This window comes from Pseudomonas faucium (assembly GCF_021602585.1).
GTDB lineage: Bacteria > Pseudomonadota > Gammaproteobacteria > Pseudomonadales > Pseudomonadaceae > Aquipseudomonas > Aquipseudomonas faucium.
In genome coordinates, this window is sequence record NZ_BQIP01000028.1 from 1 (window position 1) to 56,717 (window position 56,717).

Below are 56,717 nucleotides of genomic sequence, written 5' to 3' on the forward strand. Positions count from 1 at the left end.
CGAGAAACTCGTTTAGCTTCAAACACTTGGCTCGCTGCGATCTCTCGTAGCGGGAGGCGAATCATACAGCGTTTAGAAGCGCTGTCAACCACCTTTTCAACCGCTATCGATCAGACGATCGAAGCACCTCCAGCACTACCTGGACTAAGTAACTCATTGAATCTCAAGGAGTTTCTCGTTCCGACTACGCTGGAAGTGGGGCGCATTATAAGGGGATTCGAAAGCCCGTCAACCCCTGCCGTTCATTTATTTGAAAGTGCGCCCCCTTTGCACCTTGCACCGCTACCCAGCATTTGCGCACTATAGTGCTCACACAGCCCCACCCCTCTAAGGATTCCCTTCCACAAATGAACACCCAGCCTCGCAGCCTGGCCGCCATGCTCTTCCCTGTCGGCTTGCTGCTGATCGCCATGGCATCGATTCAATCCGGCGCCTCATTGGCAAAAAGCATGTTCCCCATCGTTGGCGCACAGGGCACCACCACCCTGCGCCTGGTATTCGCCAGCATCATCATGCTGGCGATACTGCGCCCATGGCGCGTGCGCATGACCGCCAGCACCCTGCGCAACGTGGTCATCTATGGCATGGCGTTGGGCGGCATGAACTTCCTCTTCTATATGGCTCTGCAGACCACCCCGCTGGGTATCGCCGTAGCCCTGGAATTCACCGGCCCGTTGGCCGTGGCCCTGTTCGCCTCGCGACGGGCTATTGATTTTCTCTGGATTGGCCTGGCCGTTGCCGGCCTGCTGCTGCTGATTCCAATCGGCGACAGCGGCCAGCCCCTGGACCTGACAGGCGTTGGTTATGCACTGGGGGCAGGAGTCTGCTGGGCGCTGTACATCCTCTTTGGCCAACGTGCCGGCGCCGAACATGGCATTCAGAGCGCGGCACTGGGCGTCGTGGTCGCGGCCCTGTTCGTGGCCCCCATCGGCATCGTCCATGCTGGCAGCGCGTTGCTCACACCCGCGCTCATTCCCTTGGCGCTGGGCGTGGCTGTCCTCTCGACCGCCTTGCCTTACAGCCTGGAAATGGTTGCCCTGACCCGCATGCCCGCACGCACCTTCGGCACCCTGATGAGCGTCGAACCTGCAATCGGGGCACTTTCCGGACTATTGTTCCTGGGCGAGGTACTGAGCGTAAGCCAATGGCTGGCCATTCTTGCCATCATTGCGGCCTCTGTAGGCGCTACGCTTTCGATGCGCCGCGACAGCACACCAGCAGTAGCCGCGGACTGATTTGAGAAAACTTTGCATTTGTGACGGCATTAGCCATTGTGGCGCCCCGCCTCGCTGATTAAGCTGTCACAAAAGCATAATCTTCACGCTATCTACTTGTATGCGCACGGATGCCGGGGAATTCAGGAAGAAACGCAGCGATAACCGAAGGGTAAGGCACAAAGCCAACCCTGCATTTAAGGACAGGAATGAAACGTATTTTGCTCATCCTGGCCGTTTTGGCCATTGCTGGATGCGCCGCGACGGCGAAGACTGAGGTCAAACAGGGGAAAAAGGGCCTGCATATCAACTGCTCCGGCCTCTCCTCGTCGTGGGACAAGTGCTACAGCAAAGCGGCCACCTCCTGCAGCAAGCGCGGCTACAAGGTCGTTGCGCGCTCGGGGGACACCGACGAAGAACCGGGTGACTACCTGTTTGGCATCAACCCTGCCGGCTACACCAGCCGCAGCATGATCGTCATCTGCAAGTAATAAAGAAGGGCAGCCCATGAGCTGCCCTTTTTAATAGCCTCCCGCCCTCTTACAACGGCGCAGTACGCGCCTGCAGCCAGGCCAGTGCGTTGCCCTTGAGCAATGGCGCAATACGTTCGCGCACGGTTGCGTGATAATCGTTGAGCCAGCCCAGCTCTTCCTGGGTCAGCCGTTCCGGCAGCAGGCAGCGGGTATCGATGGGGCACAACGTCAAGGTTTCGAAGTTCAGGAAGTCGCCGAACGCACTGTTGCCGGCTTCGCGGTTCACCACCAGGTTCTCGATACGTACCCCCCAGGCACCCGGGCGATAGGTGCCGGGCTCGATCGAGCTGATCATCCCGACCTGCATGGCTGTCTGCGGGGTGGTTGCCGCCTGGTAGGCGATGACCTGCGGCCCTTCGTGCACGTTCATGAAATAGCCCACGCCATGGCCGGTCCCGTGGCCATAGTCGACCTGGTCTGCCCAGATCGGCGCACGCGCGATGGCATCGAGCAGCGGCGAGAGAATGCCGCGGGGGAAGGTAGCCCGTGACAGGGCAATCACCCCCTTGAGCACGCGCGTGCAGTCCTGCTTCTGCGCAAGGCTCGGCGTACCCACCGGGACCATCCGGGTGATATCGGTAGTACCGCCCAGGTATTGCCCGCCCGAATCGATCAACAGCAAGCCATCCCCCTCGATTACTGCATGGGATTGCTCGGTCGCCCGATAATGCGGCATCGCGCCATTGCCATTGAAGGCGGCAATGGTGGAGAAGCTCAGCGAGACGAAATCGGGCCGACGCGCTCGTGCAGCGCTCAATTGCTCATCGATGGTCAGCTCGGTGATGACCTCCTTGCCCAGATGCGCCTCGAACCAGGCGAAGAATTCGCACAAAGCCGCGCCATCCTGCTCCATGACCCGGCGGATATGCACCAGCTCTTCGGCCCCCTTGCGTGATTTGCTCAAGGTGGTCGGGTTCAGCCCTTCGACCAACTGCACCTGGCCGTCCAGGTTCTTCAACAGGCCGCACGTCACCCGAGCAGGGTCGACCAGCAGCCGGCTGCCTGCAGCCAAACCTGCTAGCGCCTGCTGCACCTGCGGGTAGTCACGCACCTCGATGCCGTCCACCTCCAGCACATGGCGCAAGTGATCATCGAGCTTTTCGGCACCCACGAAGAGAATGGCTTGTTCCTGGCTGATCAGCGCAAAGGAGACAAACACCGGGTTGTAGGACACATCGCTGCCACGCAAGTTGAACAGCCAGGCGATGTCATCGAGGGTGGCCAGGAAATGCCAATCAACCCCCTTCTCCTTCAAGGTGCTGCGCAGCTGGGCCAGCTTTTCGGCACGGCTCACCGTGGCATGGGGCGGCAGGTGTTGGTACACCGGGTTGCCTGGCAATGCCGGGCGCCCTTCCCAGACCTTGCCCAGCACGTCAAGGTCAGTCACCAGCCGCACCCCACGAGCGCTCAGGCGCTCTTCGAGCTGACGCGCCGAAGCCAGGGCCATCACCGCGCCATCCACGGCCACGGCGCCGCCAGCGACGACGTTATCACCCAGCCACTCCAGCGCACCCGGCTTGCCCGGCTGCAGCTTCATCAGCTCGATGCCACTGCCCGCCAACTCTTTCTCGGCTTGCTCCCAGTAGCGGCTGTCGGCCCACAGCCCGGCAAAATCCGCCGTGACCACCAGCGTGCCGACCGAACCTTCGAACCCCGACAACCAGCGGCGCCCTTGCCAGTAGCCCGGCATGTATTCGGAAAGATGCGGATCTGCCGAGGGCACCAGCAGGGCATCCATACCCGCCTCGGCCATCACTTCGCGCACGCGCGCCAGGCGCTGCGGCACACTCTGCTCTATCGTGGTCTGAACGTTCATGCGCACTCCTGCGGACACATCTTGGTTGATCCAGGATGTCGATAATGGAGCAGCCATCCCAGCGCTGCAATCATCCAGGCCCAGGCAACGCCCGTGTGCAACGCCCCTACCTTCGATCGACTGCGGCTGAACTTCCCGCAGGCACAAGCTTCACAACCAGTACATTCCCTGCAGACAGGTCGATGCCCATGCCCAGCGCCTGCGACCCGAAGACTGCCGTCGTGCTGCTCGACACCCGCGAACACACCCCGGAGCACGAGCGCGCCGTACACCTCAAGCTCGCTGCCGGCCTGGCCCAGTTGCTGGGCTGTGCAACCGCGCACAACGTGCAAACGCCCAGTGCTGCGGACAACTTCTATTACCTGCCCACCGAAACCCTGATCGACCCGGCCCGCTACGCACCGATGGGCATCCGCAGCGAACAGGACCTGTTTGGCGGCCTGGTGAGCCATCCCTACATGGCCACCAAGGCAATTTCCCACCCGCTGCCTGCCAACGCCATGTTTCCTCCCGGCTGGACCGATACCTTCGCCCAGCAGGCCAGTGACGCCCTGCTGCGCGGCTACACCGTCTTCAGTAAAGCCGACGCCCGCCGCGCAGCGCAGTTGCTATTGCTCGATGGCCCCGTTCGGTTCAAGCCGGTGCTGGCCTGTGCCGGGCGCGGGCAGAAAGTGATCACCCAAGCGGAGCAACTGGAGCCGCTGCTGGCCGACCTCGATGACCAGGACCTGGCCCTCTGGGGCCTGGTGCTGGAAGAAGACCTGAGTGATGTGCAGACATTCAGTGTCGGCCAGGTCCGCGTTGCTGGCATAACCTGCAGCTACCACGGCACCCAGCAATTGACCCACGACCACCAGGGCACCGAAGTCTACGCAGGCTCCGACCTGTTAGTGGTGCGTGGCGACTACCAAGCCTTGCTGCAGCTGCCCCTGGAAGATCATCTGCGCCTGGCGATCAACCAGGCCATCATCTACGAGCAGGCGGCGGAGCTGCACTTCCCAGGCTTCATTGCATCGCGGCGCAACTATGACATCGCTCGCGGCAGCAATGCCCAGGGCCACCTGCGCAGCGGCGTGCTCGAACAATCCTGGCGCCCGGGTGGCGCCAGCAGCGCCGAACTGCTGGCGCTGCAGGCATTTGCCAGCGACCCCGCCCTGCAACGGCTGCGCGCCTCCACCCATGAAGTGTTCGGCAGCCACGACCTGCCCGCCGATGCCACCCTCTTCTATCAAGGAAACGACAGTGAACTCGGACAACTCAGCAAATTCGCGCGGATTCGCGAGCATGACCATTCAGAGTGAAAGCGTAGAGCTGCAGGTGGACAACGGCAGCATAGCCGGTACGTTGGTCAGCCCCGGCAGCAAGATGCCCGGCATCCTCTTCGTCCACGGCTGGGGCGGCAGCCAGCAGCGTGACCTGGCTCGCGCCCGGCACATCACCGGGCTGGGTTGCGTATGCATGACCTTCGACCTGCGCGGCCATGAGAAGACCGAGAACCAGCGGCTGACGGTAACCCGTGAACAAAATCTCAAGGACCTGTTGGCCGCCTATGACTGCCTGGCCAATCACCCCGCCGTGGACAGCAATGCCATCGCCATCATCGGCAGCAGTTATGGCGGCTACCTGGCCACCTTGCTGACCCTGCAACGCCCGGTGAAATGGCTGGCGTTGCGGGTACCGGCGATGTACTGGGATGACCAATGGGACACCCCCAAGCAAGCCCTCGATCGCCAGCGCCTCAACGCCTACCGCCAGCGCCCGCTCGGCCCGGCCGACAACCGGGCGCTGGCCGCCTGCGCGGAATTCGCCGGCGATGTGCTACTGGTCGAATCCGAGCAGGACGACTATGTGCCGCACACCACGCTGATGAGCTATCGCTCGGCGTTCATCGGCGCCCATTCGCTGACCCACCGCATCGTCGACGGTGCCGACCACGCGCTCTCCAGCGAAGAAAGCCAGAAGGCCTACAGCTCGATCCTGGCCGCCTGGATCAGCGAGATGGTGATCGGTGCGCGCCTGGACCGCTACCCGCACTACGCACCGTGGTACGCCTGACGCTCGCCCACCTGGCAATGCAGGCCGCCGTCGGCGCCGCGCACCAGGCTGCGTAGCGCCTGGTAGGCGGTAAAGTTGACACCCCGCGCCTGGTGCTGGCTGAGCAGGTCGAGAAACGGCTCTTGAGCAAAGCTTTGTGCCGCCGTCGCCCACGCCTGGCGCGACTGCCACTGCAAGTACTGCAGCACCCGGCTGCCGTCATCGCTGGCCTGCACGCTAACCCCCTGCAGCCCTTCGCAACGCAAAGCCAATTCCTCGCTGCGCGTGACCAGGGCCTGGGCCAATGCGGCCTGGCGCGAAACCGGCACTTCATATTCGATCATCTGGGTAAACCACAAAGCATGCGGCGTGGCCGTCATGGTCAGTCTCCTTGCTTCGGACGCTTGCAGCGCGATGGCCAGCAGGGTAAAACCTCCAGTTAACTCAAGGTCAAGAGCTTTTTGCGCATGCCACGCCCCACCTCGACAGCGCAGGACACCCAACTGAGCGTCGGCCAACTGGCCGCCCGCAGCGGCGTGGCCGTTACCGCCCTGCACTTCTATGAAACCAAAGGCCTGATCCACAGCAGCCGCAACACGGGCAACCAACGTCGCTACCCGCGTGCCATGCTGCGCCGCGTGGCGGTGATCAAGATGGCCCAGCGCCTGGGCATCCCGCTGGCCGAGATCGCCACGGCCCTCGCCACGCTGCCCAGCCACCACACCCCGACCGCCGAAGACTGGCAGCGGTTATCGGCGCGCTGGCGTGAGGACCTCAGCCGACGCATCGATGAGATGGTGATGTTGCGCGACCAGCTGGACGGCTGCATTGGCTGCGGCTGCCTATCGCTGAAGGAGTGCCCGCTGCGTAACCGCCAGGATCACCTGGCCGAAGCGGGCCCTGGGCCGCATCCACCCGCGCCGTGATTGCGCGCTATTTCCCGGCAGTACAGCGCTGCAGCACCTATAACTAGCGTCTGGTCACAACGATCGCCACAGGAGGCAGCATGAGCAAGCAGGCGTTGATCATCATCGACATCCAGAACGATTACTTCCCCGGCGGCAAATGGACGCTCGAAGGCGCCGAACAGGCCGCCGACAATGCCGCAAGGCTGCTGGCCGCAGCGCGCCAGCGCGGTGACCTGGTGGTGCATGTGCGCCATGAGTTCGAAGCGGCCGACGCCCCCTTCTTCGCGCCGGCATCGCCCGGTGCGGCGATCCACAGCAAGGTGCAGCCCCAAGAGGGCGAACCCGTGGTGCTCAAACACAAGGTCAATGCGTTTCGCGATACACCCCTCAAGGGCACCCTGGACCAGCACGGCATCGAGGCCCTGACCATCGTCGGCAGCATGAGCCACATGTGCATCGACGCTGCCACCCGCGCCGCGGCCGACCTCGGCTATGACGTCACCGTGGCGCATGATGCCTGCGCCACCCTGGCGCTGGACTTCGATGGCAAGCAGGTGCCGGCGGCGGACGTCCATGCCTCGGCAATGGCCGCGCTGGCGTTCGCCTATGCCAAGGTGGTGAAGACGGACGAGCTGCTGGACCGATGACAGGTCGCGATCAGATCACCACGTTGCGCACGAAGCGCGTGGTCACAGCGCTATCGTTGCGATACGCGTACCGGCAGTTGCTGGCAAACACATGGAACTGGCCGACCTGCAGGCAGTGCTCGGCCTCTTCGATGATCAGCGTGAGCTGGCCTTCGGCCACATAGATCTGCTCGCTCCACCCCTCGGCGTCGGCTTCGCTGACGTAGCATTCGCCTGGCGCCAGGGTCCACTCCCAGATTTCCACCTCGCGCCGCGCCGCGCTGCTGGCCAGCAGCACCGCCTTGCTCTGCGGGTGCACCCCTGCCCAGGCCAGTTCGTCGATACGGCTGGGGTCGCGCTGGTCGGGTGCCTGGATGAGCGTACTGAACGCCACCCCAAGGGCCTCGGCGATCAAGTCCAGGGTGGTCAGGCTGACATTCTTTTCGCCTGCCTCGATTGCCACCAGCATGCGCCGGCTGACCCCGGAGCGCTCGGCCAGCGTGGTCTGGCTCATGGCAGCGGCATTGCGCAGGCTGCGAACGTTGAAGCTGACATGCTGCAGCACCGACGCGCGGTGCGTGGATTCTTTGTGCACTATATTGCTCACTTACCCAGGTTGCGCAGTATACTGCCCACTTTGCGCCGATTGTGCGCCGCCCCCCTCTGAGTGTGCAAGCGCATGAGCCTACCGACCAGCAGCCCGAAGACCTCCCTGTCGTTTCGCCTGAGCAAGGCCGAAATGGTCCTGGTGTTCATCACCATGCTGTGGGGCGGCACCTTCCTGCTGGTGCACAACGTCATGACCGTCAGCGGCCCGATGTTCTTCGTCGGCCTGCGCTTTGCCGCGGCGGCCTTGTTCGTCGGCCTGGTGTCGGCGCGGGCACTGCCTGGGCTGACCTTCACCGAGCTCAAGGCCGGGGTGCTGATCGGCGTGACCATCATGCTCGGCTACGGCTTGCAGACCATGGGCCTGCAGACCATCAGCAGCAGCCAGTCGGCGTTCATCACCGCGCTCTACGTGCCGTTCGTGCCACTGTTGCAGTGGCTGGTACTGGGGCGCCGGCCAGGGCTGATGCCCAGCATCGGCATCTGCCTGGCGTTCATCGGCCTGATGCTGCTGGCCGGGCCACAGGGCGGCGCCCTGCATTTTAGTGAAGGCGAAGTGGTCACCCTGGTCAGCGCCGTGGCCATCGCCGGCGAGATCATCCTCATCAGCCGCTACGCAGGCCAGGTCGATGTGCGCCGGGTGACCGTGGTGCAACTGGCCACCGCCTCGTTGCTGGCGTTCCTGATGATCGTCCCGACCCAGGAGCGCCTCCCCGACTTCTCCTGGCTGTTGCTGCTCAGCGCGCTCGGCCTGGGAGCCATGAGCGCGGTGATCCAGGTGGCGATGAACTGGGCGCAGCAATCGGTATCGCCAACCCGCGCCACCCTGATCTACGCCGGGGAGCCGGTGTGGGCCGGGATTGTCGGGCGCATCGCCGGCGACCGCCTGCCCGGCGTGGCGCTGCTGGGCGGTGTGTTGATCGTGGTGGCCGTGGTGGTGAGCGAATTGAAGCTGCGCCGCACCCGCGAGGCCAGCGAACCCGTCGAGATAGCGCACGATCAGGAACACGAAACCGGCCGGTAAAGCGCGCAACTGCAGCTATGCTTTGTAAAAAACTGTTATAAAAAAATGGCTTGTCACGCCATGTTTGTATGATTCTGCGACAGCTTGCGTGTTGGTGATCACCTGCTCGGCACGTATGATCCTTGCAAACCTTTCCAGAATAGAACGCTATGTCATTGATAGTGCTACTGCTTCTGCCGTTCGTGGGCAGTTGCCTGGCAGCTGTGCTGCCGCACAACGCACGTAATGCCGAGTCCATCCTTACGGGGCTCGTGGCCCTGGTCGGCACGGTCCAGGTAGCACTGCTGTACCCCCAGATCGCCGACGGCGGCGTCATCCGCGAAGAATTCCTCTGGCTGCCCAGCCTCGGCTTGAACCTCGTGCTGCGCATGGACGGCTTCGCCTGGCTGTTCTCGCTGCTGGTGCTGGGCATCGGTAGCCTGGTGTCGCTGTATGCGCGCTACTACATGTCGCCACAAGACCCGGTGCCGCGCTTCTTCGCCTTCTTCCTGGCGTTCATGGGTGCCATGCTCGGCCTGGTGATCTCCGGCAACCTGATTCAGCTGGTGTTCTTCTGGGAGCTGACCAGCCTGTTCTCGTTCCTGCTGATCGGCTACTGGCACCACCGCGCCGATGCCCGCCGCGGCGCCTACATGGCGCTGATGGTCACAGGGGCCGGCGGCCTGTGCCTGCTGGTGGGCGCGCTGCTGCTTGGCCATGTGGTCGGCAGCTACGACCTGGACAAGGTGCTGGCCGCTGGCGATGTCATCCGCCAGCATGCGCTGTATCCCGTGCTGCTGCCCTTGATCCTGCTCGGTGCGCTCAGCAAGAGCGCGCAGTTCCCCTTCCATTTCTGGCTGCCCCACGCCATGGCGGCGCCCACGCCGGTCTCTGCCTACCTGCACTCGGCGACCATGGTCAAGGCCGGGGTGTTCCTGCTCGCGCGGCTGTGGCCGGTGCTATCGGGCAGCGAGGAGTGGTTCTGGATCGTCGGCGGCGCCGGCGCCCTGACCCTGCTGCTGGGCGCCTTCGCGGCCATGTTCCAGAACGACCTCAAGGGCCTGCTGGCCTATTCCACCATCAGCCACCTGGGCCTGATCACCCTGCTGCTGGGCCTGAACAGCCCGCTGGCCGCCGTGGCCGCTGTGTTCCACATCCTCAACCATGCCACCTTCAAGGCCTCGCTGTTCATGGCCGCCGGCATCATCGACCACGAAAGCGGCACCCGCGACATCCGCCGCCTCAGCGGGCTGATCCGCCTGGTGCCCTACACCGCGACACTGGCCATGGTGGCCAGCGCCTCGATGGCGGGCGTACCGCTGATGAACGGCTTCCTGTCCAAGGAAATGTTCTTCGCCGAGACCGTGTTCATTTCCTCGACCGCCTGGGTCGAGGCCGCGCTGCCAGTGATCGCCACCCTCGCCGGCACCTTCAGCGTCGCCTACGCCCTGCGCTTCACGGTCGATGTGTTCTTCGGCCCGCCCGCCCAGGACTTGCCGCACACCCCGCATGAACCCCCTCGCTGGATGCGTGCGCCGGTCGAGCTGCTGGTGCTCACCTGCCTGGTGGTCGGCATCTTCCCCGCACAATCGGTCGGCCCGCTGCTGGCCGCCGCCGCCCTGCCCGTGGTGGGCGGCACCCTGCCGGAATACAGCCTGGCCATCTGGCACGGCTGGAACGCCCCGCTGATCATGAGTCTGGTGGCCATGAGCGGTGGCGTCGTGCTCTACCTGCTGCTGCGCAACCAGCTGCGCCTGGGGCGCTTCCCGAACCCGCCGCTGATCGAGCGCTTCAATGGCAAGCGCCTGTTCGAACATGGCCAGGTGCGCCTGATGCTGCTGGCCCGGCGGGTCGAGAAGCTGCTGACCAGCCGCCGCCTGCAGTCGCAACTGTTCATGCTGGTGCTGGCGGCCTTCCTCGCCGGCCTCACGCCCATGCTGTACAGCGGCCTGAGTTGGGGCGACCGGCCCAAGATCCCGGGCTCCGGCGTGTTCGTCGCGCTGTGGCTGATTGCCATTGCCTGCGCCATCGGCGCTGCCTACCAGGCCAAGTACCACCGCCTGGCCGCACTGATCATGGTCAGCGTCTGCGGCCTGATGACCTGCATCACTTTCGTCTGGTTCTCCGCACCCGACCTGGCCCTGACCCAACTTGTGGTGGAAGTGGTCACCACGGTGCTGATCCTGCTCGGCCTGCGCTGGCTGCCACGGCGTATCGAAGGCGTCTCGCCTTTGCCCGGGAGCCTTGAGCGGGCGCGTGTGCGGCGCTTGCGCGACCTGGTGCTGGCCATCCTGGTCGGCGCCGGCATGGCCGTGCTGTCCTACGCCATGCTGACGCGGCCCACGCCCAATGACATCTCCTCGTTCTACCTGAGCCGGGCCCTGCCCCAAGGCGGTGGCACCAACGTGGTCAATGTGATGCTGGTGGACTTCCGCGGTTTCGACACGCTCGGCGAGATTACCGTGCTGGTGGCCGTGGCACTCACCGTGTTCGCCCTGCTGCGCCGCTTCCGCCCACCCAAGGAGAGCATGCAGCTGCCTTCCCAGCAGCGCCTGCTGGCTCCTGACGTGGTCACCGACCTGATCAACCCACGCCATGCCACCGACACCGCCCTGGGCTTCATGATGGTGCCAGCGGTGCTGGTTCGCCTGCTGCTGCCGATCGCCCTGCTGGTGTCGATGTACCTGTTCATGCGCGGCCACAACCAGCCAGGCGGCGGTTTCGTCGCAGGCCTGGTGATGTCGGTGGCGTTCATCCTGCAGTACATGGTCGCCGGCACCCAGTGGGTGGAGGCACAGATGAGCCTGCGGCCGCTGCGCTGGATGGGCACCGGGCTGCTGTGCGCCACCCTGACCGGGGTCGGTGCCATGCTGCTGGGCTATCCGTTCCTCACCACCCACACCGCCCACCTGCACCTGCCGCTGCTGGGCGACGTGCATGTGGCCAGCGCGCTGTTCTTCGACATCGGCGTGTACACCGTGGTGGTCGGCTCGACCCTGCTGATCCTCACTGCCCTGGCGCACCAGTCGGTCCGCGCCTATCGCCCGGGCAATTCGTCGAAAACCAGCCAAGCAGGAGCCGCCTGATGGAAGAAGTCATAGCAGTCGCCATCGGTGTACTGGCCGCCTCCGGGGTGTGGTTGATCCTGCGCCCCCGCACCTACCAGGTAATCATGGGCCTATGCCTGCTGTCGTATGGGGTCAACCTGTTCATCTTCAGCATGGGCAGCCTGTTCATCGGCAAGGAGCCGATCATCAAGGAGGGCGTGACCCAGGACCTGCTGCACTACACCGACCCACTGCCCCAGGCCCTGGTGCTGACCGCGATCGTGATCAGCTTCGCCATGACCGCGTTGTTCCTGGTGGTATTGCTGGCATCGCGCGGCCTCACCGGCACCGACCATGTGGACGGCCGGGAGCGTGACGAATGACAGGGATGAGTCAACTGATCGTCGCGCCCATCCTGTTGCCGCTGCTGACCGCAGCGCTGATGTTGCTGCTGGGCGAGAAGCATCGCCAGCTCAAGGGGCGCCTCAACCTGCTGTCGACCTTCACCGGCCTGGCCATCGCCGTCAGCTTGCTGCTGTGGGTGCGCACCCAGGGGCAGGCAGAGTCGATTGGCGTTTACCTGCCGGGCAACTGGCCAGCGCCGTTCGGCATCGTACTGGTGCTCGACCACCTTTCGGCACTGCTGCTGACCCTGACCGGGGTCATCGGCCTCAGTGCATTGCTGTTTGCCCGCGCCCGCTGGGATAGCGCGGGCGCCAGCTTCCATGCCTTGTTCCAGATTCAGCTGATGGGCCTGTACGGGGCGTTTCTCACTGCCGACCTGTTCAACCTGTTCGTGTTCTTCGAGGTACTGCTGGCAGCCTCGTATGGCCTGTTGCTGCATGGTTCGGGCCGGGCACGGGTGCGAGCAGGCCTGCACTACATCGCCATCAACCTGTTCGCCTCCTCCTTGTTCCTGATCGGCGCCGCCATGCTCTATGGCGTGACCGGCACGCTCAACATGGCTGACCTGGCGTTGAAGATCCCGCTGGTGCCGGAAGCCGACCGCGGCCTGCTGCATGCCGGCGCCGCGGTGCTGGCCATGGCGTTCCTGGTCAAGGCCGGGATCTGGCCACTGAACTTCTGGCTGGTGCCGGCCTATGCCTCGGCCAGCGCACCGGTTGCCGCGCTGTTCGCGATCATGACCAAGGTTGGCCTGTATGCCGTGCTGCGCTTGTGGACCCTGCTGTTCTCCGGGCAGGCAGGTGCCTCCGCGCATTTCGGCGGGCAATGGCTGGTGTATGGCGGCCTCGCCACCCTGGCCGTCGCGGCGCTGTCGATACTTGCAGCCCAGCGCCTGGAGCGCATGGCCGCTCTGAGCATCCTGGTCTCCGCCGGCACCCTGCTCGGCGCCATCGGTTTCGCCCAGCCCGCCCTGACCGGCGCGGCGCTGTTCTACCTGGTGAACTCGACCCTGGCACTGTGCGCGCTGTTTTTGCTCGCCGAGCTGGTCGAGCGCTCGCGCTCGGCCAACGAAGCGCCGCTGGATGACGAAGAGGACGCCATGCCGTCGCCGCTCGAGTCCTTGCACCCGCCCAAGGGCATCAACCTGGACGACGAGCAAAAGGCGGTGATCGGGCAGATCATCCCCTGGACGATGGCCTTCCTGGGCCTGAGCTTCATTGCCTGCGCCCTGCTGATCATCGGCATGCCGCCGCTGTCGGGCTTCGTCGGCAAACTGAACCTGATCAGCGCATTGTTCAACCCGCTAGGGCTGGGTGTTGCCGCCGAGCAACCGCTGCCTGCCGCGGGCTGGGGCCTGGTGGCCTTGCTGGTGCTGTCGGGCATGGCCTCGCTGATTGCCTTCGGCCGCGTGGGCATCCAGCGCTTCTGGAAGCCTGAAGAGCGGCCTTCGCCGGTTTTGCGCCGTTATGAATGCCTGCCGATCGTGATCCTGCTGGGCCTGTGCATCATCCTCAGCTTCAGGGCCGAGCCGTTGCTGCGCTACACCCAGGACACCGCCGCCAGCCTGCAGACGCCCGAGCGCTATATCGAAGCGGTGATGGCTGCACGCCCCATCCCGGGCCCGACCACCCTCGACGAACAGGTGCAGCCATGAGCCGATTGTTCCCTGCTCCGCTGCTGTCCGTCGCGCTGTTCGGCTTGTGGTTGCTGATGAACTTGTCGGTCAGCCCTGGCAACGTGCTGCTGGCCGCCGCATTGGCGGTACTGGCCCCGCTGCTGATGGCGCCATTGCGGCCACAACGCGCCCATGTGCGCCGGCCGCTGGTGATCGCCAAGCTGATCGCCCGCGTCGGTATCGATGTGATCGTGTCCAACCTGCTGGTCGCCCGTGGCGTACTGCGGGCCGGCAAGCAAGCGCCGCGCTCGGCGTTCGTGCACATCCCGCTCGACCTGCACGACGCCCACGGCCTGGCCGCGCTGTCGATGATCACCACCGTGGTGCCTGGCACCGTCTGGTCCGAGCTGGCCCTGGACCGCAGCGTCCTGCTATTGCACGTGTTCGACCTGGAAGACGAAGCGGCCTTCATCGAGCACTTCAAACACACTTACGAACGCCCGCTGATGGAGATTTTCGAATGACAGGCCTGCTCGCCAACGCAGTCCTCGCCAGCCTGTTCATCTTCGCCCTGGCCATGGGCCTGGCGCTGATCCGGGTGTTTCGCGGCCCGTCCGCCCAGGACCGGGTGCTGGCACTGGACTACCTGTACATCCTGGGCATGCTGATGATGCTGGTGCTGGGCATTCGCTATGCCAGTGACACCTACTTCGAGGGCGCTCTGCTCATTGCACTGTTCGGCTTCGTCGGCTCATTCGCCCTGGCCAAGTTCCTGCTGCGCGGCGAGGTGATCGAATGAGCCAGGCCCTTGAACTGCCGTTCTGGCTGGAGCTGGTGACGGCGGCACTGCTGTTGATTGGCAGCCTGTTCGCCCTGGTCGGTGCGATCGGGCTGGTGCGCCTGAAGGACTACTTCCAGCGCATGCACCCGCCGGCGCTGGCCTCGACCATCGGCGCCTGGTGCGTTGCGCTGGCGTCGATCCTGTATTTTTCGTGGCTCAAGCAAAGCCCGGTGCTGCACGCCTGGCTGATACCTATCCTGCTGTCGATCACCGTACCGGTGACCACGCTGCTGCTGGCGCGTGCAGCGCTGTTTCGCAAGCGCATGGCCAAGGAGCCGGTACCCGATGAAACCAGCAGCGGCGGCCATCGCGGTAACTGAGTGACGCTCGCCTCACTGCTGGGTGAGGCGCTGCAGCTCCCGTCGCACCATTGCCGCATAGGGCGGCGGGGTAAGCTGGTACAACTGTGCGGCCACCCAGCTCAACCAGGCGCCTTGCAGCGCTTCACGCCGAGCCAGCAGGGCTTCGGCCTGGGCTGTCGCCTGCGCCTGGTACTGCCGATGAAACGCGGCACGGCTGCCGGTTTCCTCGCCTGGCTCGCTCATTCACTGGCCTTGAAAGTGGTCAGTTCGCCCTTGCGCCATTTCGCGACCTTGCCGGTAACCGCCTTGAGCAGCTTGCCCAAGCCTTCCTGCACTTGCTGCTGGGCCGCGAACACCAGCATCACGCCCTGGCCTTCACGGAAGACGATGCCCTCACCTTCAGGTACCGAAACAAAGGCATAGTCGCCTACGCCGTAGACATTGAGCTTGATCTCGCGAAAGCGCATTTCCAACTTGCCGCCTTCGCGGCTGGGCAATACGGCTGCACGGAAATGATCCCCTACCTTCAACTCCAGGCGCTGCTTGTCATCGACAACCAATGCGCTATCGGTATCGATTTCGGCCATGTACAGGCCTTCGGGGTTTTGTTCGGTGACATATATGAAACGGCCTTGAAACAGCTTGGCCAACTTACCGCGCAAGTCGCCAAGTGCAAACAAGGCGTGGGTATCCAGTGTACTGACTGCCAATGAAGTAATCCTCAAACCGGTGACATCCGCCCTCACTCGGGCTCGGTGAAGTGCGGCCATTGCAATTCGATAGGCGAAAAAGAGTAATGAACCGAAGCGCGAAACGTCTGTGCCTGCTAGCGATACAGCACGCAGGAATCCTTACACACGCATGTCAGACATGGGCTTTGTACAGCCGTTCGACCTATTCCCTGAACGGAATAGCGTAATGCCTGACAATAAATCCGCCAGAAAGAGGCGATGGATACGGCAGACCCCCGGCAGATCGGGCGCGGCATCCATGAGCGCATTAGCGGGGATTAAATATGCACGAAAACACCGAAATCCGTCGAGCGCTAAAAGGCATTTATTCATCGAGGCTCAAGCAGCGTGGCCCTTGTGCAATTGCTGCAACCAGGCTGCCTGACACTCAAGCGCCTCTTCGCGAGTGGCAAATGCCGTACCACGGCGCTCGCCATTGACCAGCACCACCCAGCAAATGCGCTTGCCCAACGCCTGCAGCGTTGCCGGTACACCCGTACCGATCATCACGGCCACATCGACTCGGCTATTCATCATTCCCTCCGGAATATAATTAGCACCCTAACGATGTCGTCATGATACGCCCGCCAGGCGGGGATAAACAGCGCATTGCGGTACAGCAGCGTTACACGCCAAGCAATAAACCCCAGGCACAAGAAACGCAAAAAGCCCCACGGACTGCTCCGTGGGGCTTGGCACACCGCGCGCGGTCAGACCTGGCGCTGGTGGCGGTCGAGCTGCTCGTGACGTTCCTGCGCTTCGATGCAGTACTTGGTGGTCGGGCTGATCAGCAGGCGCTTCAGGCCGATCGGCTCACCGCTGTCGTCGCACCAGCCAAAGCTCTCGTCGCTGATACGGTCCAGGGCCATCTCGAGCTGCGGCAGCAGACGCTGGTCGCGATCAATGGCGTTGACCAGCCAGCTGCGCTCTTCTTCGACCGAAGCCACGTCGGCAGGGTCCGACGGGGTGTCCAGGCCTTCGATGGTGGCGCGGCTCAGCTCGATGCGTTCATGGGTTTCGACTTTCATCGCCTGCAGCAAGGCAGTGAAAAATGCCAGCTGATCAGCGTTCATGTAGTCATCGGCCGACATGGCCAGCAACTGTTCCTTGGTCATCGATTTCTCTATGAAAAAATGTGCATTTGGGCGATTCGGGTGCCGCCCAGGCTTCGGCCTGGGCAACGGAATTCTTCAAGCGCCAACCGGCACTCTTTTACAGGGGGCGGCAGTCTAAGGCGCCACGTCGCCAGGGGCAACACCAATAAAGAAGGAAATGACCGAAATGACCGGGTTTCCCCCTGCCACCCGTCATTTCCCGCCTGATCGGAGCAATGGCCCGGGCCGGCACGAATACCGGGCAGTACCCCGGTAGCCCCCGCCCCTGCTGCATGAACGGCCCAATGGCGGCCTTGCCACCAGCCGAGAGTGCCATCATGCCGACATCCCAAAATCCATCACGCAGCCCCAGGCTGCCTTGCGCAGTCGCCAGAAAATTCCTCCGCCGCCCGGCCTTGTTCGACGTTGCCAACCAGCTGCTGCTGGAGGTGTGGCCGGCCTATCAGCTGGGCAACTCGCAAGACCCGGCCAGCCTGCAACTGGCCAGTTTCGGCCCGGTGCCGGGCGTGGCCTACGTGCGCCCGCTGTACGAAGTGCTGGTGGAGCGGTTTTGCATGCGCGCCACGCTCAACCTGACCCCGGGCGAGGATGTGGTGTGCAAGGCGCAGACCATCGACCCGGACCTCCCTGTACCCATAGACCTCCCCCAGCTCGAAGCACTGCTCAACGACAGCGGCCCGCTGCTGCTCGACAAGTATTGCGAAGCCATCGTCGATTACTGGGGCGAGGCCGACAGCAGCGGCGAAACGCCCTGGCTGTGGTTCGCTCACTACCTGCAGGGGTTGCTGCGCAGCGCCACGGATCAAGTCATCGCCCTCGATCGGGTGCCAGCCGCCCACGCCACGCTGCAGGCACTCTCCAAGGGGCCAGCGGAACTTGAAGACCTGCTCGAACTCAGTGCAGCCCAAGGCATAACCCTGCAGACGCTGGCCTCGAATTTTTCCGCCGACTGGCAACTGGACCCAAGCCTTGCCAGCGCCCTGCTGATCGAACGGGCCGAAGCGTCCGGCCGCCCACCCTTCACCTTGCTGTTCACCCCGGCCGGCCGCTTGCTGTCCTACCCCTCCCGCGAACGGCTGCTGGAGGCCATCCGCCAGTACTGGCCAGCCATCCTCGCCAGTGCGCCGCCCCAGGTGAAGATCAACACGCCAGACCGCCCACTGTTCCAGGCCCTGGCGCTCAACCTGCTGCAGGAGTTGCTCGAAAGCATAGAAGTGGCCGCTACGGCATTTCATGACCAGAACAGCGCAGAACGCCTCGCCGATGCGCTGGACCGCCTGACCTCCCTGACACAGCTGTGCAGCGTGAATGACCAGGCCGCCCACGCGGCACTGTTCGATCAGTTGCCAGGCTGGGTGCGCCAGGGCGACCCTCGGTCGCTGATCGTGTACAGCACCATGCTGACCGACGTCGCACGCAGCAGTGCCGAAGCCGAAGGCAAGAGTTGGCTGGACGGCGTACCCAGCGCACAGGCCTTCGCCTGCGAGCGCCTAACCAGCCTGATCCGCCGCGACCACCCCGACACGCCAGTGGATCCGGCCACTGTTCAGGTGATCAACCACCAGACCACCGCCACCGCCATCTCGGTTGGCGGCCAGATCATCAGCGATGGCGCCAGCGTAGCGGTCACCTTCAGCCTGGCGCAGCTGGCGATCGCCAACCTGGGCCTGCTCAAACCCGGCCGGGTGACCCTGGAGACCACCGATGGCCAAGCCATTCCAGGCTGGCTCGACACTGCGGCGCTGCAAAGGCTCATCACCGAAGCCGACATCGGCGCCACCTACCCCAAACGGCTGCAAGCACTGCTGCTCGATAACCCGCAACAACGCAGCGCCCGCGAGCAGCGGCTCGCAGCACAACTGCGCACGCAACTGCCTGCACAGGTGATGACCCATCACCTGCAGCACAACAAGCCAACCCTGCAAGCGCTGACCGCCGTGCAGCACGTGTTCTCCCCCATGGTCGACGACCAGAGCCACTGGGTACTGCGCCCGCTCGGCCTGCTGCGCAGCCTCGATGCGCAGCCCGACCATCCGCACAATGCCTGGCTGATCGAAAACGATGACTCGGCCACGGCGTGCTGCCTGTTATACCGCCCGCTGCACCGCGAACCGCTCGTGGAATTCAGTGATCGCCTGGCGTTACTGGTGGCCATCAGCGAGCCTGGCGACCTGCAGGACGACATCCTGCACCGCCTGCCTGAAGAGGACCGGCGCATCTATGCCCATGGCGGCTTTCTGCAGCCGCACCTGTTCCACCCGCTGGATGACGACTGGGCGGTGCCGTTGTTCACCCCGGCGCCGGTGACGCTGGCGCGCGAAACACCGGTTGCCGAAGCCGCCCCTGCCATCTACCAGGCCTGCGTCGAGGAAACCTTGCGCAACTTCAAGGCCCAGTCGGCCAGCAGCGACGAAACCCGCTGGCAACGTTGGGAGACGCTGGGGTGGCTGTTGCTCAACAGCGTGCTGCCGTTCGTCGAAGGGCCGATCGCCGAAGCCGCCTGGCTGGTGCAGATGGAAACAGCCCTTGCGCAGCTGGTCGATGACAGCGACCCGCCGGGCGATCGCAGCGCAGCGTGGATCGAGCTGCTGGTGAATGTCGCCCTGCTGATCTTCAGCCACGCAATGGCCCGCCTCGACGAACAGAATCCACTGGATATTGCCCTGGCCCACACCCCGACAGCACCCGCGCTGCCAGCCCCCGTGGTGGTCACCGGCATGAGCGAGGCTCAGGTCGAATTCGCCTGGACGCACCCCACGCTCAAACTCGACAGCCACCAGGCCAAGGCCCTCGCCCACATGCAGGTGGCCATTTCGCCCACGCTGCTGGGCACGCCAATCCCATCCGGGCCAATGCGCGGCCTTTTCCTGCATCAGGACCAGCTATGGGTTCGCCTGCAGGGCCAGACCTTCAAGGTCAAGCTCGACCCACAAAGCGAGCGGCTGCGCATCGTGGGCGACGACCAGGCGCTCGGCCCCTGGCTCAGGCGCGACGAGGTAAACCGCTGGCAACTGGACCTGAGGCTGCGCCTGCGCGGCGGCATGCCGCTGTCGAAACGAGTCGCCAAACTGCAGGAAGAACGCCGGAAAACCTCCGAACAATTGCTCAAGCGTGTGGCGGACGACTCAAAAAGCATCACCGAACAACTGCCCACCGTGCGCAAAGTCCACGCCCTGGGGCAGCGCTCGGACGATGCGCGGGTGTTGCGCAGTTGCCTGGAAAAGCTGCGGACGTTCGAGACGTTCGTGGCCGAGCATGTCGAGCGACTGCATGAGGCGAATGCACAAGCCCCCCTTCCCGACTACAAGAACCTGCGCGCCGGCACGCTGTTCCACCGCCTCGATTGTCAATTGAACGTGCGTGACCTGTTGCTGCGCCTATATAAGCCCGAGCGTGCGCACTTGCTCGACATGGCCAAGCGCCAGGCCGACGCCACCCCTGAAGACGAAGCCATTTTGCGAAAGCGCCTAGGCGTTCTCACCTCGGTGGTGGACGAGCTGTTCGACAACGCCATTGCCCTGAACGAGGGGCATGAGCAGTTGCGCAAGCTGGCCAGCCCGTCCCTGCCCAATGTCAGCAGCATGCTGCAGCGGGTTGAGCAGCAGAAAAGCCACTGGACGCCCCTGTTCTGGCGCTACATACGCATCGAAACCTGCGTCAACCGTATTTCCCTGGAGGCCAGCGAAAACGTCGAATTCTGGATCGACCGCGCCTGGGACAGCATCGAACTTGCCATCGGCCAGCAACAGCAACTGAGCAAGCGCTCAAGCGACAGCGAAGAGGTCAGGCGTCGCTTGCTGGCCAACATCGCGCAACACCTGGCCACCGCCCGGGCGCGCCTGCAAGCCTTGCAGGATGCGCTCGAAGCAGGGGCGGAGCCGGCGCCGCTCAAGCCGCTGCTCAACGACATCAACGACCTGCGCAAGGCCGTTGCCAGTGAACTGGCCGAATACCCCGACCTGCCTGCACGCAGCACGGTTTCGCAATTGAGCAGGCAACTGCCCGGGCTGATCGAAACCCGCGACGACGGCTTACTGCTGGGGCAACCGCGTGCTGACGATGCCGATATCGTCGACGTCCCGGGTGCCGAGCAGGACTCGGTCTCCTGCAGCTACAAACGCGACCACGAGCAGTGGGTGCCAGTAGCCACTCCGGCTGCAGGCACCCTGCCCACGGCCCTGCCAGCCGGCAAGCTCAAGGGGCTGCTAAGGGAAAGTGCCCGGCGCCTGGCCAGCGCGCGTCAGGATCTGGCGCTGATGCAAAGCAAGAAGGCCAACGCCTACTTGCCAGCCGATATCCAGGACATTCTGCTGCACCACCAGGCAGGCCTGGACCGCCATCGTTCGGCCATCGAAGCGCGCCTGACCCGTGACAATCAGACCGACGAAGGCAGTGGCGAAGCCGATGCAGCCCTGAGCATCAAAGCCATCGAAGACCTGTCGGCGACACTGGCCAAGCAGGCCATCGAGCAGCGCACACGGGTGGCGCTGCTGCAGAAACCGAAGATGGCCGAGTTGCGTTTCCTGCTCGGCAAGCAGCAGGTCGAGATCCAGCGCACCGGCCCAAGGCGGCAGCTGGCAAAAGTGGCCGGGCGCAGCGACGACTTTATGGAGGAATTCGCCATCAGCCACCAGGGCACCCCTCGCTGGTACGCCCACTTTCACTACGCCAGCCGGGAGGTCGAGCAGGCCGCCTATACCGCCGGCCACCTCAAAACCGCCGAGCAGCGCTATGCCGGTGGGCGTTCGAGCAAGGACGCCAATGGCCGCGAGATCGAGGTCTACCGCAGCCCGATCGACCTGGCTGCGGCAACGCAGTACTTCTTCGACAGCTGAGCCTCAGCGGTCCTTGAACTGCGCCTCGCGCTTGCCGATGAAGGCGGCCATGCCTTCCTTCTGGTCTTCGGTGGAGAACGCGGCATGGAACACCCGGCGTTCGAAGCGTACCCCTTCGCTGAGGGTGACTTCGAACGCGCGGTTGACGCTTTCCTTGACCATCATGCTGATCGGGATCGACTTGCTGGCAATGGTCGCGGCCACTTTCAAGGCTTCCTCGAGCAGCTCGGCCTGCGGCACCACGCGCGCCACCAGGCCGGCACGCTCGGCCTCCTCGGCGCCCATCAGGCGGCCGGTCAGGCACAGCTCCATGGCCTTGGCCTTGCCGACCGCGCGGGTCAGCCGCTGGGTGCCGCCCATGCCCGGCAGCACGCCCAGGTTGATCTCCGGCTGGCCGAACTTGGCGTTGTCGGCGGCGAGGATGAAGTCGCACATCATCGCCAGCTCGCAGCCACCGCCCAGGGCAAAGCCAGACACCGCGGCGATGATCGGCTTGCGCCGGTTGGCGACCCGGTCGGCATCGCTGAACAGGTCATCGACGTAGATCTGCGGGTATTGCAGCTCGGCCATTTCCTTGATGTCGGCGCCGGCGGCAAATGCCTTGGCGGAGCCGGTCAGCACCACGCAGCCGATGTTCGGGTCCTTTTCCAGCTGGTCCAGGGCCTGGTTGATCTCGCCGACGATCTGCGCGTTCAGCGCATTGAGCGCCTGCGGGCGGTTGAGGGTGATCAGGCCGACCTTGCCGTGGATGTCCAACAGGATGGTTTCGAATGCCATGCAGACTGCTCCTTCAAAGATTGCGCGCAATGACCATGCGCTGAATGTCGCTGGTGCCTTCGTAAATCTGGCAGACACGCACGTCGCGGTAGATCCGCTCCAGCGGGAAGTCGCTCAGATAGCCATATCCGCCGAGCGTCTGCAAGGCATCCGAACAGACCTTTTCGGCCATTTCCGAGGCGAAAAGCTTGGCCATCGAGGCCTCGACCAACGCCGGGCGCCCGGCGTCGCGCAGCGCGGCGGCGTGCAGCACCATCTGCCGGGCCACGGCAATCCTGGTCGCCATGTCGGCCAGGCGGAAGGCCACGGCCTGGTGTTCGATCAAGGGCTTGCCGAAACTCTGGCGCTCGTGGGCGTAGTCACGCGCCACCTCGAAGGCGGCGCGGGCCATGCCCACCGCCTGCGAGGCGATGCCGATGCGCCCACCTTCCAGGTTGGCCAGGGCGATCTTGTAGCCCTGCCCCTCTTCGCCCAGGCGGTTGGCCACGGGCACCTGCACATTGTCGAAGACGATCTGGCAGGTGTCGGAGGCGTGCTGGCCGAGCTTGTCCTCGACCCGCGCCACCTGGTAGCCCGGGCTGTCGGTCGGCACGATGAAAGCGCTGATGCCGCGCTTGCCGGCGTCCGGGTCGGTCACGGCGAAGACGATCACCACCCCGGCGTTCTGCCCGGAGGTGATGAACTGCTTGCTGCCATTGAGTACGTAGTGGTCGCCCTCCAGGCGAGCCCGGGTTTTCAGGCTGCTGGCATCGGAGCCGGCCTGGGGCTCGGTCAGGGCGAAGGCGCCGAGCATCGCGCCGCTGGCCAGTGGCGCGAGAAACTGCTGCTTCTGCTGCTCGCTGCCGAACTTGAGAATCGGCACGCAGCCCACCGAGTTGTGCACGCTCATGATGGTCGAGCAGGCGCCATCGCCCGCGGCGATCTCCTCCAGGGCCATGGCGTAGGCCACGTAGCCGGTGTCGCTGCCGCCGTACTGCTCCGGCACCAGCATGCCGAACAGGCCCAGGCCGGCCATCTCCTCGATGGCCTCCTTGGGGAAGCGGTGGGCCTTGTCCCATTGCTCGGCGAATGGCTTGAGCCGCTCCTGGGCAAAGTCACGCACGGCGTCGGCGATTTGTTGTTGCTCGTCAGTTACCAGCATGGTTGCACCTCAGTACAGGCATTCGACGGCCATGGCCGTGGCCTCGCCACCGCCGATGCAGATGGCTGCCACGCCGCGGCGCAGGTTGTTCTGGCGCAGGGCCGACAGCAGGGTCACCAAGATCCGCGCGCCCGAGGCGCCGATCGGGTGGCCCAGGGCACAGGCGCCGCCGTGGATATTGACCTTGTCATGGGGCAGGTCGAGCTGCTTCATGGCGGCCAGGGTGACCACGGCGAAAGCTTCGTTGATTTCGAACAGGTCGACCTCAGCCAGGTTCCAGCCAGTGCGCTTCATCAGTTTGTCGATGGCGCCGATCGGTGCGGTGGGGAACAGTGCCGGGGCATCGGCGAACGCGGCATGGCCATGGATCACGGCCAGCGGCTTGAGGCCTCGCTTGTCGGCTTCGGAGCGGCGCATCAGCACCAGCGCCGCCGCGCCATCGGAGATCGAGCTGGAGTTGGCCGCGGTCACGCTGCCGCCTTCACGGAAGGCCGGCTTGAGCTGCGGGATCTTGTCCAGGCGCGCTTTCGGCGGCTGCTCGTCGTCCTCGACCAAGCGCTTTTGCTTGCCCTCGGTGACTTCCACCGGGACGATCTCGGCGCGGAAACGGCCGTCGCTGATCGCCGCCTGGGCGCGGGTCAGCGAAGCGATGGCGAACTGGTCCTGGGCTTCGCGGCTGAAGTTGCCGGCCTGGGCGCAGTCTTCGGCGAAGGTGCCCATCAGGCGGCCTTTGTCGTAGGCGTCTTCCAGGCCATCGAGGAACATGTGGTCGAGGATCTTGCCGTGGCCCATGCGGTAACCGCCACGGGCCTTGTCCAGCAGGTAGGGGGCGTTGGTCATGCTTTCCATGCCGCCGGCGACGATCACATCGGCGCTGCCGGCCAGCAGTTGGTCATGGGCCATGATCGCCGCCTGCATGCCCGAGCCGCACATCTTGTTCAGCGTGGTGCAGGTGGTGTGCTTGCCCAGCCCTGCGCCCAGCGCGGCCTGGCGTGCCGGGGCCTGGCCGAGGCCTGCCGGCAGCACGCAGCCGAACAGCACCTGCTCGACGCTGGCAGCATCGATGCCGGCGCGCTCGACGGCGGCGCGAATGGCGGCCGCCCCCAGCTGTGGCGCGGTCAGGCTCTTGAGGTCGCCCTGCAGCCCGCCCATGGGCGTGCGCACGGCGCTGACGATGACGATCGGGTCGTTGGCAAGTGTCATGTTCGTTTCTCCTTACTTGGCTGCCATGCGCAGTGCGCCGTCGAGGCGGATCACCTCGCCGTTGAGCATGCTGTTCTCGATGATGTGGCGGGCCAGCGCCGCGTATTCGCCCGGGCGCCCCAGGCGCGGCGGGAACGGCACGCCGGCGGCCAGCGAATCGCGCACTTCCTGGGTCATGCCGGCCATCATCGGGGTTTCGAAGATGCCGGGGGCGATGGTCATCACTCGGATGCCGAAGCGCGCCAGCTCGCGGGCGGTCGGCAAGGTCAGGCTGGCGATGGCGCCTTTGGAGGCCGCGTAGGCAGCCTGGCCGATCTGGCCGTCGTAGGCCGCGATCGACGCGGTGTTGATGATCACGCCGCGCTCGCCCTCGGCGTTGGCGGCGCCTTCGGCCATGGCCGCGGCGGCCAGGCGCAGCAGGTTGAAGCTGCCGATCAGGTTGACGTTGATGACCTTGGCGAAGCTGGCCAGCCCATGCGGGCCTTGCTTGCCCAGCACCTTCTCGGCGCCGACGATGCCGGCGCAGTTGACCAGCCCGTGGAGGCTGCCGAAAGCGGCCACGGCCGCGTCCACGGCCGCCTTGGCCGCCTGTTCGTCACTGATGTCGGCCACGGCGAAGCGTGCATTGTCGCCAAGCTCGCGGGCCTTGGCCTCTACCGCCTGGGCGTTGAGGTCGACCAGCATGACCTTGGCGCCGGCCTCGACCAGCATCTGCGCAGTGGCGGCGCCCAGGCCCGAGGCCGCGCCGCTGACGATGAAATTGCTGTTGGCTATGTGCATGGTAGGTATCCTTCAGGCGCTGGCGCGGTTGGCCAGCACGGCTTGTTGTAGGGCGATTTCCTGATTGCGCAGGATGAAGCGTTGCAGCTTGCCGCTGGGGGTCTTGGGCAGCTCGCTGACGAATTCGATTTCCCTTGGGTAGGCATGGGCATAGAGGCGCTGGCGCACATGCTGGCGCAGCGCTTCCTGCAGCGCCTCGCTGCCGCTGACACCGGCCGCGAGCACGACGAAGGCCTTGATCAGCTCGGTGCGCTCCGGGTCCGGCTTGCCGATCACTGCCGCTTCGATCACCGCCGGGTGCTCGATCAGCGCGCTTTCCACATCGAACGGGCCAACCCGGTAGCCGGAGGTGGTGATCACGTCGTCGCTGCGGCCGACGAAACTGATGCTGCCATCGGCGTTGAGCTCGACGGTGTCGCCACTGAGGTAGTACTTGCCGACGAAGCTCTTGGTCGGCAAACCCTGGTAGCCGCCGAACCAGCACAGCGGCGACTGTTCGCGGTCCACCGCGAGGATGCCTGGCTGGCCTGCGGGCAGCTCGGCGCCCTGCTCGTCGAGCACGACGATGCGGTGGCCGGGGATGGCGAAGCCCGCCGAGCCAAGGTGCAGCGGGTGCTGCAGGCCATGGTGGTTGCACAGCACCATGCCCAGTTCGGTCTGGCCATAGTGGTCGTGGATGGTCACCCCCAGCTCGTCGGCGAACCAGCGGATCACTTCCGGGTTCAGCGGCTCACCGGCACTGCTGACCACCCGCAGGCGGCCCTGGATCGGCGCCGAGAATTCGCGCCCGGCAGCGATCAGCAGGCGGTACGCGGTGGGCGAGCCGGCAAGGTTGGTGATGCCCAGCTTGTCGATCACCCGCGCGCAGCTCTCGACGCTGAACGGGCCATCGTAGAAGGTGGTGGCATGGCCCAGCGACAGCGGGCCTGTGACCGCGTAGTAGAGGCCGTAGGCCCAGCCCGGGTCGGCCAGGTTCCAGAAATTGTCCGCCGGCCGCAGGTCGATGGCATCGCGCATGTAGCCCTGGAATGCGACGATGGCCCGCAGCGGCACTTCAAGCGGCTTGGCCGGGCCGGTGGTGCCTGAGGTGAACATCAGCAGGAACGGGTCGTCGCCGCTGCGCAGCACCGCCTCGCACTCGGGCGCTGCCGCATCGAGCAGGCGCTGGAAGTCAAGCTCGCCCTCGGCCGCATTGACCGTGATGCGCACCGGGCAGGCCGCCAGCTCATCGAGCTTGGGCCGATTGCCGCGGTCGGTGACCACCACCTTGGCCCCGGACTGCGCCACGCGGTGCTCGATGGCCTTGGGGCCGAAGGCGGTGAACAGCGGCTGGTACACCGCGCCCAGGCGCCAGGTGGCGAGGATGGTCACCAGCAGTTCAGGGGTACGTGGCAGCAGGCCGGCAACGCGGTCGCCCGCGCCTACGCCCTGGTCCTTGAGGACATTGGCAAAACGGCTGGCCAGGGCTTGCAGCTGCTCGAAACTGTAGCGTTTGCCATTGCCGTCGCGATCTTCCCAGACCAGCGCGGCCCGGCCTTCGCCGACATGGCGATCGCAGCATTCGACACAGGCATTGAGGCCCTTGAGGTTGCCCTGCAGCGCCGTGCCCACGGCATCGGCATAGGCGAACGAACGGGCGGCCTCGGCGTAATCGCGCATCGTCAGACTCCTGGTTTCTTATTGTTGGAATCGCACCAAAGGTCTGACGATGGTCACGCCAAGGCCGCGCGCGGACAATGGCCAAAGCGTTCAATCTGGATGAGCGGTTTGGCCGCTAGGCCTTCTTCAGCGCCTCCCGGCTCAGGTACAGGCACAGTTCATGCTCGACGCTATCGCGCTCCGTCTTCAGCGCATCCCAACGGCTCACGTACTCCTCGGTGGTCAAGCGCTCGGCCAGTGCATCGAGCGCTTCGCCACGGGCATCGAAATCGGCAGCAACGGCCGCGAACAGCGCTGGGTGTTGTGCACGCAGGTGGTCGGTCCAGAAGCTTTGCCGCGAGACGCTTTGCGCCACTGCCTCGGGCGTCTGCGCGGCGAGCACCGCTTGCAAGGCCTCCTGCTGGCGTTGCGGGGTGATGTCGGCCAGGGTGTTGAAGGTCATGGTGCGCGGCTGGCAAGGCAGGTCCAGCGCGTCGGCCAGGTGGATGCGGTAGCCGAGGACGATCTCCAGGTCATCGACCATTCCCTGCGCCGCGCGTCGTTGTTCAACTGCCCAGTAAGCAAAACGGTCCAGTGCCTCCAGGCGGAACAAGCGCCGCCCTAGATTGAGCAGCTCTGCGCCGGCTTCGGCGGCCGTACTGCGCTGGCCAGCCTCGTAAGCCAGCGCCTGGATCTGCAGGCGGCTGAAGCGCTCGGCAGAGCTGTCGACGCAGCCCAAGGTCTCGCCGGCGCTGTCGAAGATCTGCTGGCGCAGGGTTGCATCCTGGTCAATGGCGCCGAGCAGGTTCCACACCTGATCGCTGATGTAATCACGCTCTCTGTTGTAGTCACTGCCTTGGGTCAACGCCTGCAACAGCTCGTAGAGCCCACTGCTGCCCTCCTCTTGCTGCAGCCGTTGCCAAAGCGCCGTGCGTGCCTGGCGGCGATCGGCCGGCTGCTCAGTCACCCACCGCGCCAGCGCATCATCGCTCGCCTGCGCCAGCGTGGCTGTCTCGCCATGGCCATCGAGGCCGTAAAAACGCTCACGCTCGGGGAAGGACATCGGATTGCGCAGCAGGTTGAACCGGGTACGGAAGGCCCACGGCATGCGTAGAAGTGAGGCTGGAATGGTTTCGATCTGGTTGTCGCTAAGGTCGGCCATCTGCAGGAAGCCGCAGTGTTCGATAGCCTCGGGAATGCTGCGCAACAGGCATCGGCCAAGGCGCAGCGTGCGCAACTGGGGTAGCTGCTCGAAACGCAAGTTGAGCGAACGTAGCGGGTTGAAACTGATATCCAGCTCTTCCAGATGCGACAACGACGACAACACCGCCTGGCTCTGTGCATTCATGCGAATTCGGTTGGCCATCAACCGCAGCGAACGCAGCTCGCGCAGATGGACAAGGCCCGAGGGCAAGGCTGTCAGGCGGTTGTTGGTCAGTACCAGGGTACGCACGCGGTGGAAGCAGCGCAGGAAGTTGGCCGGCACCTCTTCCAGCCCCATGCCAGCCAGCACCAGCTCGCCCACATGGCTCATGTCCACGGCCGCCGGCAGCGAGGGTAGCAGTACGATGCGCCAGCCACTGAGGTTGACGCGCATCGTGCCTTGATTGCCGCCATGGCTCACCTCGACCTCACCCTCCAGGCGCCAGGCCCGACGCAGTTGATTGGCGAAATGCTGTTGCTGGTTGCGCAGCGCGCGGTCGGTGGTGTTGGCGCCCCAGCGGTTGAGTGCCTCATCGAGCAGCGCATAGTTGCGTTCATGGTCGATCAGGCGGTCGAAAGGCGATTCCGTCGCCTGCATCAGGCGCCGGAAGAAGCTTTCGACCTGGTCCTCGTTGAAGGCCGGATACAACGCACGAATACGGTCGTGCAGGGTTATGACCGAATATTCCCGGCTTGCGGCCCGCCCACCCAGCGCATAGCCCACGCGGCCATCAGGCAGGCGCGAACCCGGGTTGCACCACGGTGCTTCGTTGCGCCAGCCGAGTAAATTGAACAGTTTCTGGCGCGGCTCCGGCAGGCCGGCCGCCAGCTGGTCGCGCAGCTGCAATGCGGCATCGTCCGCCGCCAAGCCCAACGCCGTACGCTCGGTCGCGTCGAGCAGCGCCAGCAATGCATCGAAGATGCTCCCCGGTTCCTCGACTTCGATATCGAGCTCCAGCCCCTGCGCGTCGTACAACCTGAAGCCGCCAGCGCGATTGACCAGCACGATGCGCGAAGCGGCTGGCCCCTGAGGGTCCAGTTGCGCCAACAGCCGGCCGCTCTCCGTGCCGTTGCGCAGCTCGAGGTTGAGCCGGGCAGGCCATTTGGGCAGCTTTCGCAGCAAGGCGAACACCAGCTCGCCCGTACCGTCGTTGTAGGCACCTTGCAGGTACAACCCTTCCACCGCACGGTTGACCCGCGCCAGCTGCAGCAGCGAACGCGCCTTGGTGGCCAGCGCCAGGGGCAGGCGCTGTTCAACCTTGACGATATCGAGCTCGGTCGGTGCCAAGTCGTGCAATGTCGCTTGGGCATAGGCATCCGGGAGCCCGGGGAAATCCCGTTTGAGTAACGTGAGCACTTCGTCATCCAGCTGCACGGGCGCAGCCAGGTGATCGAGCAAGCGGCCCCGCCACAGGCTCGGGTCTTCGAGCAGCGCGGTAGCCATCTGGGAATCAGTCAGGCCCTGCATGTCGGGATGAAGCTTGCACCCGTCGAGAATGGCAGCATCGGTGAACTGCGCAGGGGTCTGTTGCAAGCCGGCAAAGAACCGCGTGAGCCGCGCGTCGCCTTCGAAGCGGCGAAGGGTATCGCGCAAGTTGGCCGGCACTGGGCGGTTTTCCACCAACAGCCCGCGCAGTTCGTCGCGGTCCACGCCCGACACCTGGAGAATCCGTTGCACCTGCGGCGCCTGCAGGGGCGGATCGCTTGGCCACAGCCGGTCCAGCATCGCGCCACTGTCATCCCATTCCAGCGGGCGCTCCAGGCGCAGGCGCCAGCAACGCTCGCCATTGCTGACCAGTTCAGGCTCGAAGGCATCGGCGCGCAGAGGATGCTTGAGGCGCCACGGGGCGTGCGGATCCGGTTTGTGCACTTGATAGAAGCGCGACTCGATGCGCAGGTAACGCTTTGTGCCCTGCGTGTACAGGCCATCATCCTGCAATACCGCCTGGTCAGGATCAGCCTCGTAGTGGCTCAAGTCATGCGCCCACAAGCGCGTGTCGCCCGCCACATCCACAGGTTCGAGCTGATCGACGAAGGCCGTGCGGGCGAAACCGCGCGCTACCAGCCCTACCCCAGCCCCCGTCGCTGCAGTCACAGCGACGATTTCCGCCACACCCAGCAGATGCTCGGCCGCCTCGTGCTGGTGACCCTGCGCCCAATCGACGACGCCTTCGCAGGTCTGCCGGGTCAGCTGATACGCCAACTGCGCCAACAGCAACTGACCCAGCCCGGGCACGAACAGGCCGGCGATCCCCAGGGCTCCCATGCCAATGCCTTCCCAGCGCGCCAGCCTGTTGCTGGCCTCGCTGCTGTCGGCTTCTGCGGTGGTCACCAGCAGCGTGCCGGCATCCGCGCGCAGGCGCGCAACGTGCGCCTCGGCCAGGGCGGAGAATGCATCACCCTCGACCGTCTGGCCCTCCAGTTGAAGGTCAGGGTTGTTATCCGTCAGCCGCTTGCCCAGCTTGTTCACGAACGCCACACGCTCGCTCAACGCCACCCGCTCGCCGAAGCGCCGGCGCGCTGCCGGGCTCGCCAGTTCGACGACCAAGGCTTCATCGAGTTGGCCCAGGGTGGTGAAATAACGCAGTGGATGCTCGATGTCGGCGGGCATGTAGAGCACCACCCCGGCATCCTCGCCTTCAGGGTCCCGCAGCTGGATAAGCAACGCGTCGAAGGCGACACAATCGAGTATGTTCAGCAGCCCGGGGTAGGCGCTGGTCGAAAGCTGCGCACGCGCACCGCTTGCCATGCTGCGCAGCGCTGCCTGCACCGCGCCGTCGATTGCGCCCTTGATTACCGCCAGCTCCAAGGCCAGGTTGAAGCCCGTGCGCTTGTGCTCGGCCAAGGCTTTACGCGCCTCGTCCGTGGCGACCTTGCTCAGCAAGGCCTGGTATTGCTGCCCGGCATCCAGCTTCCGACAGCGCCGGGCAACGTCATTGCCAGCACCTGCCAACAGGACGCTCTTACCCTTGGCCACCAAACCGCTGCCTTCGTAGAAAGGATCGCCTGCTGGGAAATTCTGCATCAGCCTCAGCAGCGCGGGGCTGCGCACATAGGTGATTTCCTCCTCGGGCAGACCGATGCCTTGCGGTACTTTGAGCCGACGCCGCACCTCCAGCCATTGAAGGTTTTCCAGCCCCAGCGCGGCAGCCTCGGCCGTCAGCAGGCCACCGAATGCCTGCTGAGCGAACGCTTGAGGGGATGGCAGCACCTGCAGGGCCTTGGTCAATTTCCCATGGCTGGCGCGGTGGGCTGCATAGCAGTCGCGCAGCGTGTTGATCTGCGCTGGGGAAGCGCGTTCGAGCCAATCAGGCAGGCGGGCCGCGACGAACTGGTCGGTGAGGTTGGCGAGCGTGGTGGATGTGGCTTGCGACATGATTGCACCTGTGCGGGTTGGAGGGGCCCATACAGTGAGCAAGGGCCACTTGCCAAGGCACAGGGAACTGCCCCGCACAGCGGTTTGTGGCGCTCAGGCGGCGCCGTCGCCCTGCACTACCAGCGTGCGGTAATGCCCCGGGTTGCAGCCGAACCACTTGCGAAACGCCTTGTAGAACGAACTGCTGTCGGCAAACCCCAGGCGCTCCGCCACCTGTGCCAGGCCAAGGTCGGCTTCGGCCAGCCAGGTGATCGCCAACTCGCGGCGCACGCTGTCCTTCAGGCCCTGGTAGGTCTGCCCTTCCTCGGCCAGGCGCCGGCGCAGGGTCGACGCCGACATGCACAGGCCCAGCGCCAGGCGCTCGGCATCGGGCCAGCCGGCCGGGTCATGCTGGCGCAGGTCGTGGCGGATGCGCCGGGCCAGGCTGTCGGGGTCGCGGTACTTGACCAGGATGTTGCCCGGCACCTGCGCCAGAAAGCGCTGCAGGTCTTCGGCCGTGCGCCTGGGCGTCAGCGCCAGGCAATCGGCGGCGATGATCATGCGCGTGCGGGGGCGGTCGAACTGCAGGTTCTCGGAGAACATCACCCGGTAGTCGTCGCAGAACGGCGGCTCGGCGCAGCGCAGGTCGATGGCCAGAATCGGGATGCGCCGCCCGGCCAGCCAGCAAGCCACGCCATGCACGATCATCCAGAAGGTGAAGTAGGTGAAGGCCCGCCGGGGCTGTTCACGGGGCTCGCCGATGACGATCTCGGCCAGGCTGCCCTGGCGTACCAGCACCGGTTGCAGGTCTTCGAGCATCAGGCCGAGAAAGCCCAAGGCCACATCCAGCGCCTCGCCCAGGCTGGGCTGGGCCATGGCCGCGCGGGCCAGCAGGGCCAGGCTGCCGCCGCGCAAGCCACGGGGGTCCATGGCGAAGAATTCGTCATTGCAGCGCTGCGACAACAGGCGCCACACGCGTGCATAGGCACCGGCAGCCACCCGCGCGTCCGGCTGCTCCAGCAAGCCCGCATCGATCCCGGCGCGCCGCAGCAAGGCAGCGGCCGCATCGCTGTCGGGGCAGCTCTGCAACAGGGCTTCACGCACCAGTTGCATGGAAATCGTGTCTTTCTCGCTCATCGGCCATCCGGCGCCAGGTTGCTCACTGGCGGCCATCTTACGGCAAGCCGGCGCGGCCTCACAGGCTTGCCGCCAAGCCCAGGAAGGCCTGGATCAGGCGCAGTTCGCGGCGCCGCTCCAGGCAGCCGAGCATGTGCTGGTTGCGCAAGCCCTGCCCGGCCAGCGGCCGGGCCAGCACCCGCGGGTCATGGGCCACCTCGGTCGAAGAGACGACGCCGATGCCCAGCTGCGAAGCCACGGCCTCGGTGACCGCCTCGCGGCTGTCCAGCTCCAGCAGTACCCGTGGCTGTACCTTGGCCTGGGCACAGGCCTTGTCGAAGGTGCGCCGGGTGGTCGAGCTCGGCTCGCGCAGCACCATGATCTGCTGGTGCAGCGCCGCCAGCGGCAGGTCGCCCTCGCCCCTGGCCCAGTCGTGCCCCACCGGCAGCAGTGCACACAAGCGCGACTCACAGAGGTTCTGCAGGTGCAGGCCCTTGCGCGGCTCGATCTCGGTCAGCACGGCCACATCCGCGTGCTCGGACAACAGCGCGGCCAGGGTTTCCTGGGCATTGCCCAGGCGCAGGTTGACGGTGATGCCCGGGTAACGCTCGCGCAGCAGGGCAAGCATCGGCATCACCCGGTGCGGCCCGTCGGCCGCCACTTCCAGGCGCCCGGTGAGCAATTGGCGGTTGGCCTCGAGCATTGCCTGGGCCTCTTCGGCCAGGCCGAACATGGCCCGGGTGATGGCCGCCAGGCGCGTGCCCTCTGGGGTCAATTCCACACGCCGGGCGGTGCGCCGCAGCAAGGTGATCTGGTAGTGCTCCTCCAACGCCTTGACGTGCCCGGTCACCGCCGGCTGGCTGATGAACAGGCGCTCGGCGGCGCGGGTGAAACTGCCCTCGCGGGCAACCGCATCGAAAGCGCGAAGCTGGAAAAGGTTCATTTTGTATCGGCCTGACTTATGGCTGGCATAACGACAAACAATTTGATTGATAGATCGGCGAATTGCAACCTAGGCCCCGTAGTTTCAGCGCCCAACCAACTGGCGAAACCCGCAGCTTGTGAGGAACCACGGAATGAGCAACGCCCCGATCCTGCTGACCCCCGGCCCACTGACCACATCACTCCGCACCCGCCAAGCCATGCTGGTGGACTGGGGCTCCTGGGACCGCGATTTCAACCAACTGACCGCCAGCGTCTGCGAGCAGCTGCTGGCGATCATCGACGGCAGCGCCAGCCACCACTGCGTGCCCCTGCAAGGCAGCGGCACCTTCGCCGTGGAAGCGGCCATCGGCACCCTGGTGCCGCGTGACGGCAAGGTGCTGGTACTGATCAACGGCGCCTACGGCCAACGCCTGGCGAAGATCTGCAAGGTGCTGGGCCGCAGCTTCACCACCTTCGAGACCGCCGAAGACCAGCCGACCACCGCCGCCGACGTCGACCGCCTGCTGGCCGCAGACCCGGCCGTGACCCACGTGGCGCTGATCCACTGCGAAACCAGCACCGGCATCCTCAACCCGCTGCCGCAGATTGCCCAGGTCATCAAGAACCACGGCAAACGCCTGATCATCGATGCCATGAGCTCGTTCGGCGCACTGCCGATCGATGCCCGCGAAATCCCCTTCGAAGCGCTGATCGCCGCCTCCGGCAAGTGCCTGGAAGGCGTGCCGGGCATGGGCTTCGTGTTCGCCGAGAAAACCGCCCTGGCCGCCGCCGAAGGCAATGCCCACTCGCTGGCCATGGACCTGCACGACCAGCACGCCTACATGGCCAAGACCGGCCAGTGGCGCTTCACCCCGCCCACCCACGTGGTCGCTGCCCTGCACGAAGCGTTGCAGCAGTACTTCGAAGAAGGCGGCCTGCCGGCCCGCCACCAGCGCTATGCCGACAACTGCAAGACCCTGCTCGACGGCATGGCCGCCATCGGCCTGCGCAGCTTCCTGCCGGCCGAGATCCAGGCGCCGATCATCGTCACCTTCCACGCACCGAACGATGCCCGCTACCAGTTCAAGGACTTCTACGAGCGGGTCAAGGCCAAGGGCTTCATCCTCTACCCGGGCAAGCTGACCCAGGTCGAAACCTTCCGCGTCGGCTGCATCGGCGTGGTCGGGCCCGATGGCATGCAAGCCGCCGTCAATGCCGTGGCCCAAGTGCTGCGGGAAATGGAAGTACTGGACATCTGACCCTCTGCCTCACCACCTTCAGGAAAACGCGCACATGAACTACAGCAATCCTACCCAGCTGCAAGCCGCCATCCTCGACTGGGCCGGCACCGTGGTCGACTTTGGCTCCTTCGCCCCAACCCAGATCTTCGTCGAAGCCTTCGCCGAGTTCGACGTGCAGGTGTCGATCGAAGAAGCCCGTGGCCCGATGGGCATGGGCAAGTGGGACCACATCCGCACCCTGTGCGACGTGCCGGAAATCGCCGAGCGCTACCGCAAGGTGTTCGGCCGCACCCCGACCGACGATGACGTCACCGCCATCTACAACCGCTTCATGCCGCTGCAGATCGAGAAGATCGCCGTGCATTCGGCGCTGATCCCAGGTGCCCTGGACACCCTCACCGGCCTGCGCCAGGAAGGCCTCAAGATCGGCTCGTGCTCGGGCTACCCGAAGGTGGTGATGGACAAGGTGGTGGAGCTGGCGGCCAAGAACGGCTATGTCGCCGACCACGTGGTGGCCACCGATGAAACCCCCAATGGCCGCCCATGGCCGGCCCAGGCACTGGCCAACGTGATTGCCTTGGGCATCGATGACGTGGCGGCGTGCGTGAAGGTCGACGACACCGTGCCGGGCATTCTGGAAGGCCGCCGTGCCGGCATGTGGACCGTGGCCCTGGTGTGCTCGGGCAATGCCCTGGGGTTGACCTGGGAGGAATATCAGGCGGTGAGCGCCGAGAAGCTGGAAAGCGAGCGCAAGCGCATTCACAAGCTGTTCGAAGGGTCGCGCCCGCACTACCTGATCGACACCATCAATGATCTGCCTGAGGTGATTGCCGACATCAACCGGCGGTTGGCCAAGGGTGAGATGCCGCAGGCGTTCTGATAGCGCGGCGTTGCAACCATCGCCGGCAAGCCGGCTCCCACAAGCATTGCACATACCTTTACCTGTGGGAGCCGGCTTGCCGGCGATAGGCCCCTGTCAGGCGGCCCGATTCAGCTTCACCCAGGAGGCGAACTTGTCGATGAAGCCCTGCAGGAACGGCCGGGTCTTGTCGTTGAGCTTGCCACTGTCATCGAACAGGCTCGCCGCGCCGCCCAGATACGCCTCTGGCATCTGCATGCAGGGCATGTCGAGAAACACCAGCGACTGGCGCAGGGCATGGTTGGCGCCAAACCCGCCAATCGCCCCCGGCGACACACTCACCACCGCCGCAGGCTTGCCACCCCAGGCGCTCTGCCCGTATGGGCGCGAGCCCACATCGATGGCATTTTTCAGGCAGCCGGGCACCGAGCGGTTGTACTCCGGAGTGGCGAACAGCACCGCGTCGCTGCGGCGGATCTCATCGCGAAAACGCTTCCATGGCTCGGGCACGCCCGCCGCCTCGACATCCTCGTTGTACAGCGGCAGGTCGCCGATTTCGACGATCTTCAAGGCAAGGCTGGACGGTGCCAGCTCTGAAAGGGCGCGGGCCACCTTGCGGTTGTAGGAGTCCTTGCGCAAGCTGCCGACGACAACCGCTACCGAATACACCTGGCTCATGGCGATTTCCAACCTTTGCGGGCTAAAGAGACGTTGTAGTTATAGATGACCGTTCCTCGGCGCTTAGGTTTTTTTTGCCGTAGGCGAAAACTCCGGCGGGGATGCACGGTCTATCGCTGCAGACATTTCCTACGTATTTCAGAGGTTTTCACCTAAATGGCAGCAGTAATGGTCGGCCAATTCCACGCCCGAGACGCCGAAGGCCGCATCTACCCCGTTCACGAGTTCCAGGAGTCGACCCTGCAGACCGACGGCAGCGCCCTGGGCGCGCCGATCACCACCTATCGCCTGGCCATTGGCGACCGCGTCAACCACCTGGGTGAGGACCGTTTCGAGCTGGCCCGCACTGGCGTGGAGATCATTCGCATTCCTTGATGCAGTCCACCGTGTACTGGCCGCTCTCGTTCTGCAGGCCATGCACATCGGCGACAAAGCCTGGGAAACCGCTGTTGAAGGCCCGGGCGAACGCCAGGTAGTCGAGGATCGAGCGCGTGGTTTCGGTGAACCGCTCGCCCGGCATGATCAGCGGGATGCCCGGCGGGTACGGCACCAGCATCACCGCCGCGACCCGGCCCAGCAACGCCTCGATCGGCACTGCCTCCACCTCCCCGCGCACCATCAGGTCGTAGGCCCGCGCCGGGGTCATGGCCGCCTGCGGCAAGCGCGTGAACAGGCGCTTGAGCTGCTTGGCCGTGGCATTGCTGCGGTAGCAGGCGTGCAGTTGGTCGCACAGATCCTGCAGGCCCATGCCCTGGTAACGAGCCCCATCGACCGCGACGATGCTCGGCAGGCAGGTGCCGAGCGACGTGTTGGCATCATAATGGCGCTTGAACTCCAGCAGTTCGGTCAGCAGCGTGCTCCACTTGCCCTTGGTGATGCCCATCGAGAACAGCACCAGGAAGCTGTACAGCCCGGTCTTCTCCACCACCAGGCCACGCTCCCAGAGAAACTTGCTGACCACCGCCGCCGGTATGCCGTGCTCGCCCAGCACGCCGCCGGCGCTGAGGCCTGGCATCACCAGGGTCACCTTCAGCGGGTCGAGCAGCACATAGTCCGGCGCCACCTCGCCAAACCCGTGCCACTCTGCGCGCGGCTGCAACAGCCAATCCGCGGCATCGAGGCGCTGGATGCCCTCCGCCGCCGGCGGCTGCCAGATGCTGAACCACCAGTCATCGGCGGCGATATGCTCGCGCAAATTGGCCAGGGCACGGCGAAAGCTCAAAGCCTCGTCGAACATCTCCTGCAACAGCGAGTGCCCCGCCGGCCCTTCCATCATCGCCGACGCCACATCCAGCGACGCGATGATGCTGTACTGCGGCGAGGTGGAGATATGCATCATGAAGGCTTCGTTGAAACGGTCGCGATCGAGCTGGCGCTTGGCGCCATCCTGCACATGAATCATCGACGCCTGGCTGAAGGCGGCGAGCAGCTTGTGGGTGGAGTGGGTGCTGAACACCAGCGGGCTCTGCGCGTTGCACGTGGTGCCCATGGCGTAGCGTTCGGCGAAGAAGGCATGAAATGCGGCATAGGCGAACCAGGCCTCGTCGAAATGCAGCACCTCGACGCTAGGGCCCAGCACCTGCTTGATCAGGCCGGCGTGATAGCACAGGCCGTCGTAGGTGGAATTGGTCACCACAGCCAGCTTGATTCGCGGCTCACGCCCCTGCGCCAGCGGGTTGGCGTGGATTTTTGCCTGGATCGCCTCGGGCGTGAACTCGCTGAGCGGTATCGGCCCGATGATGCCCAGCTCGTTGCGCTCGGGGCACAGGTAAAGCGGGATGGCACCGGTCATGATGATGGCGTGCACCACCGACTTGTGGCAGTTGCGGTCCACCAGCACCAGGTCGTCGCGGCCGACCATCGCATGCCAGACGATCTTGTTGGCGGTGGAGGTGCCGTTGATCACGAAGAAGGTGTGGTCGGCGCCGAAGTTTCGCGCCGCGCGTGCCTCGGCCTGGGCCAGCGGGCCGGTGTGATCGAGCAGCGAGCCCAGTTCGGGCACCGACACGGACAAGTCCGAGCGCAGCGTATTTTCCCCGAAGAACTGGTGGAATGCCTGGCCCACCGGGCTTTTGCGGTAGGCCACGCCACCGCCGTGGCCTGGGGTATGCCAGGAATAGTTGGACTGCGCGGTGTGCTGGACCAGGGCTTTGAAGAACGGCGGCAACAGGCCGTCGAGGTAATTGTGCGCAGCCCGCGCCACCTGCCGGGCCAGGAACGGCACAGTGTCTTCGAACAGATAAAGGATGCCGCGTAGCTGGTTCAGCTCGCCCATGGCCTCGGCGGGGGCATTTTCCAGGGTCACCTGCTCGCCCAGGGCGAAGATTGGCAGGTCGGGCGCCCGCGCGCGGGCCAGGCGGATGAGCTCGGCGATGTTTTCCAGCAGGTGGGTGTTGGCGCCGACGCCTTCGGCAGCGATCAGCATGCAGGCCAGGCCGTGGTGGGTGGCGGCGACCAGGCGCGCTTCGGCGTGGTCTGCAGCGGCGAGGATGGCGAAGCCGTCCTGGCTCAGTTCCTCGGCGATGCCACGGATGCGCTCGCCGGCGACGCTGTCAGCCTTGATGGCGCGGTGGACGATGAGGATGGGGAACTTGAGGTCCTTGTACATCAGGCTGCTACCTCCGAAGGACGGGTCGTCCCTCTCAGGGTAGTAGAGCCTGATGGTTACAGCGGCGGCCCTGTCGCCGGCAAGCCGGCTCCCACAATGGGCCTTGCGCCGTTACCTGTGGGAGCCGGCTTGCCGGCGAAAGGGCCGCTACTGCCTGTAAATCAACCGGCCGGCGTCTCGGTCAATGCCTGCCACATCGAAGGCCCACCCGCCGACTTGGCAATCGCCGCCAAGCGCTCGGCATGCGCCTCCAACTCCTCGGCATTGGCCATGATCACCCGCCCTGGCGCCCGGCCTGCGATCCGGCGAATTTCACTGCCCCCACTGCCCTGCCCATCGTTGTCGCCATCCGCCCCATGCCCGGCCAGCGAAAGGCTGGTCTGGCCCCCGGTCATCGCCAGGTAGACGTCCGCCAGCAACTCGGAGTCGAGCAACGCGCCGTGCAGTTCACGGCCGGAGTTGTCGATGTCGTAGCGTTTGCACAGTGCGTCGAGGCTGTTGCGCTGCCCCGGGTGACGGGCACGCGCCAGCAGCAGGGTGTCGAGGATGGTGCAGTGCTGGGCGATGTCGGCGCGCTCGCGCTGGCCCAGCAGGGCGAACTCGTTGTTGATGAAGCCAACGTCGAACGCCGCGTTGTGGATGACCAGCGTGGCGCCCTGGATGAACTCGAAGAACTCCTGGGCGACCTCGGCGAAGCGTGGCTTGCCCACCAGGAAGGCATCGGTGATGCCGTGGACGTTGATCGCGCCCTCGTCGCTTTCGCGGTCAGGCTGCAGGTAGACGTGGAAGTGCCGCCCGGTCAGGCGCCGGCCGATGACCTCGACGCAGCCGATCTCGATGATCCGGTGGCCTTCGCTGACCGGCATGCCCGTGGTTTCGGTATCGAGAATGACGAACCGCTTATCTTGCTGCTGCTCCACGCGGGGCGCTCCAACTTGCATCAATTACAGAGCCGCGGATTGTACCCCAGCTCAGCGCTTGGCGCGCACTTCCTCGACGCCGCGGTTGGCCAGCTGGTCGGCACGCTCGTTGCCGGGGTGGCCGATATGGCCGCGCACCCACTTCCAGGTGACCTTATGGCGGTTGACCTGCTCATCGAGCAGCTGCCACAGGTCGGCATTTTTCACCGGCTCCTTGGCGGCCGTCTTCCAGCCGCGCTTCTTCCAGTTGACCATCCATTCGTTGATGCCCTTCATCACGTACTGCGAGTCGGTGGTCAGCACCACCTCGCATTCGCGCTTGAGCGCCATCAGCCCCTGGATCGCCGCCATCAGTTCCATGCGGTTGTTGGTGGTTTCGCGCTCGCCGCCCCACAGTTCCTTCTCGACGCCCTTGTAGATCAGCAGGACGCCCCAGCCGCCCGGGCCAGGGTTGCCCTTGCAGGCACCATCGGTATACAGCTCGACGCTTTCGCTCATGTACCACTCATGTTCAGTGCTTTTCGGTATCGGGGTTGACGGCGGTGCGGTTGACCTTGGCCAACGGCAACGGCAGCAGCTTGCCCATCGGTTCGCGGCGCTCCGGGCGCAACGGCCGCAGGCCGACCACCATCTTGCGCGCCACCAGCAGGTAGACCCCGCCACCCGAGCTCTGCCAGCCACCCGCCAGCCGTTCCCAGCCCGCCAGGCGTTGTTGCCAGGCCGGCGAGGCAAGCGGCGGACGATAGCACCCGAAGCGGCGTTTCTCCAGCGCGAAGCCCAGCAGGTTGAGCCAGTCGCCGACCCGCGACGGCGAAATGCAACGCGCCTTGCGCAGCGCGCCGTGGCTGAACAAATGGCGCATGCCCCAGCTGCTCCAGGGGTTGATGCCAACGATCAGCAAGTGCCCGCCCGGGCGCACGGCACTGGCGGCTTCGCGCAGCAGGCCATGGGGCGACAGGCAGAAATCCAGGCCATGCTGCAGCACCACCACGTCGGCGGCATGCTCGCTCAGTGGCCAGGCCTGCTCTTCGCAGACGATTTCCACCCCCGGCAGTGGCGCGCCCAGGCGCACGTTGCGCTGCACCTGAGGGGCGCTGGGCGGCGCGTCGGCGCAGGGGCCGTAATGCACCAGGTAACCGCCGAAGAAGCGCCCGAGCTCTTCTTCCAGCAGTTTTTCCTCTTCCTTGAGCATCAACTGGCCGAGTGGGCCGTTGAACCATTCACGGGCCAGGCTGATCAGCTCGACCCAGTCTGGGTCGGCCTGGGCAAAGGCTTGGTCGGTCATTGCGCTCTCCCTCGAAGGTTCTCGCACCGCGCCATCGCGGCTAAGATGCCCTCATGTGCCACGCTAGGCGAATCGGATCCGCACCATGATACAGATCGATGCTCTCCCCGCTTTCTCCGACAACTACATCTGGTTGTTACAGGATACTGCCAAACGCCGTTGCGCGGTGGTCGATCCCGGCGACGCCGGCCCAGTGGAACGCTGGCTGGCTGCCCACCCCGGCTGGGTGCTGGACGACATCCTGGTCACCCACCACCACAACGACCACGTCGGCGGTGTCGAACGGCTCAAGCAGCTGACCGGCGCCCGCGTCTGTGGCCCGGCCAACGAGCGCATTCCCTGCCGCGACCTGGCGCTGGACGACGGCGACCAGGTCAGCGTGCTGGGCGTGACCTTCAAGGTGCTTGCCGTGCCGGGCCACACCCTGGGCCATATCGCCTTTTTCAGCGACCAGCCAGCCACCCCCGTGCTGTTCAGCGGCGACACCCTGTTCGCGGCCGGCTGCGGGCGGATGTTCGAAGGTACGCCGCAGCAGATGCAGCCGGCCCTGGCCCGCCTGGCGGCGCTGCCGGAGAACACCGAGGTGTACTGCGCCCACGAATACACCTTGAGCAACCTGCGTTTTGCCAAGGCCGTGGAGCCCGGCAACCCGCACGTTCAGCAACGGTTCGAAGACGTTACCCGTTTACGTGCGGAAAATCGCATCACATTGCCATCAACGATTGGCCTGGAGCGCCTGACCAACCCCTTCCTGCGCACCTCTGAAACATTAGTTAAACAAAAAGCAGACGAATGGAAGGGACATTCAAACGACTCGCAGGTCACTGTTTTTGCTGCCTTGAGGTCTTGGAAGGACACCTTCTGATAACCTCAAGATATATCGCAACAGGCTGACAACGGTTGACCCGGCCGGGAGCGGTTTCTAGAATCGCCGAAATTTTTTGCCCGGAAACCTGTCCCCGCCGATGTCTTCCCGTAGCCGCAGAACCGCTCATTCAGTCGCCCTGACGCGCCTGGCCCAAATCAGTGCGCTGGCGCTGGCCGCCACCCTGGTGGGCTGCCAGAGCACCCGTCAGGTCGACGAAGCCGACAGCGTTCGCGCGCACAACTACCAGGCGCGGATCAAGCACAAGCCGGCGCCGCTGGCGATCAAGCCTGCCGAGCCGCCGCAGGATGTGTGGGAGCGCATGCGCCAGGGCTTCGTGCTGCAGGACAGCATCGACGTCAACCCGCGCATCGAGCAGCAGCGCCTGTGGTTCGCCAGCAACCCGACCTTCCTGGAAAGCGCCGGCGAGCGTGGCAGCCTCTACCTGCACTACATCGTCGAGCGCCTCGAAGAGCGCGACATGCCGCTGGAGCTGGCACTGCTGCCGGCCATCGAAAGCGCCTACAACCCGATGGCCTACTCGCGCGCCCACGCCGCCGGCATGTGGCAGTTCATCCCCTCCACGGGGCGCCACTTCAACCTGCGCCAGACCAACTTCTATGACGGGCGCCGCGACATCACCGCGTCGACCAACGCCGCGCTGGACTACCTGACCCGCCTGCACGACATGTTCAACGGCGACTGGCTGCTGGCCCTGGCCGCCTACAACGCCGGCGAAGGCACCGTCAGCCGCGCCATCGAGCGCAACGAACGGCTTGGCCTGCCCACCGACTACTGGAACCTGCCCCTGCCGCAGGAAACCCGCGACTACGTGCCCAAGCTGCTGGCCCTGTCGCAGGTGGTCATGACCCCCGAGGCCTATGGCGTAAACCTCAACCCGATCGCCAACGAGCCCTACTTCGAGGCGGTCGTCATCAACGAACGCCTCGACCTGTCGCGGGTGGCTGCCTTCGCCAACATCGACGAAGACGAGCTGATCCAGCTCAACCCGGCGTTCAAGAAGCGCATGACCGTGGACGGCCCCAAGCAACTGCTGGTGCCGACCGCCAAGGCGCAACTGCTGACCGACCTCAAGCCCGAGCAGATCGTCAGCCTGCAGCCGAACAAGGCAGTGTTCGAACGCGCCATCGCCGAAGCCAAGGCGCCGGCCACGGCGCGCAGCTACCGGGTCAAGCGCGGCGACAACCTGAGCAGCATCGCCCAGGCCAACCGGGTGTCGGTCAAGGACATCCAGCGCTGGAACAAGCTGCCGGGCAACCGGGTAAAAGCCGGCCAGGTACTGGCCCTGCGTGGCGGCAGCGCGCCAAGCGCTGCGGGCAACCGGGTAGCAGCCGCCGGCAAGCGTTCGACCCAGTACAAGGTGCGCAAGGGCGACTCCCTGTATTTGGTTGCCAAACGTTTCAACGTCGAGATGCAGCACCTCAAGCGCTGGAATCCGCGCAGCGGGCATGCACTCAAGCCAGGGCAGACACTGACCGTCTACCTGTCACATTGATGTGAATTCCGGGGCCGCACAGCGGCCCTCTTCATTCCCCCGGACACACCCTTTTTCCAACCCCGCCAAGCTGTTACTGTACCCCGACCAAAGCCCAACGCCCCTGGATCGGATGCCGACTTGATACGTCCCCTCCTGCTGTCACTCAGCCTGGCCTTGAGCTTTCCCGCAGCCGCGATGGTGAGCGAAAGCCACGGATACGCGCAGTTCGGCACGCTCAAGTACCCAGCCACCTTCACCCACTTCGACTGGGTCAACCCGCAAGCGCCCAAGGGCGGCACCTTGCGGGCCATGGCATTCGGCACCTTCGACACGCTCAACCCCTACACCTTCAAGGGCACAAGCCCGGTGACCACGCCAAACTTTTTGCAGTATGGCGTCAGCGAGCTGAACGAAACGCTGATGGTCGGCACCGGCCAGTACGACCCGTCCGGTGACGAAGCCACCTCCAGTTACGGCCTGATCGCGCGTTCGGTCGAATACAGCGAGGATCGCAGCTGGGTGGTGTTCAACCTGCGCCCGGAAGCGCGCTGGCACGACGGCAAGCCGATCACCTCGGCGGATGTGGCCTTTACCTACCGCACCCTGCTCAAGGAAGGCCACCCGATCTACCGCACCAACCTGCAGGAAGTGCAGCGCGTGGACATACTCGGCCCGCTGCGCATCCGCTTCGTCTTCAAGCGCGCCGGCAACCCGCTGCTGATCCTGCGCCTGGGCGAAATGCCGGTGCTGCCCAAGCACTACTGGCAAGGCCGCGACTTCCAAGCCACCACCTTCGAGCCACCGCTGGGCAGCGGCCCCTACCGCATCACCCAGGTGCAGCCAGGCCGGCGCCTGGTGTTCGAGCGGGTGAAGAACTACTGGGGCAAGGACCTGGCAGTCAACCGCGGCAAGTACAACTTCAAGCGCGTCGAATTCGAGTTCTACCGCGATGCCACGGTGGCCTTCGAAGCGTTCAAGGCCGGCGAGTTCGACATCTATATCGAGCACCAGGCGAAGAACTGGGCCAACGGCTACAACTTCCCCGCCGTGCGCCGGGGCGAGGTGATCAAGGCGCAGATCCCGCACCGCATCCCGACCCAGACCCAAGGGCTGTTCATGAACAGCCGCCGCGCCAGCTTCAGCGATGCGCGGGTGCGCCAGGCGCTGGGCCTGATGCTCGACTTCGAGTGGACCAACCGCGCCCTGTTCAGCAGCGCCTACCGCCGCTCGACCAGCTATTACCCCAACAGCGAGTTCGCCGCTGCCGGCGTGCCCACCGGCAAGGAATGGCTGCTGCTGGCGCCATTTCGCGACCAGCTGCCAAACAAGCTGTTCACCCAGCCCTATCAGGTCAGCCACACCGACGGGCGCGGCATCAGCCGCCAGACCCTGCGCCAGGCCCTGACCCTGCTCGGCCAGGCCGGCTGGAAGCTCGACGGCCAGCGCCTGGTGGACAGCAAGGGCCGGCAACTGCGCCTGGAATTGCTGCTGGTGAACCCCAACCTCGAACGTATCCTGCAGCCCTATGTCGAAAACCTCGCGAGCATCGGCATCGATGCCCAGCTGCGCACCGTGGACCGCGCCCAGTACAAGCAACGCCTGGACCAGTTCGACTTCGACATGATCCTGATGACCCTCAACCAGACCTTGAGCCCGGGCCTCGAACAGTGGCTGTACTTCCACTCGAGCCAAGCCTCGACCAAGGGCAGCAAGAACTATGCTGGGGTCAAGGACCCGGTGGTCGACCACCTGCTCGATACCTTGCTCGCCGCGCGCACCCGCGACGACCAGGTCGCCGCCGCCCGCGCCCTGGACCGGGTGCTTTCATGGCAGTACTACATGATCCCCAACTGGTATCTCGACAATCACCGCCTGGCCTACCGCAACCGGTTCGCCTTCGTCACCACGCCGCCCTACACCCTTGGGCTGAACAGCTGGTGGATAAAGCCTTCGGAGAAAGCCAAATGATGCCCATGCCCCGCCTGCGCCAGCTGGCCGGCAGCCTGTTGCTCGCCTGCCTGAGCCTGCCGGCCCTGGCCGCGCCGCAACATGCGCTGACCCTGTACGACGAGGCGCCGAAGTACCCGGCCGACTTCAAGCACTTCGCCTTCGTCAACCCCGACGCGCCCAAGGGCGGGACCTTCCGCCAGTCCAGCTTCGGCGGCTTCGACAGCCTCAACCCGTTCATCAACAAGGGTGTATCGGCCGAGAACGTCAGCGCCATCTACGACACCCTGATGCGCCAGAGCCTGGACGAACCCTTCACCGAATACGGCCTGGTCGCCGGCAAGATCGAAAAAGCCCCGGACAACAGCTGGGTGCGCTTCTACCTGCGCCCCGAGGCACGCTTCCACGACGGCCAGCCGATGCGCGCCGAAGACGTGGTGTTCACCTTCAACGCCCTGATCAAGGACGGCGCCCCGCTGTACCGCCAGTACTACGCCGACGTCGCCGAAGTGGTCGCCGAAGACCCGCTGCGCGTGCTGTTCAAGTTCAAGCACAAGAACAACCGCGAATTGCCACTGATCCTCGGCCAGCTGCCGGTGCTGCCCAAGCACTGGTACGAGGGCCGCGACTTCAACCGCGGCAACCTGGAAATCCCGCTGGGCAGCGGCCCCTACAAGATCGCCGAGGTCAAGGCCGGCCGCTCGATCCGCTACGAGCGGGTCAAGGACTACTGGGCCAAGGACCTGCCGATCAACCGCGGCTTCTACAACTTCGACGTGATGACCTTCGATTCCTACCGCGACAACACCGTCGCCCTCGAAGCGCTCAAGGCCGGCCAGTTCGACTATGGCCTGGAGACCAGCGCGAAGAACTGGGCCACCGCCTACAACGTGCCGGCGGTGCGCGATGGCCGGCTGGTCAAGGAAGAGCTGCCCAACGGCAACCCCACCGGCATGCAGGGCTTCATCTTCAACCTGCGCAAGCCGGTGTTCCAGGACATCCGCGTGCGCCATGCGCTGAGCCTGCTGCTGGACTTCGAGTGGACCAACAAGCAGCTGTTCAACGGCGCCTACACCCGCACCGGCAGCTACTTCGAGAACTCCGAGATGGCCGCCAGGGGCCTGCCCAGCGCGGATGAGCTGAAAATCCTCGAACCGCTGCGCGGCAAGGTGCCCGAGCAGGTGTTCGGCGAGGCCTTCCACAACCCGGTCACCGACGGCAGCGGCATGATCCGCGAGCAACAGCGCCAGGCCTACAAGCTGCTGCAGGAAGCCGGCTGGAAGATCGTCGACGACAAGATGGTCGACAAGGACGGCAAGCCGGTGTCGATCGAATTCCTGCTGGCGCAGACCGAATTCGAACGCATCCTGCTGCCGTTCAAGCGCAACCTCGCCGACCTTGGCATCGACCTGAACATCCGCCGCGTCGACGTCTCGCAGTACATCACCCGCCTGCGCTCGCGCGACTTCGACATGATCGTCGGCGGCTACCCGCAATCCAACTCGCCGGGCAACGAGCAGCGCGAGTTCTGGAGCAGCGCCGCCGCCGACAACCCCGGCAGCCGCAACTTCATCGGCCTGCGCGACCCGGCCATCGACCAACTGGTCGAACAGCTGATCAACGCCGATTCGCGGCAGAGCCTGATCGACCACACCCGCGCCCTCGACCGCGTGCTGCTGTGGGGCTACTACGTGATCCCCAACTGGCACATCAAGACCTGGCGCGTGGCCTACTGGAACCACATCGGCCACCCCAAGGTGTCGCCCAAGTACGACATCGGCATCGACACCTGGTGGATCAAACCGGGCGTCACCCCGGCAGTGGCCGACGCACCTGCGCAAGAGGCCAACTGACATGCTGGCCTATATCCTGCGCCGCCTGCTGCTGATCATCCCCACCCTGTTCGGCATCCTGGTCATCAACTTCATCATCGTCCAGGCCGCCCCCGGCGGCCCGGTGGAACAGATGATCGCCAAGCTCGAAGGCTTCGAGGGCGCCACCAGCCGCATCGCCGGTGGCGGCGCCGAAGTCTCGGTGGCCGGCTCCAACTACCGCGGCGCCCAGGGCCTGGACCCGGCATTGATCGCCGAAATCGAGCGCATGTACGGCTTCGACAAGTCGCCGCCCGAGCGCCTGTGGATCATGGTCAAGAACTACGCCCAGCTGGATTTTGGCGACAGCTTCTTCCGTGACGCCAAGGTCATCGACCTGATCGTCGAGAAGATGCCGGTGTCGATCTCGCTGGGGCTGTGGAGCACCCTGATCATGTACCTGGTGTCGATCCCGCTGGGCATCGCCAAGGCGGTGCGCCACGGCAGCCACTTCGACGTCTGGACCAGTTCGGCGATCATCGTCGGCTACGCCATCCCCGCGTTCCTGTTCGCCATCCTGCTGATCGTGCTGTTCGCCGGCGGCAGCTACTTCGACTGGTTCCCGCTGCGCGGGCTGACCTCCAACAACTTCGACGAGCTGTCCACCACCGGCAAGGTGCTCGACTACTTCTGGCACCTGGTGCTGCCGATCACCGCGCTGGTGATCGGCAACTTCGCCACCATGACCTTGCTGACCAAGAACAGCTTCCTCGACGAGATCAACAAGCAGTACGTGGTCACCGCCAAGGCCAAGGGCCTGAGCCGCCCGCGGGTGTTGTACGGGCATGTGTTCCGCAACGCCATGCTGCTGGTGATCGCCGGCTTCCCGTCGGCCTTCATCGGCATCTTCTTCACAGGCTCGCTGCTGATCGAGGTGATCTTCTCCCTCGATGGCCTGGGCCTGATGAGCTTCGAAGCGGCGATCAACCGCGACTACCCGGTGGTCTTCGGCACCCTGTTCATCTTCACCCTGCTGGGGCTGGTGGTGAAACTGATCGGCGACCTGACCTACACCCTGGTCGATCCGCGCATCGACTTCGCCAGCCGGGAGCACTGACATGGCCTTGTCCCCTCTCAACCGCCGGCGCTTCGAGCGCTTCAAGGCCAACCGCCGTGGCTGGTGGTCGCTGTGGCTGTTCCTGATCCTGTTCGGCCTGAGCCTGGGCGCCGAGCTGATCGCCAACGACAAGCCGATCGCCGTGCGCTACGACGGCCAGTGGTACTTCCCGGCGTTCAAGCGCTACCCGGAAACCACCTTCGGCGGCGAATTCCCGCTGGAGGCCAACTACAAGAGCCCGTACATCCGCGAACTTTTGGCCAACAAAGACAGCTTCGTGCTGTGGGCACCGATCCCGTTCAGCTACCAGAGCATCAACTACGACCTGCGCGTGCCGGCCCCGGCGCCGCCATCGGCGGACAACTGGCTGGGCACCGACGACCAGGGCCGCGACGTGCTGGCGCGGGTGATCTACGGCTTTCGTATTTCGGTGCTGTTCGCCCTGACCCTGACTATCCTCAGCTCCATCGTCGGCGTCATCGCCGGCGCCTTGCAGGGCTTCTACGGCGGCTGGGTGGACCTGGCCGGCCAGCGCTTCCTGGAAATCTGGTCGGGCTTGCCGGTGTTGTACCTCCTGATCATCCTCGCAAGCTTCGTGCAGCCCAACTTCTGGTGGCTGCTGGGCATCATGCTGCTGTTCTCGTGGATGAGCCTGGTGGACGTGGTGCGCGCCGAGTTCCTGCGCGGGCGCAACCTGGAGTACGTGCGCGCGGCCCGGGCCCTGGGCATGCGCAATGGCGCGATCATGTACCGGCACATCCTGCCCAACGCGATGATCTCGACCATGACCTTCATGCCGTTCATCCTCACCGGCGCCATCGGCACCCTCACCGCGCTGGATTTCCTGGGCTTCGGCCTGCCGCCGGGCGCCCCTTCGCTGGGTGAACTGGTGGCCCAGGGCAAGTCCAACCTGCAGGCGCCGTGGCTTGGCATCAGTGCCTTTGCCGTGCTGGCGATCATGTTGAGCTTGCTGGTGTTCATCGGCGAATCCGCCCGCGATGCCTTCGACCCGAGGAAGTGAAATGAGCGAACAGAACTTGATCGAAGTGCGCGACCTGGCCGTGGAGTTCGTCACCGGCGAGCACGTCAACCGCGTGGTCGACGGCGTGAGCTTCGACATCCGCAAGGGCGAAACGCTGGCCCTGGTGGGCGAGAGCGGCTCGGGCAAGTCGGTGACCGCCCACTCGATCCTGCGCCTGCTGCCCTACCCCCTGGCCCGCCACCCCAGCGGCAGCATCCGCTTCGAAGGCAAGGATTTGCTGCAGCAGAACGAAAAAGCCCTGCAGCGCATCCGCGGCAACCGCATCGCCATGATCTTCCAGGAGCCGATGACCTCGCTGAACCCGCTGCACTGCATCGAGAAGCAGATCAACGAAATCCTCCTGCTGCACAAGGGCCTCACCGGCAAGGAAGCGACCGCGCGCACCCTGGAGCTGCTGGAGATGGTCGGCATCCCCCACCCGCGCAAGCGCCTCAAGGCCCTGCCCCACGAGCTGTCCGGCGGCCAGCGCCAGCGGGTGATGATCGCCATGGCCCTGGCCAACGAGCCGGACCTGCTGATCGCCGACGAACCGACCACCGCGCTCGACGTGACCGTGCAGCTGAAGATCCTCGACCTGCTCAAGGAACTGCAGGCGCGCCTGGGCATGGCCTTGCTGCTGATCAGCCATGACCTCAACCTGGTGCGGCGGATCGCCCACCGCGTGTGCGTGATGCAGCGCGGGCAGATCGTCGAGCAGGCCGATTGCGCGACGCTGTTCAGCGCGCCGCAGCATCACTACACGCAGATGCTGATCAACGCCGAGCCCAGCGGTTTGCCCGCGCACAACCCAGTGGGCTCGCCGCTGCTGGAAGTGAACGACCTGAAGGTGTGGTTCCCGATCAAGAAAGGCTTGCTGCGGCGTACCGTCGACCATGTGAAGGCGGTGGACGGCATCAATTTCAGCCTGCCCCAGGGGCAGACCCTGGGCATCGTCGGCGAGTCCGGTTCAGGCAAGTCCACCCTTGGGCTGGCGATCTTGCGCCTGATTTCCAGCCGCGGCGGCATTCGCTTCCACGGGCAAGCGCTGGAAGGCATGAACCAGAAGCAAGTGCGGCCACTGCGGCGGGAAATGCAGGTAGTGTTCCAGGACCCGTTCGGCAGCCTCAGCCCGCGCATGTGCGTGGCCGATATCGTCGGCGAGGGCTTGCGCATCCACCACATCGGCACCCCTGCCGAGCAGGAGGCCGCGATCATCGCGGCGCTCGAAGAGGTGGGCCTGGACCCGCGCACACGCCACCGCTACCCCCACGAGTTTTCCGGCGGCCAGCGCCAGCGCATCGCCATTGCCCGGGCGCTGGTGTTGAAACCTGCGCTGATTCTGCTGGATGAACCGACCTCGGCGCTGGACCGCACGGTGCAGCGTCAGGTGGTGGAGCTGCTGCGCAACCTGCAGCAGAAATACAACCTGACCTACCTGTTCATCAGCCATGACTTGGCGGTGGTCAAGGCGCTGAGCCACCAATTGATGGTGATCAAGCATGGGCAGGTGGTGGAACAGGGGGACGCGCAGGCGATCTTCCATGCGCCGCAGCATGCCTATACCCAGCAGTTGCTGGAGGCGGCGTTCTTGCAGCCGAATGGGGAAAGGAATCAGTTTTAAGCTCTATTTTGTAGGACGTTTCCCAAAGGTACTCCTACCGCCATTTTCCCGTTGCGGTCGTTCTGGTCGGGCCCTAGGCTCGGTGGGTCGTTGCTTGGCGACGATATTCGGCTTTGACAGGCCGTGATGGGACATGGCTTTCAGCACGTCTTTATGGCGGCTGTACGTGCGGGCACGCTTGCGTGCGCCGGAACTTGCTATGTCCACCGGTCTGTCAACCCACGTACAGCTGCCACCCTTCTGTTTGACAGCAGGCAGGTGGCGGCGCCCATAAAAGGACATATGCAATGTTAAAGATCGTTCCCGATCCACCGCACATCCACACCTTCGAAGATACCCTCATCCAGGCTGCGGACTACGCCCTGTGCGCACAGACCGTGATACATCAGGCCCTTCAACTGCAACCTAAATCCCCCGCTTCGATCCTGATGATGGCCTCCATGCATGAAGTTGAGGCGCTGCGCGTCATGCTCGAGTCCATGTTGATCCAGGTGCAGATGCCGGCTGAACCGCAGACTTCGCACTAGGCATCAGTGATGTGCTGCCTGGGCTGGCCTCATCGCCGGCAAGCCGGCTCCCACAGGTGCTGCGCGGCCCCCTGTAGGAGCTGGCTTGCCAGCGATGAGGCCAGCACAAGCAGCAAAGATTTCAGGGAGATCAAACAATGACCACAGATACCACCCACTTCACCGTTGGCAAAACCACCTTCTTCCAGGGCGTAAACCAGACCCACCCGCTGTTTCGCATCGAGCCCGGCATCCCCTGCCACAACGCCCGCGAGCAAGCCTCCGAGCTGATGGGCTACGTGCGCGACATGACCCTCGCCGGCCTGATGGACGACAACCCCCAACTGATATGGGCCTCGCACTACCTCAGCGCGCTGGCCAAGGCCCTGATGGATGATGCCGAGCTGGGCATGGCGCACTGATGTGAGCCATGGGGGCGCTCTGCGCCCCTTTCGCGCCAGCACTTTGGCTCAGGTTGCAGCACCCCCCTCTTGCCAACAAACCACCTCGCACACGACAATAAGATTCATTACCAGTCGCGAACCATTCCATCATCATGCCCGCCAACGATCTCTCCCTGCGCAGCGCCGTCAACGACCTGTACTGCGAGCACCACGGCTGGCTTCATGGGTGGCTGCGCAAGCGTCTGGGCAATGGCTTCGATGCCGCCGACCTGGCACAGGACACCTTCGTGCGGGTGATCAAGGCGCGCAGCGCGCTGGAGATTCGCGAGCCGCGCCCGTACCTGTCGCGCATCGCCAAGGGCTTGCTGATCGACCTGTTCCGCCGGCGCTCGCTGGAGCAGGCCTACCTCGAAGCCCTGGCCGCACTGCCGGAGGCGGTGCACCCTTCGCTGGAAGAGCAGGCGATCCTGCTGCAGGCACTGGTGGAAATCGACCGGCTGCTGCAAGGGTTGGGCGCCAAGGTCAAGCAGGTGTTCATGCTGTCGCAGTTCGACGGCCTCACCTACCCGCAGATCGCCGAGCATCTGAACATCAGCGTGCGCAGCGTCAACAACTACATGGCCAAGGCCATGGAGCATTGCTGCCTGATGCAGTTGCAACAGGCATGAGCCTTTCGCCTACCGAGTTGAAGGCAATCAGCATGGCCGCGCGCTGGTACGCGCAGCTGCAGTCTGGCGTTGCCACCGATGCCCAGCGCCGCGCCTGGAACGACTGGCTGCTCGCCGACCCGGTGCACCGCCAAGCCTGGCAACGCATCGCCGCCGTGGGCGAACAGATGGCGAGCGTGCCCGCTGCCCTGGCCGCGCCCGCCTTGCGCGGGGCCGATCGCTCTCGCCGGCAGCTGCTGCGCAGCGTGATCGTGCTGGTGCCTGCGACGTCGCTGGGCTGGCTGGCCTGGCGCAGCGACAGCTCCCAGCGGCTGCGTGCCGATTACCGGACCGCCGTGGGTGAGCGCCGCGAGTTTCGGCTGGCGGATGGCAGCTTGTTGCTGCTCAACACCGACACGTCGGTGAACCTCAAGTACGACGGCCAGCAGCGCGTGCTGGAACTGCTGCGCGGTGAAATCCTGGTGGCCACGGCCTCAGACCCACTACAGCGGCCCTTCAAGGTACACACCCGGCATGGCGTGGTACGAGCGCTGGGCACGCGCTTCATCCTCCGCAGCCAAACCCTGGGGAGCGAGGTGGCCGTGCTGGAGAAGGCAGTTGAAGTCAAAGCGGCCGGCGCAGGGCTGGCAGTACGCCTGGAGGCGGGCCAAACCACTGCGTTCGACGGCCGTTCGATAGGGCCGATAATGCCCAATGAGGCATCCGTGGGGGCCTGGCAGCAAGGCAGCATCATCGCCCTCGATCGGCCCCTGGGCGAGTTGCTGGCAGACCTGTCGCGCTATCGCCCCGGGGTGCTGCGTTGCGACCCGCGGATCGCGCAGTTGAAGATTTCCGGCGCCTTCCCCATCGATGACACCGACCTGGCACTCGCCGCGCTGGAAAGCGGATTTGCGCTGCGTGTCACGCGCTACAGCCGCTACTGGGTCAACGTGTCGCCACCTGCCGCGCAGCTGTCCTGAAAAAACCGTCCAGGCTTTTGCACTTTTCCCACACACCGTTCGGCTCATCCCCCAAAGGGTTTCATCGATCATTTTTACGGGGGGAGGTTTTACATGTCTGGCGTGTTCAAGCGTGGTCGTCTGGCGACTGCAGTGAAGGTGGGAATGTTGGCCGTGTCGGCTGCCGGGGCCTGGCCAAGCATGACGTTCGCAGCGCCCATGCCCGCGCAGCAAAACGCGGTGCAGTCGTTCGACATTGCCGCAGGCAGCCTGACCGAAGTGCTCAGCCGCTACGCCAGCGCAGCGGGTGCGGCGCTGTCGTTCGATGCCCGGCAGACCAATGGCTTGCGCTCCTCGGGCCTCAAGGGGGCTTACGGCGTCAGCGAAGGCTTCAGCCAGATCCTCGCCGGCAGCGGCCTGCAGGCCGAGCCGCAGGCCAACGGTACCTATGTGCTGCGGGCCGTGCCGCCTTCAGAGTCGGCACTGGAGCTGGGGGCCACCAACATCACCAGCCAGGTGCTGGGGGCCACCACTGAAAACAGCGGCTCGTACACCACCGGCGCCGTGACCATCGGCAAAGGTGAGCATTCGCTCAAGGAGACCCCGCAGTCGATCACGGTCATCACGCGCAAGATGATGGATGACCAGAACCTCAACACCATCGATCAGGTCATGGAGAAGACGCCCGGCATCACCGTGTACGACTCGACCATGGGCGGCAAGTACTTCTACTCGCGCGGCTTTCGCATGTCGGGGCAGTACCAGTACGACGGCGTACCGCTGGACATGGGCAACCTCTATGTCCAGGCCGACAGCTTCAGCAGCGACATGGCCTACTACGACCGTGTCGAGGTGCTGCGCGGCGCCGCAGGCATGATGAAGGGCTCGGGCGGCACCGCCGGCGGGGTCAACTTCGTGCGCAAAAGAGGCCTGGCAGCGGCGCACACCGACGTCACGCTGTCCGGCGGCAGCTGGGACAACTACCGTGGCCAGCTCGACACCGGCGGCCCGCTGAACGCCTCCGGCACCTTGCGCGGCCGGGCGGTGGTGGCCCAACAGAGCCGCCACTACTTCACCGACGACGCCAACCGCAAGGACCAGGTGTATTACGGCGCCCTCGATTTCGATGTCAGCCCCGACACCACCCTGGGGCTTGGCGTGGCCTACGAGGACGTGGATGCCAACCCATGCTGGGGCGGCCTGCCGCGCTACAAGGACCGCAGCGACTTGAAGCTCAGCCGCTCGACCTGCCTCGACCCGGCCTGGAACACCTGGCGCAGCCAGCGCACCACGGTGTTCAGCGACCTCACCCACCAGCTCGATGACAACTGGAAACTCAAGGTCGCCAGCGTCTATACCAAGAACACCCAGGACATCAAGTACGCCTTCGCCTCTGGCGCCGTCACGCCCGGCACCAACACCACCGGCATGCTCGGCAGCCTGTACGACTACGACCAGGTCGATTACGGCCTGGACGCCTACGTCGATGGCAAGTTCGACGCCTTCGGCCAGCAACACGAGCTGGTGCTGGGCATGAATGCCAGCCGCTCGAACAAGGATGACTTCTACTCGGTGGCGTTCCTGCCGCAGCGGCAAAACGTGTTCAACCCCGACAAGTTCATCCCGGAGCCCGACGACAGCTATTTCATCGAAAACTCCTCGCGCGGCGGCCCGGCCAAGACGCGCATCACGCAAAAGGGCCTGTATTCGACCCTGCGCCTGAAACTGGCCGACCCACTGACCCTGGTCATGGGCAGCCGAGTCAGCTGGTACAACGCCCAGACCGATTACGACTTCATCAACACCGGCACCTCGGAGCATTCCAGCACCCGCGAGACCGGGCAGGTGACGCCCTTTGCCGGCGTGCTGCTGGACCTGAACGAAAACCTCACCGCCTACGCCAGCTATTCCGACATCTTCACCCCGCAAGGCAACTACCGCGGCGAAGATGGCGCGGCACTCAAGCCGCTGGTGGGCCAGAGCTACGAGCTGGGGATCAAGGGCGCCTGGTTCGACGGGCGGCTCAACGGTGCCTTCAACCTGTTCCGTACCGTGCAGAAAGACCAGGCGCAGACCGACTACAACTCCTCGTGCCCGTCCCCCGATGGCTACTGCTACGTCAACGCAGGCCGGGTCCGCGCCCAGGGCTTCGAGGCCGAGCTCAGCGGCGAAGTGATCGAACGCCTGCAGCTGCTTGCCGGCTACACCTATACCCAGACCAAGACCCTGGACGATATCGACAGCAGCCTGAACGGCGCCGCGTTCAACAGCTACGTGCCTAGGCATGTGCTGCGCATGTGGGGCGAGTACGCCTTAAGCGGTGCGTTGGAGCGCTTCACCCTCGGCGCCGGGGTCAGTGCGCAAAGCGACAACTTCCGCGTATCGCCCGCCAGTGGCGAGAAGATCAGCCAGGCGGGCTACGCGATCTGGAATGGCCGTATCGGCTATCGCATCGACGACACCTGGTCGGTGGCGCTCAACGGCAACAACCTGTTCGACAAGCGCTACTACGCCAGCATCGGCACCGAGACGTTCGGCAACTACTACGGCGAACCACGCAACTTCATGGTCTCGGTCAAGGCCAGCTTCTGATGCCAATGGGGGCTTGAGCGGTGGCAGGCAGCATCAGAACCGCTCATCGGCAATCGCCGGCAACACCAGCTCGCGCACGAACGATGCCGTGGACAAGTGCAACAACGCCTCGACCATGGCCACCACGTCGTGCACGGGCACCTGCTGGCCACCCCCACGCTGCGCCGCCTCCTGCAGCGGCGTGGCCAGCGCATCGTCGGTATTCAGGTACCCCAGCTGCAGCACCGTGACCGCCAGGTTGTGCTGGCGAAACCCTTCGCGCAGCGCATCGGCCATGCCGTTGAGGGCGAACTTGCTGGCGCCGAATGCCACCTCCGGGCGCCCGCTCTGGCGCAAGGCGGAGGTGGAGCCGGTCAGGATCACTTGTGGC

General features: G+C 64.8%; 50 protein-coding genes (1 of these 50 running past the window's edge). 29 read left to right on the forward strand and 21 right to left on the reverse strand.

The features are described from left to right. Window positions 1-347: 347 nt before the first annotated feature. Both rhtA and L6D75_RS23890 read left to right on the forward strand, forming a co-directional pair. Window positions 348-1,235 carry a threonine/homoserine exporter RhtA gene (gene rhtA, locus L6D75_RS23885; protein ID WP_176516249.1) on the forward strand — a complete coding sequence of 296 codons (888 nt, stop codon included), beginning with the start codon at window positions 348-350 and terminating at the stop codon, window positions 1,233-1,235. A gap of 188 nt (window positions 1,236-1,423) precedes the next feature. Next, the gene (locus L6D75_RS23890) at window positions 1,424-1,705 is read left to right on the forward strand and encodes a hypothetical protein (protein ID WP_176516251.1); all 282 of its coding nucleotides are present in this window, start codon (window positions 1,424-1,426) and stop codon (window positions 1,703-1,705) included. Between the two features lie 49 nt (window positions 1,706-1,754). Here L6D75_RS23890 and L6D75_RS23895 read toward each other — a convergent pair whose 3' ends face one another. Next, window positions 1,755-3,563: an aminopeptidase P family protein gene (locus tag L6D75_RS23895; protein ID WP_176516254.1), complete on the reverse strand. Its 1,809-nt coding sequence runs from the start codon at window positions 3,561-3,563 to the stop codon at window positions 1,755-1,757. A 182-nt stretch (window positions 3,564-3,745) separates the two neighbouring features. Here L6D75_RS23895 and L6D75_RS23900 point away from each other — a divergent pair, with 182 nt between their 5' ends. Both L6D75_RS23900 and L6D75_RS23905 read left to right on the forward strand, forming a co-directional pair. Next, window positions 3,746-4,864 (forward strand): DUF3182 family protein, encoded by a 1,119-nt coding sequence (locus L6D75_RS23900; RefSeq protein WP_176516256.1) that lies wholly within the window; start codon window positions 3,746-3,748, stop codon window positions 4,862-4,864. Beyond that, complete coding sequence (locus L6D75_RS23905) at window positions 4,848-5,618, forward strand: alpha/beta hydrolase family protein (RefSeq protein WP_176516258.1); 771 nt, start codon at window positions 4,848-4,850, stop codon at window positions 5,616-5,618. Before L6D75_RS23900 ends, L6D75_RS23905 begins: the two co-directional genes overlap by 17 nt. On the opposite strand, the gene L6D75_RS23910 is transcribed toward L6D75_RS23905, so the two are convergent. Beyond that, entirely contained in the window at window positions 5,597-5,977 is a 381-nt protein-coding gene (locus tag L6D75_RS23910; protein ID WP_176516261.1) for an antibiotic biosynthesis monooxygenase, read from the reverse strand. The genes L6D75_RS23905 and L6D75_RS23910 overlap by 22 nt on opposite strands. Window positions 5,978-6,064: 87 nt before the next feature. Between L6D75_RS23910 and soxR the strand changes: the two genes are divergently transcribed. Then, complete coding sequence (gene soxR / locus L6D75_RS23915) at window positions 6,065-6,523, forward strand: redox-sensitive transcriptional activator SoxR (protein WP_176516263.1); 459 nt, start codon at window positions 6,065-6,067, stop codon at window positions 6,521-6,523. An 80-nt stretch (window positions 6,524-6,603) separates the two neighbouring features. Then, the gene (locus L6D75_RS23920; protein ID WP_176516265.1) at window positions 6,604-7,152 is read left to right on the forward strand and encodes a cysteine hydrolase family protein; all 549 of its coding nucleotides are present in this window, start codon (window positions 6,604-6,606) and stop codon (window positions 7,150-7,152) included. A gap of 10 nt (window positions 7,153-7,162) precedes the next feature. On the opposite strand, the gene L6D75_RS23925 is transcribed toward L6D75_RS23920, so the two are convergent. Continuing rightward, window positions 7,163-7,726 (reverse strand): helix-turn-helix domain-containing protein, encoded by a 564-nt coding sequence (locus tag L6D75_RS23925; RefSeq protein WP_176516267.1) that lies wholly within the window; start codon window positions 7,724-7,726, stop codon window positions 7,163-7,165. A gap of 84 nt (window positions 7,727-7,810) precedes the next feature. On the opposite strand from L6D75_RS23925, the gene L6D75_RS23930 reads away from it, so the two are divergent. The 7 genes from L6D75_RS23930 to L6D75_RS23960 all read left to right on the forward strand — a co-directional run bounded on the left by L6D75_RS23930 (window position 7,811) and on the right by L6D75_RS23960 (window position 14,968). Next, a complete protein-coding gene (locus L6D75_RS23930; RefSeq protein ID WP_176516269.1) occupies window positions 7,811-8,761 on the forward strand; it encodes a DMT family transporter in 951 nt (316 codons plus the stop codon). Between the two features lie 149 nt (window positions 8,762-8,910). Beyond that, window positions 8,911-11,826, forward strand: coding sequence for a monovalent cation/H+ antiporter subunit A (locus L6D75_RS23935; protein ID WP_176516271.1), 2,916 nt, complete (start codon window positions 8,911-8,913; stop codon window positions 11,824-11,826). Then, a complete protein-coding gene (locus L6D75_RS23940) occupies window positions 11,826-12,170 on the forward strand; it encodes a Na+/H+ antiporter subunit C (protein WP_012315281.1) in 345 nt (114 codons plus the stop codon). Before L6D75_RS23935 ends, L6D75_RS23940 begins: the two co-directional genes overlap by 1 nt. Further along, window positions 12,167-13,846, forward strand: coding sequence for a monovalent cation/H+ antiporter subunit D (locus tag L6D75_RS23945; protein ID WP_176516273.1), 1,680 nt, complete (start codon window positions 12,167-12,169; stop codon window positions 13,844-13,846). Before L6D75_RS23940 ends, L6D75_RS23945 begins: the two co-directional genes overlap by 4 nt. Further along, the gene (locus tag L6D75_RS23950; protein WP_176516275.1) at window positions 13,843-14,331 is read left to right on the forward strand and encodes a Na+/H+ antiporter subunit E; all 489 of its coding nucleotides are present in this window, start codon (window positions 13,843-13,845) and stop codon (window positions 14,329-14,331) included. The genes L6D75_RS23945 and L6D75_RS23950 overlap by 4 nt, the downstream gene beginning before the upstream one ends. Further along, the gene (locus tag L6D75_RS23955; RefSeq protein ID WP_016393160.1) at window positions 14,328-14,606 is read left to right on the forward strand and encodes a K+/H+ antiporter subunit F; all 279 of its coding nucleotides are present in this window, start codon (window positions 14,328-14,330) and stop codon (window positions 14,604-14,606) included. Before L6D75_RS23950 ends, L6D75_RS23955 begins: the two co-directional genes overlap by 4 nt. Then, complete coding sequence (locus L6D75_RS23960; protein ID WP_176516278.1) at window positions 14,603-14,968, forward strand: Na+/H+ antiporter subunit G; 366 nt, start codon at window positions 14,603-14,605, stop codon at window positions 14,966-14,968. The genes L6D75_RS23955 and L6D75_RS23960 overlap by 4 nt, the downstream gene beginning before the upstream one ends. Before the next feature lie 12 nt (window positions 14,969-14,980). On the opposite strand, the gene L6D75_RS23965 is transcribed toward L6D75_RS23960, so the two are convergent. The 4 genes from L6D75_RS23965 to L6D75_RS23980 all read right to left on the reverse strand — a co-directional run bounded on the left by L6D75_RS23965 (window position 14,981) and on the right by L6D75_RS23980 (window position 16,796). Then, entirely contained in the window at window positions 14,981-15,193 is a 213-nt protein-coding gene (locus L6D75_RS23965) for a hypothetical protein (RefSeq protein ID WP_176516280.1), read from the reverse strand. Then, on the reverse strand, window positions 15,190-15,660 hold the full coding sequence (locus L6D75_RS23970) for a hypothetical protein (RefSeq protein ID WP_176516365.1): 471 nt from the start codon (window positions 15,658-15,660) through the stop codon (window positions 15,190-15,192). The genes L6D75_RS23965 and L6D75_RS23970 overlap by 4 nt, the downstream gene beginning before the upstream one ends. A 360-nt stretch (window positions 15,661-16,020) precedes the next feature. Next, window positions 16,021-16,215 (reverse strand): hypothetical protein, encoded by a 195-nt coding sequence (locus tag L6D75_RS23975; RefSeq protein ID WP_176516282.1) that lies wholly within the window; start codon window positions 16,213-16,215, stop codon window positions 16,021-16,023. 176 nt (window positions 16,216-16,391) lie between these two features. Then, on the reverse strand, window positions 16,392-16,796 hold the full coding sequence (locus L6D75_RS23980; RefSeq protein WP_176516284.1) for a TraR/DksA family transcriptional regulator: 405 nt from the start codon (window positions 16,794-16,796) through the stop codon (window positions 16,392-16,394). Between the two features lie 317 nt (window positions 16,797-17,113). On the opposite strand from L6D75_RS23980, the gene L6D75_RS23985 reads away from it, so the two are divergent. After that, on the forward strand, window positions 17,114-21,631 hold the full coding sequence (locus tag L6D75_RS23985) for a DUF6543 domain-containing protein (protein ID WP_236193863.1): 4,518 nt from the start codon (window positions 17,114-17,116) through the stop codon (window positions 21,629-21,631). A gap of 3 nt (window positions 21,632-21,634) precedes the next feature. On the opposite strand, the gene L6D75_RS23990 is transcribed toward L6D75_RS23985, so the two are convergent. From L6D75_RS23990 to L6D75_RS24025, 8 genes are all read right to left on the reverse strand, one after another. Further along, on the reverse strand, window positions 21,635-22,408 hold the full coding sequence (locus L6D75_RS23990; RefSeq protein ID WP_176516288.1) for an enoyl-CoA hydratase: 774 nt from the start codon (window positions 22,406-22,408) through the stop codon (window positions 21,635-21,637). 13 nt (window positions 22,409-22,421) lie between these two features. Next, window positions 22,422-23,549: an acyl-CoA dehydrogenase gene (locus L6D75_RS23995; protein WP_176516290.1), complete on the reverse strand. Its 1,128-nt coding sequence runs from the start codon at window positions 23,547-23,549 to the stop codon at window positions 22,422-22,424. A gap of 9 nt (window positions 23,550-23,558) precedes the next feature. Beyond that, on the reverse strand, window positions 23,559-24,752 hold the full coding sequence (locus L6D75_RS24000; RefSeq protein WP_176516292.1) for an acetyl-CoA C-acyltransferase: 1,194 nt from the start codon (window positions 24,750-24,752) through the stop codon (window positions 23,559-23,561). A 12-nt stretch (window positions 24,753-24,764) separates the two neighbouring features. After that, the gene (locus tag L6D75_RS24005; RefSeq protein ID WP_176516294.1) at window positions 24,765-25,532 is read right to left on the reverse strand and encodes an SDR family NAD(P)-dependent oxidoreductase; all 768 of its coding nucleotides are present in this window, start codon (window positions 25,530-25,532) and stop codon (window positions 24,765-24,767) included. 12 nt (window positions 25,533-25,544) lie between these two features. After that, the gene (locus tag L6D75_RS24010) at window positions 25,545-27,191 is read right to left on the reverse strand and encodes an AMP-binding protein (RefSeq protein ID WP_176516296.1); all 1,647 of its coding nucleotides are present in this window, start codon (window positions 27,189-27,191) and stop codon (window positions 25,545-25,547) included. Window positions 27,192-27,306: 115 nt separating this feature from the next. Further along, the gene (locus L6D75_RS24015) at window positions 27,307-31,749 is read right to left on the reverse strand and encodes an NEL-type E3 ubiquitin ligase domain-containing protein (RefSeq protein WP_176516298.1); all 4,443 of its coding nucleotides are present in this window, start codon (window positions 31,747-31,749) and stop codon (window positions 27,307-27,309) included. Between the two features lie 93 nt (window positions 31,750-31,842). Then, complete coding sequence (locus L6D75_RS24020; protein WP_176516300.1) at window positions 31,843-32,865, reverse strand: AraC family transcriptional regulator; 1,023 nt, start codon at window positions 32,863-32,865, stop codon at window positions 31,843-31,845. A gap of 58 nt (window positions 32,866-32,923) precedes the next feature. Then, window positions 32,924-33,787, reverse strand: a complete 864-nt coding sequence (locus tag L6D75_RS24025; protein WP_176516302.1) for a LysR substrate-binding domain-containing protein — start codon at window positions 33,785-33,787, stop codon at window positions 32,924-32,926. A gap of 133 nt (window positions 33,788-33,920) precedes the next feature. On the opposite strand from L6D75_RS24025, the gene L6D75_RS24030 reads away from it, so the two are divergent. Then, window positions 33,921-35,027, forward strand: coding sequence for a 2-aminoethylphosphonate--pyruvate transaminase (locus L6D75_RS24030; protein WP_176516305.1), 1,107 nt, complete (start codon window positions 33,921-33,923; stop codon window positions 35,025-35,027). 34 nt (window positions 35,028-35,061) lie between these two features. Further along, window positions 35,062-35,889, forward strand: coding sequence for a phosphonoacetaldehyde hydrolase (gene phnX / locus L6D75_RS24035; RefSeq protein ID WP_176516307.1), 828 nt, complete (start codon window positions 35,062-35,064; stop codon window positions 35,887-35,889). A 96-nt stretch (window positions 35,890-35,985) separates the two neighbouring features. On the opposite strand, the gene L6D75_RS24040 is transcribed toward phnX, so the two are convergent. Beyond that, on the reverse strand, window positions 35,986-36,546 hold the full coding sequence (locus L6D75_RS24040) for an NADPH-dependent FMN reductase (protein WP_176516309.1): 561 nt from the start codon (window positions 36,544-36,546) through the stop codon (window positions 35,986-35,988). A 156-nt stretch (window positions 36,547-36,702) separates the two neighbouring features. Between L6D75_RS24040 and L6D75_RS24045 the strand changes: the two genes are divergently transcribed. Continuing rightward, a complete protein-coding gene (locus L6D75_RS24045) occupies window positions 36,703-36,921 on the forward strand; it encodes a hypothetical protein (protein ID WP_176516311.1) in 219 nt (72 codons plus the stop codon). Here the strand turns inward: L6D75_RS24045 and L6D75_RS24050 are convergent. The 4 genes from L6D75_RS24050 to L6D75_RS24065 form a co-directional block, all read right to left on the reverse strand. Beyond that, window positions 36,905-39,154 carry an Orn/Lys/Arg family decarboxylase gene (locus tag L6D75_RS24050; RefSeq protein WP_176516313.1) on the reverse strand — a complete coding sequence of 750 codons (2,250 nt, stop codon included), beginning with the start codon at window positions 39,152-39,154 and terminating at the stop codon, window positions 36,905-36,907. The two genes, L6D75_RS24045 and L6D75_RS24050, sit on opposite strands and share 17 nt — an antisense overlap. A 161-nt stretch (window positions 39,155-39,315) precedes the next feature. Beyond that, a complete protein-coding gene (dnaQ, locus tag L6D75_RS24055) occupies window positions 39,316-40,074 on the reverse strand; it encodes a DNA polymerase III subunit epsilon (protein WP_176516315.1) in 759 nt (252 codons plus the stop codon). A gap of 51 nt (window positions 40,075-40,125) precedes the next feature. Next, window positions 40,126-40,572, reverse strand: coding sequence for a ribonuclease HI (rnhA, locus tag L6D75_RS24060; RefSeq protein WP_176516318.1), 447 nt, complete (start codon window positions 40,570-40,572; stop codon window positions 40,126-40,128). A gap of 13 nt (window positions 40,573-40,585) precedes the next feature. Continuing rightward, complete coding sequence (locus L6D75_RS24065; RefSeq protein WP_176516320.1) at window positions 40,586-41,359, reverse strand: class I SAM-dependent methyltransferase; 774 nt, start codon at window positions 41,357-41,359, stop codon at window positions 40,586-40,588. An 85-nt stretch (window positions 41,360-41,444) separates the two neighbouring features. Here L6D75_RS24065 and gloB point away from each other — a divergent pair, with 85 nt between their 5' ends. The 12 genes from gloB to L6D75_RS24125 all read left to right on the forward strand — a co-directional run bounded on the left by gloB (window position 41,445) and on the right by L6D75_RS24125 (window position 56,347). Further along, complete coding sequence (gene gloB, locus L6D75_RS24070) at window positions 41,445-42,224, forward strand: hydroxyacylglutathione hydrolase (protein ID WP_176516322.1); 780 nt, start codon at window positions 41,445-41,447, stop codon at window positions 42,222-42,224. A gap of 100 nt (window positions 42,225-42,324) precedes the next feature. Further along, window positions 42,325-43,740 carry a lytic transglycosylase domain-containing protein gene (locus L6D75_RS24075; protein WP_176516325.1) on the forward strand — a complete coding sequence of 472 codons (1,416 nt, stop codon included), beginning with the start codon at window positions 42,325-42,327 and terminating at the stop codon, window positions 43,738-43,740. Window positions 43,741-43,860: 120 nt separating this feature from the next. Continuing rightward, a complete protein-coding gene (locus L6D75_RS24080; RefSeq protein ID WP_219824865.1) occupies window positions 43,861-45,690 on the forward strand; it encodes an extracellular solute-binding protein in 1,830 nt (609 codons plus the stop codon). Continuing rightward, window positions 45,687-47,522 carry an extracellular solute-binding protein gene (locus tag L6D75_RS24085; protein WP_176516326.1) on the forward strand — a complete coding sequence of 612 codons (1,836 nt, stop codon included), beginning with the start codon at window positions 45,687-45,689 and terminating at the stop codon, window positions 47,520-47,522. The genes L6D75_RS24080 and L6D75_RS24085 overlap by 4 nt, the downstream gene beginning before the upstream one ends. Before the next feature lies 1 nt (window position 47,523). Further along, window positions 47,524-48,597, forward strand: a complete 1,074-nt coding sequence (locus L6D75_RS24090) for a microcin C ABC transporter permease YejB (protein ID WP_176516327.1) — start codon at window positions 47,524-47,526, stop codon at window positions 48,595-48,597. Window position 48,598: 1 nt separating this feature from the next. Continuing rightward, the gene (locus tag L6D75_RS24095) at window positions 48,599-49,618 is read left to right on the forward strand and encodes an ABC transporter permease (RefSeq protein WP_176516328.1); all 1,020 of its coding nucleotides are present in this window, start codon (window positions 48,599-48,601) and stop codon (window positions 49,616-49,618) included. A gap of 1 nt (window position 49,619) precedes the next feature. Continuing rightward, on the forward strand, window positions 49,620-51,239 hold the full coding sequence (locus L6D75_RS24100) for an ABC transporter ATP-binding protein (protein ID WP_176516329.1): 1,620 nt from the start codon (window positions 49,620-49,622) through the stop codon (window positions 51,237-51,239). Window positions 51,240-51,526: 287 nt separating this feature from the next. Continuing rightward, window positions 51,527-51,766 (forward strand): hypothetical protein, encoded by a 240-nt coding sequence (locus L6D75_RS24105; protein WP_176516330.1) that lies wholly within the window; start codon window positions 51,527-51,529, stop codon window positions 51,764-51,766. 137 nt (window positions 51,767-51,903) lie between these two features. Continuing rightward, on the forward strand, window positions 51,904-52,167 hold the full coding sequence (locus L6D75_RS24110) for a DUF3077 domain-containing protein (protein WP_176516332.1): 264 nt from the start codon (window positions 51,904-51,906) through the stop codon (window positions 52,165-52,167). 134 nt (window positions 52,168-52,301) lie between these two features. Continuing rightward, window positions 52,302-52,817: a sigma-70 family RNA polymerase sigma factor gene (locus L6D75_RS24115; protein WP_176516334.1), complete on the forward strand. Its 516-nt coding sequence runs from the start codon at window positions 52,302-52,304 to the stop codon at window positions 52,815-52,817. Next, entirely contained in the window at window positions 52,814-53,776 is a 963-nt protein-coding gene (locus L6D75_RS24120; RefSeq protein WP_176516335.1) for a FecR domain-containing protein, read from the forward strand. The genes L6D75_RS24115 and L6D75_RS24120 overlap by 4 nt, the downstream gene beginning before the upstream one ends. A 93-nt stretch (window positions 53,777-53,869) precedes the next feature. Then, complete coding sequence (locus tag L6D75_RS24125) at window positions 53,870-56,347, forward strand: TonB-dependent siderophore receptor (protein ID WP_176516336.1); 2,478 nt, start codon at window positions 53,870-53,872, stop codon at window positions 56,345-56,347. A 33-nt stretch (window positions 56,348-56,380) separates the two neighbouring features. On the opposite strand, the gene L6D75_RS24130 is transcribed toward L6D75_RS24125, so the two are convergent. Then, window positions 56,381-56,717, reverse strand: the 3' end of a protein-coding gene (locus tag L6D75_RS24130) for an SDR family NAD(P)-dependent oxidoreductase (protein WP_176516337.1). 380 nt of this gene lie beyond the right edge of the window; only the last 337 of its 717 coding nucleotides appear in the window; the start codon falls outside the window, past its right edge; the stop codon is at window positions 56,381-56,383.

What these genes read in the sequence shown, in the direction of transcription:
- rhtA (WP_176516249.1), top strand. Translation starts at nt 348, where the DNA reads ATGAACACCCAGCCTCGCAGCCTGGCCGCCATGCTCTTCCCTGTCGGC.
- L6D75_RS23890 (WP_176516251.1), top strand. Translation starts at nt 1,424, where the DNA reads ATGAAACGTATTTTGCTCATCCTGGCCGTTTTGGCCATTGCTGGATGC.
- L6D75_RS23895 (WP_176516254.1), bottom strand. Translation starts at nt 3,563, where the DNA reads ATGAACGTTCAGACCACGATAGAGCAGAGTGTGCCGCAGCGCCTGGCG.
- L6D75_RS23900 (WP_176516256.1), top strand. Translation starts at nt 3,746, where the DNA reads ATGCCCATGCCCAGCGCCTGCGACCCGAAGACTGCCGTCGTGCTGCTC.
- L6D75_RS23905 (WP_176516258.1), top strand. Translation starts at nt 4,848, where the DNA reads ATGACCATTCAGAGTGAAAGCGTAGAGCTGCAGGTGGACAACGGCAGC.
- L6D75_RS23910 (WP_176516261.1), bottom strand. Translation starts at nt 5,977, where the DNA reads ATGACGGCCACGCCGCATGCTTTGTGGTTTACCCAGATGATCGAATAT.
- soxR (WP_176516263.1), top strand. Translation starts at nt 6,065, where the DNA reads ATGCCACGCCCCACCTCGACAGCGCAGGACACCCAACTGAGCGTCGGC.
- L6D75_RS23920 (WP_176516265.1), top strand. Translation starts at nt 6,604, where the DNA reads ATGAGCAAGCAGGCGTTGATCATCATCGACATCCAGAACGATTACTTC.
- L6D75_RS23930 (WP_176516269.1), top strand. Translation starts at nt 7,811, where the DNA reads ATGAGCCTACCGACCAGCAGCCCGAAGACCTCCCTGTCGTTTCGCCTG.
- L6D75_RS23935 (WP_176516271.1), top strand. Translation starts at nt 8,911, where the DNA reads ATGTCATTGATAGTGCTACTGCTTCTGCCGTTCGTGGGCAGTTGCCTG.
- L6D75_RS23940 (WP_012315281.1), top strand. Translation starts at nt 11,826, where the DNA reads ATGGAAGAAGTCATAGCAGTCGCCATCGGTGTACTGGCCGCCTCCGGG.
- L6D75_RS23945 (WP_176516273.1), top strand. Translation starts at nt 12,167, where the DNA reads ATGACAGGGATGAGTCAACTGATCGTCGCGCCCATCCTGTTGCCGCTG.
- L6D75_RS23950 (WP_176516275.1), top strand. Translation starts at nt 13,843, where the DNA reads ATGAGCCGATTGTTCCCTGCTCCGCTGCTGTCCGTCGCGCTGTTCGGC.
- L6D75_RS23955 (WP_016393160.1), top strand. Translation starts at nt 14,328, where the DNA reads ATGACAGGCCTGCTCGCCAACGCAGTCCTCGCCAGCCTGTTCATCTTC.
- L6D75_RS23960 (WP_176516278.1), top strand. Translation starts at nt 14,603, where the DNA reads ATGAGCCAGGCCCTTGAACTGCCGTTCTGGCTGGAGCTGGTGACGGCG.
- L6D75_RS23965 (WP_176516280.1), bottom strand. Translation starts at nt 15,193, where the DNA reads ATGAGCGAGCCAGGCGAGGAAACCGGCAGCCGTGCCGCGTTTCATCGG.
- L6D75_RS23975 (WP_176516282.1), bottom strand. Translation starts at nt 16,215, where the DNA reads ATGAATAGCCGAGTCGATGTGGCCGTGATGATCGGTACGGGTGTACCG.
- L6D75_RS23980 (WP_176516284.1), bottom strand. Translation starts at nt 16,796, where the DNA reads ATGACCAAGGAACAGTTGCTGGCCATGTCGGCCGATGACTACATGAAC.
- L6D75_RS23985 (WP_236193863.1), top strand. Translation starts at nt 17,114, where the DNA reads ATGCCGACATCCCAAAATCCATCACGCAGCCCCAGGCTGCCTTGCGCA.
- L6D75_RS23990 (WP_176516288.1), bottom strand. Translation starts at nt 22,408, where the DNA reads ATGGCATTCGAAACCATCCTGTTGGACATCCACGGCAAGGTCGGCCTG.
- L6D75_RS23995 (WP_176516290.1), bottom strand. Translation starts at nt 23,549, where the DNA reads ATGCTGGTAACTGACGAGCAACAACAAATCGCCGACGCCGTGCGTGAC.
- L6D75_RS24000 (WP_176516292.1), bottom strand. Translation starts at nt 24,752, where the DNA reads ATGACACTTGCCAACGACCCGATCGTCATCGTCAGCGCCGTGCGCACG.
- L6D75_RS24005 (WP_176516294.1), bottom strand. Translation starts at nt 25,532, where the DNA reads ATGCACATAGCCAACAGCAATTTCATCGTCAGCGGCGCGGCCTCGGGC.
- L6D75_RS24010 (WP_176516296.1), bottom strand. Translation starts at nt 27,191, where the DNA reads ATGCGCGATTACGCCGAGGCCGCCCGTTCGTTCGCCTATGCCGATGCC.
- L6D75_RS24015 (WP_176516298.1), bottom strand. Translation starts at nt 31,749, where the DNA reads ATGTCGCAAGCCACATCCACCACGCTCGCCAACCTCACCGACCAGTTC.
- L6D75_RS24020 (WP_176516300.1), bottom strand. Translation starts at nt 32,865, where the DNA reads ATGAGCGAGAAAGACACGATTTCCATGCAACTGGTGCGTGAAGCCCTG.
- L6D75_RS24025 (WP_176516302.1), bottom strand. Translation starts at nt 33,787, where the DNA reads ATGAACCTTTTCCAGCTTCGCGCTTTCGATGCGGTTGCCCGCGAGGGC.
- L6D75_RS24030 (WP_176516305.1), top strand. Translation starts at nt 33,921, where the DNA reads ATGAGCAACGCCCCGATCCTGCTGACCCCCGGCCCACTGACCACATCA.
- phnX (WP_176516307.1), top strand. Translation starts at nt 35,062, where the DNA reads ATGAACTACAGCAATCCTACCCAGCTGCAAGCCGCCATCCTCGACTGG.
- L6D75_RS24040 (WP_176516309.1), bottom strand. Translation starts at nt 36,546, where the DNA reads ATGAGCCAGGTGTATTCGGTAGCGGTTGTCGTCGGCAGCTTGCGCAAG.
- L6D75_RS24045 (WP_176516311.1), top strand. Translation starts at nt 36,703, where the DNA reads ATGGCAGCAGTAATGGTCGGCCAATTCCACGCCCGAGACGCCGAAGGC.
- L6D75_RS24050 (WP_176516313.1), bottom strand. Translation starts at nt 39,154, where the DNA reads ATGTACAAGGACCTCAAGTTCCCCATCCTCATCGTCCACCGCGCCATC.
- rnhA (WP_176516318.1), bottom strand. Translation starts at nt 40,572, where the DNA reads ATGAGCGAAAGCGTCGAGCTGTATACCGATGGTGCCTGCAAGGGCAAC.
- L6D75_RS24065 (WP_176516320.1), bottom strand. Translation starts at nt 41,359, where the DNA reads ATGACCGACCAAGCCTTTGCCCAGGCCGACCCAGACTGGGTCGAGCTG.
- gloB (WP_176516322.1), top strand. Translation starts at nt 41,445, where the DNA reads ATGATACAGATCGATGCTCTCCCCGCTTTCTCCGACAACTACATCTGG.
- L6D75_RS24075 (WP_176516325.1), top strand. Translation starts at nt 42,325, where the DNA reads ATGTCTTCCCGTAGCCGCAGAACCGCTCATTCAGTCGCCCTGACGCGC.
- L6D75_RS24085 (WP_176516326.1), top strand. Translation starts at nt 45,687, where the DNA reads ATGATGCCCATGCCCCGCCTGCGCCAGCTGGCCGGCAGCCTGTTGCTC.
- L6D75_RS24090 (WP_176516327.1), top strand. Translation starts at nt 47,524, where the DNA reads ATGCTGGCCTATATCCTGCGCCGCCTGCTGCTGATCATCCCCACCCTG.
- L6D75_RS24095 (WP_176516328.1), top strand. Translation starts at nt 48,599, where the DNA reads ATGGCCTTGTCCCCTCTCAACCGCCGGCGCTTCGAGCGCTTCAAGGCC.
- L6D75_RS24100 (WP_176516329.1), top strand. Translation starts at nt 49,620, where the DNA reads ATGAGCGAACAGAACTTGATCGAAGTGCGCGACCTGGCCGTGGAGTTC.
- L6D75_RS24105 (WP_176516330.1), top strand. Translation starts at nt 51,527, where the DNA reads ATGTTAAAGATCGTTCCCGATCCACCGCACATCCACACCTTCGAAGAT.
- L6D75_RS24110 (WP_176516332.1), top strand. Translation starts at nt 51,904, where the DNA reads ATGACCACAGATACCACCCACTTCACCGTTGGCAAAACCACCTTCTTC.
- L6D75_RS24115 (WP_176516334.1), top strand. Translation starts at nt 52,302, where the DNA reads ATGCCCGCCAACGATCTCTCCCTGCGCAGCGCCGTCAACGACCTGTAC.
- L6D75_RS24120 (WP_176516335.1), top strand. Translation starts at nt 52,814, where the DNA reads ATGAGCCTTTCGCCTACCGAGTTGAAGGCAATCAGCATGGCCGCGCGC.
- L6D75_RS24125 (WP_176516336.1), top strand. Translation starts at nt 53,870, where the DNA reads ATGTCTGGCGTGTTCAAGCGTGGTCGTCTGGCGACTGCAGTGAAGGTG.